Origin of the sequence: Actinophytocola algeriensis (genome assembly GCF_014203735.1) — a bacterium.
Classification (GTDB): domain Bacteria; phylum Actinomycetota; class Actinomycetes; order Mycobacteriales; family Pseudonocardiaceae; genus Actinophytocola; species Actinophytocola algeriensis.
The window spans coordinates 1-57,671 of record NZ_JACHJQ010000010.1 but is presented as its reverse complement, the minus strand read 5'-3'; the positions used below and the strand labels follow the sequence as shown (position 1 = coordinate 57,671).

Genomic DNA, 57,671 nt, shown 5'->3' with positions numbered 1-57,671 from the left:
CGCGAAGGCGGCTTCCTCCGCGACGCCCCCGGTTTCGACGCCGGGTTCTTCGGCATCTCCCCGCGCGAGGCACTCGCCATGGACCCGCAGCAGCGGCAGCTGCTGGAGGTGTCGTGGGAGGCGCTCGAACGCGCCGGGCTCGACCCGCACATGTTGCGCGGCACCGAGACCGGGGTGTTCGCCGGTGCCATCCAGCTCACCTACGGCGCCGGGGTCGCCGTGCCGCCGGAGGTCGAGGGACACCTCGCCACCGGCACCACCGCCAGCGTGATCTCCGGCCGCATCGCCTACGTGCTCGGGTTGCGCGGTCCGGCACTCACCGTCGACACGGCGTGCTCGTCGTCGCTGGTGTCACTGCACCTCGCCGCGCACGCGCTGCGGGCGGGGGAGTGCTCGCTCGCGCTCGCGGGCGGTGTCACCGTGCTGCCCGATCCGGGTGTGTTCGTCGAGTTCGCTCGGCAACGCGCGTTGTCGCCCGACGGTCGCTGCAAGGCGTTCGCGGCCGCCGCCGACGGCGTCGGCTGGGGCGAGGGTGTCGGCGTGCTCGTCCTGGAGCGGCTCTCCGACGCGCGCCGCAACGGACACCGGGTACTCGCGGTCGTGCGTGGTTCCGCCGTGAACTCCGACGGCGCCAGCAGCGGGCTCACCGCCCCGAACGGCCCGTCGCAGCAACGCGTCATCCAGGCGGCGCTGGAGAACGCGCGCCTGTCCCCGGACCTCGTCGACGTGGTCGACGGACACGGCACCGGCACCACCCTCGGCGACCCGATCGAGGCCGACGCGCTCCTCGCGGCCTACGGCCAGGACCGCGAACGTCCACTGCTGCTGGGGTCGGTGAAGTCCAACATCGGGCACACCCAGGCCGCGGCGGGCGTGGCAGGCGTGATCAAGATGGTGATGGCGATGCGGCACGGCGTGCTGCCCGCCAGCCTGCACGTCGACGCCCCGACCCCGCACGTGGACTGGGCCGCGGGCGCGGTGTCGCTGCTGACCGAGCAGGTCGCGTGGCCCGCGGGCGAGAGTCCGCGCCGCGCGGGGGTGTCGTCGTTCGGGATCAGCGGCACCAACGCGCACGTGATCCTCGAAGAGGCGCCCGCCGACGGGACCGGGCCGGAGGACGGCGACGCACCCGGCGTGGTGCCGTGGGTCCTGTCCGCACGCACCCCGGAAGCACTGCAGTCCACCATGGACAGTTTGTCGTCCACTGTGGACCTGTTGCGGCCGGTGGACGTCGGGTATTCGCTCGCCACCACGCGGAGCGCGTTCGAGCACCGGGCCGTGTTGCTGGCCGGTGTCGGTGACCCGGTTGAGGTGGCGCGGGGGCAGGTCGGGGGTGGTCGGGTCGCGTTCGTGTTCTCTGGGCAGGGTGGGCAGACCGTGACGATGGGTCGGGAGTTGTATGCGCGGTTTCCGGTGTTCGCGTCGGTGTTCGATGCGGTGGTCGCGGAGTTGGGTGTTCCTGTTTGGGATGAGGTTGATTCGAGGGGTACGGGGTGGGCGCAGCCTGCGTTGTTCGCTGTTGAGGTGGCGTTGTTCCGGTTGTTGGAGTCGTGGGGTGTGCGGCCGGATTATGTGGTGGGTCATTCGGTGGGTGAGCTGGCTGCGGCGCATGTTTCTGGGGTGTTGTCTCTCGAAGATGCGTGCGCGGTGGTGTCGGTTCGTGCGCGTCTGATGGGTGCGTTGCCGGCTGGTGGCGCGATGGTGGCGGTCCGCGCCACCGAGGACGAGGTAACCCCGTTGCTGACCGGGGATGTCGCGGTCGCCGCCGTGAACGCGCCCGACGCCGTCGTGCTGTCCGGGCCGGAGAGCCAGGTCGCCGCGGTCGCGGCCGAACTGGCCGCACAGGGTCACACGACCACGACCCTGCCGGTGAGCCACGCGTTCCACTCCCCGCTGATGGACCCGATGCTCGTCGAGTTCGCCGCCGCCATCGCCGGGATCTCCTTCCACAGCGCCACGATCCCCGCCGTGTCCACCGCCACCGGCCGCCCGGTCGACGGCGAGTGGGCCACCACCGGGTACTGGGTCGCCCAGGTCCGGGACAGCGTCCGGTTCGCCGATGCCGTCACCGCACTCGCCGACGCCGGAGTCACCCGGTTCGTGGAGCTGGGCCCGGCCGGTGCGCTGTGCGCCGCGGTGTCCGGGACCGTCCCCGACGCCGTCGCGGTTCCGTTGCTGCGCAAGGGGTCCGAGGAGGAGTCGGCCGTCCGCGCACTCGCGGCGCTGCACGTCGCCGGAGTGGCCGTGGACTGGCGTGCCTTCTACACGGGCACCGGTGCCCGCATCGTCGACCTGCCCACGTACCCGTTCGAGCACGAGCAGTTCTGGCTCACCGGCCGCCCCGCCGGTGACGCGGCCGGGTTCGGTCTCGACGCCGCGGGCCACCCGCTGCTCGGCGGGGTCGTCACCATGGCCGACGCCACGGGTGTCCTGCTCACCGGACGGCTGTCGGTCGCGACGCACCCGTGGCTCGCCGACCACGTCGTCGCGGGCCGGGTCCTCGTGCCCGGCACGGCGTTCCTCGAACTGGCCGTGCGCGCCGGGGACGAGGCCGGCGCGAACCGCGTCGACGAGCTGACCCTCGCGGCGCCCCTGGAACTCCCCGCCGACGGCGCCACGCAGGTGCAGGTCGCGGTGACCCCCGGGACCGACGACTGGACCGTCACCATCCACGCCCGGCCGACGCCCGACGAGCCGTGGACCCAACACGCGACCGGACTCCTGTCCACCGCGGCGACCCCGCGTGCCGACCGGCAGGCCCCGTGGCCGCCCGAGGGCGCGGAACCCGTGGACCTGACCGGGTTCTACGACACGTTCGCCGACCGCGGCCTGGAGTACGGACCCGCCTTCCGCGGCGTGCGGGCCGTCTGGCGGCGCGGCGCCGAGGTGTTCGCCGAGGTCGCGCTGCCCGACCACGTGTCCGCGGAGCGTTTCGGACTGCACCCGGCGCTGCTCGACGCCGCCGTCCAGTCACCCGCCGCCGTGGACCCGGCCGCGGGACGGCTCCCGTTCTGCTGGCGCGGCGTCACCCTCCACGCGACCGGCGCCACCCAGCTGCGCGTGCACGTAGCCCCGGCCGGCCCCGACTCGGTGTCCGTCGTGGCCACCGACCCGGCAGGCACGCCGATCGCCACGGTCGACGGCCTCGACCTGCGCGCGCTACCGACCCCCGGCCCCGGCCGCGACGCGCTGTTCACCCTCGACTGGGTCCCGGTCCGCCCCGGCGCGGCTGTGGAGTCCGTGCACGTCCTTGGCCCCGACCCGCTCAACCTCGCGGAGTCCCTACGCGCGCAGGGCGTTCGCCTGGACACGGACGGCCAAGCGGTCGCCATGTTCGCGTCCGGCGACGAGGAACCACCGGTAGAGGTCCACCGCCTCACCGCCGCCGCCCTGGACCTGATCCAACGCTGGCTCGAGGCGCCAGGCGACGCGACGCTCACCATCGTGACCCACGGCGCGACCAACGGCCACGACCTCGCCGCGGCGGCCGTCTGGGGACTCGTCCGCACCGCGCAGACCGAACACCCCGGCCGCTTCGCGCTCGTCGACATCGCCGCCGAGCCCGGCGTTCTCGCTGCCGCGGATCCCAGCGTGCTCGGTGCCGCGGACTCCAGCGTGCTCGGCACCGCGGACCGCAGCGTTCTCGCCGCTGCCGAGTCCGGCGCGCTCGCCGCCGAATCCAGCGCCCTCGTCGCCGAACCCAGCGCTCTGGCCGCCGCGCTGGCGACCGACGAACCGCAGCTCGTCGTGCGCGGCGACGAGGTCCACGCCGCCCGCCTGGCGCGCGCCGCGCCCGCGGCCCCCCCGGCGTGGGACCCGGACGGCACCGTCCTGATCACCGGCGGCACCGGCGGCCTCGGCCGTGTGCTCGCCCGCCACCTGGTGACCGAACACGGCGTCCGGCACCTCCTCCTCACCTCCCGCCGCGGCCCCGACACCCCCGGGATCGCCGAGCTGGTAGCGGACCTGGACGCGGACGTACGGGTCGTCGCCTGCGACGTCGCCGACGCCGCCCAGGTAACCGCACTCCTCGCCGACATCGAGCCCCCGCTGACCGCGGTGATCCACGCCGCCGGCACGCTGGCCGACGGCGTCGTCGAGGCCCTCACCCCGGACCGCCTCGCGATCCCGCTGCGCGCCAAGGCCGACGGCGCCTGGCACCTGCACCAGGCCACCCGCGACCTGCCACTCGCCGCGTTCGTGTTGTTCTCCTCGTTCGCGGGCACGTTCGGCGGGCCAGGCCAGGGCAACTACGCCGCGGCCAACGCATTCCTCGACGGCCTCGCCACCCACCGCGCCGCACAGGGCCTCCCCGCCACCGCACTCGCCTGGGGTGCGTGGGCCACCGAGACCGGCATGGCCGCCGCCCGCACGGGCCACACCGGCGTGCCCGCACTGTCCACCGAGACTGGTATGGCCGCCGCCCGCACCCGAGCGGGCCACACCAGCCTCCCCCCACTGTCCACCCAGGACGGCCTGCGCCTGTTCGACGCCGCCGTCGCTGGCAGCCGGCCCGTCCTCGTCCCGGTCCGCATCGACCTGGCCGAACTTCGGTCCCTCGGCACCCCGCCGCCACTCCTGCGGGGCCTCATCCGGACCCCAGCCCGGCGCACCACCGGCGCGCTCGCCGGGCTGGCGGGCCGGTCCGAGGCCGAACGCGTCCGGATCGTCGGCGACCTCGTGCGGTCCGCGGTCGCCACCACGCTCGGGCACGCCACCGCCGCGTCCGTCGACCTCAGTCGCAACTTCCAGGACATCGGGTTCGACTCGCTCACCGCGGTGGAGCTGCGCAACCGCCTCACCGCCGCCACCGGGGTGCGGCTGCCCGCGACGCTGGTGTTCGACCACCCGACCGCCGCCGCCCTGACCAGCTACCTGCTCACCGAGCTGGGCCCGGAGGAGACGCCGAGGAGCGAGCGGGTCACCGCGACCGACGAACCGATCGCGATCGTCGGCATGAGCTGTCGCTACCCGGGCGGTGTGCGCAGCCCCGAGGACCTGTGGGACCTGGTCAGCGCGGGCACCGACGCCATCACCGGCTTCCCCACCGACCGCGGCTGGGACCTCGACGCGCTGTACCACCCGGACCCCGCGCACCAGGGCACCAGCTACACCCGGCACGGCGGCTTCCTGCACGACGCGGCCGAGTTCGACGCCGAGCTGTTCCGCATGAGCCCCCGCGAGGCCATGGCCACCGACGCGCAGCAGCGGCTGCTGCTCCAGAGCACGTGGGAGGCGCTCGAACGCGCGAAGATCGACCCGACCTCGTTGCGCGGCAGCAGGTCCGGCGTCTTCGTCGGTGTCATGTACAACGACTACGGCACGCTGCTCGACCCCGTCGGCTACGAGGGGTTCCGCGGCAACGGCAGCGCGCCCAGCATCGCGTCCGGCCGGGTCGCGTACGCGTTCGGCCTCGAAGGGCCGACCGTCACCGTCGACACCGCGTGCTCGTCGTCGCTGGTGTCGCTGCACCTGGCGGCGCAGGCGCTGCGGGCGGGGGAGTGCACGCTCGCGCTCGCAGGCGGCGTCACCGTCATGTCGTCGCCCGGGGTGTTCGTCGAGTTCTCCCGGCAGCGCGGCATGTCCCCGGACGGCCGCAGCCGCTCCTACGCCGACACCGCCGACGGTGTCGCGTGGGCGGAGGGCGTCGGTGTGCTGGTGCTGGAACGCCTGTCGGACGCGCGCCGCAACGGCCACGAGGTCCTCGCCGTCGTCCGCGGTTCCGCCATCAACTCCGACGGCGCGTCCAACGGGCTGACCGCACCCAGCGGCCCGTCACAGCAACGCGTGATCCGGCAGGCACTCGCGTCCGCCGGACTGTCCACAGCGGACGTCGACGTCGTGGAGGGTCACGGCACCGGCACCACGCTCGGCGACCCGATCGAGGCGCAGGCCCTGCTCGCGACGTACGGCCAGGAACGGGACACCCCGCTGCTTCTGGGGTCCATCAAATCGAACATCGGGCACACCCAGGCCGCGGCCGGGGTCGCGGGCGTGATCAAGATGGTGCAGGCCATGCGGCACGGCACCGTCCCGAAGACCATCCACGTCGACACCCCGTCCACCCACGTCGACTGGGACGCGGGCGCGGTCGACCTCGTCACCGAGGCCACGGGCTGGCCGGAGAAGAACAGGCCCAGGCGTGCCGCCGTGTCGTCGTTCGGTGTCAGCGGCACCAACGCCCACGTCGTCCTGGAGGCGCCACCCGCCCCGGTCCCGCCGCCCGAGCCACCGCACACCGTCGTGCCGTGGGTGCTGTCCGGGCAGACCGAGGACGCGCTGCGCGACCGGGCCCGCGCCCTCACCACCGTCGACGGTCACCCGGCCAACGTGGGCCTGTCGCTGGCCACCACCCGCGCTCACCTCGAACACCGCGCGGTGGTCATCGGCGACGACCCCCGCGCCGCCGTCCGCGCTCTGGCCGACGGGCAGCCCGCGAGCGCCGTCGTCACCGGCGTCGCGCGCGACCGGAACGTCGTGTTCGCGTTCCCCGGCCAGGGTTCCTACTGGACCGGGATGGGCGCCGACCTCCTTGACACCTCACCGGTCTTCGCCGCCTCGATCGACGCGTGCGCCGCCGCCCTCGCGCCCCACGTCGACTGGTCCCTCACCGACGTGCTGCGCGGTACGGAAAGCGCGCCGGGTCTGGACCGGCTCGACGTCGCGCAACCCGCGCTGTGGGCGGTCATGGTGTCGCTCGCCGAGGTGTGGCGCGCGCACGGCGTCCGGCCCGCCGCCGTCGTGGGTCACTCGCAGGGCGAGGTCGCCGCGGCCGTCGTCGCGGGGGCACTGTCCCTTGAGGACGGTGCCCGTGTCATGGCGGTCCGCAGCAAGGCCATCGCCGACGAGCTGTGCGGCCACGGCGGCATGGTGTCGCTGCCGGTTCCGGCCGCCGACGCGCACGCGCTGGTGCGCCCGTGGGGCGACCGGCTGTCCGTCGCCGCCGAGAACGGCCCGGCCGTCGTCGTGTCCGGCGACTACGGCGCGCTCGCCGAGCTGACCGATGCGTGCGCCCGAGACGGCCTCCACGCCAAGGAGGTCGCGGGCGACTTCCCGGCGCATTCGGCCCGGTTCGAGCGGGTCCGCGACCGCGTACTCGACGCCCTGACCGGCATCACCCCCCGCCCGGCCGACGTGCCGGTCATGTCGACCGTGACCGGCGACTGGCTCGATCGCGCCACCATGGACGGCACCTACTGGTACGCCAACATGCGTGACACCGTCCGTCTCGACACCGCCATCCGCGCGCTCGCCGCCCACGGCCACGACCTGTTCGTCGAGGTCAGCCCGCACCCCGTGCTCACCACCAGCGTCGCCGAGATCACCGGGGCGGTCACCGTCGGCACGGTCCGCCGCGACGACGGCGGCCGCACGCGCCTGCTCCGCTCCCTGGCCGAGGCCCACGTCGCTGGTGCGCCCGTCGACTGGACGCCGTGCTTCCCCGGCACGGCCACGGTCGCCCTGCCGACGTACCCGTTCGCCCGCACCCGCTACTGGCCGCCCGCCCGCCCCGCGACCACCCCCGGCATGACCTCGGCGCGCCATCCGGTGCTCACCGGGGCGATGGAGCTGGCCGACAGTGGCGACACCGTGCTCACCGGTCACCTGTCGCTCGCCACCCACCCGTGGCTCGCCGACCACGTCGTGTTCGACCGGATCCTGTTCCCCGGCGCCGGGTTCGTGGAACTGGCGCTGCGCGCGGGCGACGAGGTCGGCCGCACCGAACTGACCGAGCTGACGCTCGCCGCGCCGCTGGTCGTGCCCGACGAGGGCGTGCTGCGGCTGCAGGTGCTCGTCGAACCAGGCGACCGCGGGCGCGTGTCCATCCACTCCCGCGGCCGCGACGACGAACCGTGGACGCTGCACGCCGCCGGCGTGCTGACCGCACAGGAACCCCTGGCGGACAACGGGTTCGACGTGTCGGTGTGGCCACCAGCCGGTGCCACGCCCGTGCCGGTCGACGGCTGCTACGACGACTTCGCCCGGCACGGCTTCGACTACGGCCCCGCCTTCCGGCGGCTGCGCGCGGTCTGGCGGCGCGGCGACGAGGTCTACGCCGAACTGGACGGCGGCACCGACGAGACCGACCGGTTCGACCTCCACCCCGCCCTGCTCGACGCGACCCTGCACGCCTGCCTGCTCGACGGCACCGGGGCGGAAGGGCGGCTGCCGTTCTCGTGGGAGGGCGTGCGCCTGCACGCGACCGGCGCGACCGGCCTGCGGGTCCGGCTCGTGCTGTCCGGCACGGACGCGGTGTCCATCACGGCCGTCGACCCGGCCGGTGACCCGGTCGCCACGGTCGATGCGCTCCGGCTGCGGGCACTGGCTCCGACCGACCTCGCCACCACCAACCCGCTGTACACCGTCGACTGGGTCCCCGTCCCCGCGTCCACAGTGGACACCGAGGTCGGGCTGCTGGGGACCGACCTGACCGTCGACGGCAGGCCCGTGCCCACCGTCGACACGGTCGGCGGCGCACCCGTCGTGCTCGTCCCCATCACCGGCACCGGCGACCCCGTCGCGGCCACACACGACAACACCGCTCACGCACTCGCACTCGTCCAGGAGTGGCTCGCCACCAAGAGCGACACCCGCCTCGTGTTCGTCACCCGAGGCGCCGTCACCGACCCCGCCGCCGCGGCGGTGCACGGTCTCATCCGCTCGGCACAGGCCGAACACCCTGGCGCGTTCGGGCTGGTCGACCTCGACCCGGCACAGGACACCCTGCCGTCGTCGGCACTGGACCCGGCCGAACCACAGGTGCTGGTCCGCGACGGCCAGGTGTTCGCCGCCCGCCTCACCCGCGTCACCCCGTCCGCCGAACCGGCCGACTGGGACGGCACCGTGCTCGTCACCGGCGGCACCGGCGGGCTCGGCGCCGTCATCGCCCGCCACCTCGCCGACCGAGGGGCGCGCACCCTCGTCCTCGCGAGCCGGCGCGGCCCCGACGCACCCGGCGCCGCCGAACTCGTGGCCGACCTGGCGGCGCGCGGCGCCGACGCGACCGCGGTCGCCTGCGACCTCACCGACCGGGCCGCCGTGACCGCGCTCGTGGCGGGCCTCCCGGACCTGACCGCGGTGGTGCACTCGGCCGGAACCCTCGACGACGGCACGCTGCCCGCCCTCACCCTCGACCGGCTGGCAGCGGTGCTGCGCCCCAAGGTCGACGCGGCCTGGCACCTGCACGAGGCCACCGCCGACCGCGACCTGCGTGCGTTCGTGCTGTTCTCGTCCGCGGCGGGTGTCGTGGGCGCCGCCGGGCAGGCGAACTACGCGGCGGGCAACGCGTTCCTCGACGCGCTCGCCCACCACCGCCGCACCCACGGGCTGCCCGCCACCTCCCTGGCCTGGGGTGGCTGGGACCTCGGCACCGGGATGACCGCCGACGTCGCCGCCGCGCAACGCGACCGCATGGCCCGCCTCGGCATGCCCCTGCTGTCGGTCGCCGACGGCCTCGCCCTGTTCGACGCCGCCGTCGCCCACCACGCACCGTCGGTGCTGACCGCCCACCTCGACCTGCCCGCGATCCAGTCACACGGCGACCTCCCGCCCCTGTTCCGCGGTCTCGTCAGGACGACCGCACGCAGGAAGACCACCGACCTGTCCCGCCGCCTCACCGGGCTGTCCGGGACCGAACGCACCGCCGTGCTCGGTGACCTGGTGCGCACCGGCATCGCCGCGGTACTCGGCCACGACGACCCGGCCGCGGTCGACGAGCACCGCGCGTTCACCGACCTCGGGTTCGACTCGCTCACCGCCGTCGAACTGCGCAACCGGCTCGGCACGGTCACCGGACTCCGCCTGCCCGCCACCGTCGTGTTCGACCACCCGTCGGCCGCCGCGCTGACCGCCTACCTGGACGCCGAACTGTCCGGCGTGACCACCCCCGTGCCCGCAGCCGCCCCTGCGACCACCACCACCGAACCCATCGCGATCGTCGGCATGGCGTGCCGCTACCCGGGCGGTGTGCGCAGCCCCGAGGACCTGTGGCGCCTCGTCGCCGACGGCACCGACGCCATCACCCCGTTCCCCGGCGACCGCGGCTGGGACGTCGGCCGCCTCCACGACCCGGACCGCGCCGCGGCCGGCACCACCTACACCCGGCACGGCGGCTTCCTCCACGACGCCGCCGACTTCGACGCCGAGTTCTTCGGCATGAGCCCGCGCGAGGCCCTCGCCACCGACGCCCAGCAGCGGCTGCTGCTCGAGACGTCGTGGGACGCACTCGAACGGGCCGGTGTCGACCCGGTGTCGTTGCGCGGCAGCCGGACCGGCGTGTTCGCGGGTGTCATGTACTCCGACTACGCGAGCCTGCTGACCGACCCCGGGTTCGAGGGGTTCCGCGGCAACGGCAGCTCCCCGAGCGTCGTGTCCGGCCGGATCGCCTACGTGCTCGGGTTCCAGGGGCCCGCGGTCAGCGTCGACACCGCGTGCTCGTCGTCGCTGGTGTCACTGCACCTGGCGGCGCAGGCGCTGCGGGCGGGGGAGTGCACGCTCGCGCTCGCCGGCGGTGTCACGGTGATGGCGACCCCGCACTCGTTCATCGAGTTCGCCCGCCAGGGCGGTCTCGCGCCCGACGGCCGCTGCAAGGCCTACGGCGACGCCGCGGACGGTGTCGGCTGGTCGGAGGGCGTCGGGGTGCTGGTGCTGGAACGCCTGTCCGACGCGGAACGCGACGGGCACCGCGTGCTGGCGGTCGTCCGCGGGTCGGCGGTGAACTCCGACGGCGCGTCCAACGGGCTGACCGCCCCGAACGGTCCGTCCCAGGAGCGCGTGATCCGGCAGGCACTCGCGTCCGCCGGGTTGTCGGTGTCCGATGTGGACGTCGTCGAGGGACACGGCACGGGTACCACATTGGGCGACCCGATCGAGGCGCAGGCTCTTCTCGCGACCTATGGGCAGGACCGGGACACCCCGTTGTTGCTGGGGTCGATCAAGTCGAACATCGGGCACACCCAGGCCGCGGCCGGGGTCGCGGGTGTGATCAAGATGGTGCAGGCGATGCGGCACGGCACCGTGCCGAAGACCCTGCACGCCGACCACCCGTCGTCCCATGTGGACTGGGAAGCGGGCGCGGTCGAACTGGCCGCGGCGCCCGCCGACTGGCCTGCCGCCGACCGGCCCCGCCGCGCGGCGGTGTCGTCGTTCGGGATCAGCGGCACCAACGCGCACGTCATCCTCGAGCAATCCACGCCCCGGCCCACCCCGGCCGCGGGGTCCGGGGAGCTCCTGCCGTGGGTGTTGTCCGCCCGCACCGCACAGGCACTGCGGGCCCAGGCGGCGAACCTGCTCGCCCACGTCCGGACCGCTGACGCGGCGCCCGCCGCCGTGGCCCGCGCGCTCGCCACCACCCGGTCCGCGTTCCGGCACCGCGCCGCGGTCCTGGCCGCCACCACCGAGGACGCGGTCCGTGCGCTCGGCGCCCTCGCCCACGGCGACCCCGACCCCGCCGTCGTCACCGCCGAACCGGCGGGCGGGACGCTCGCGGTCCTGTTCTCCGGCCAGGGTTCCCAGCGCCTCGGCATGGGCAGGCGGCTGCACGACCGGTTCCCCGCGTTCGGGGCCGCGTTCGACGCGGTGACCGCCGAACTGGACCGGCACCTCGACCGCCCGCTCCGCGACGTCATGTGGGGCGACGACGCCGACCTGCTGAACAGCACCGGCTGGACCCAGCCGGCGCTGTTCGCGTTCGAGGTCGCCCTGTACCGGCTCGTCGAGTCGTGGGGCGTCGTCCCGGACCACGTGGCGGGCCACTCCATCGGCGAGCTGGTCGCCGCGCACGTGTCCGGTGCGCTGTCCCTGCCCGACGCGTGCCTGCTCGTGGCCACCCGCGCCCGGCTCATGGCCGCGTTGCCCGCCGGGGCGATGGTCGCGGTCCGCGCCGACGAGGCCGACGTGCGGCCACTGCTCACCGACCGCGTGTCCGTCGCCGCCGTCAACGCGCCCGGCTCGGTGGTGCTCGCGGGCGACGAGGAGGCCGTCACCGCACTGACCGCCCGCCTCACCGCCGACGGCCACGAGACCAAGCGGCTCGCCGTCAGCCACGCCTTCCACTCACCGGTCGTCGACCCGGTGCTCGCCGACCTCGCCGCCACCGCGGCCACGCTGACCCCCGCCGCACCCCGCATCCCGCTGGTGTCCAACGGCGACGTCCGCACGCCCGGCGAGTTGGCGGGCGCCGGCTACTGGTCCGCGCACGCCCGGGACGCTGTCCGCTTCGCCGACACCGTGCTGGCGCTCCGGGCCGAGGGCACAGGCGTGTTCCTCGAGCTGGGCCCGGACGGCGTGCTCACCCCGATGGTCCGCGACACCCTCGACACCGACCTCGAGCCACTGGTCGTGCCCGCGCAACGCACCGGCCGCGACGAGGTGTCCGCCGTGCTCACCGCGCTCGCCACCCTGCACTGCGCTGGCCGCGCCGTCGACTGGCCCGCCTTCTTCCCCGGCACCGGGGAGACCGACCTGCCGACGTACGCGTTCCAGCGCACCCGCTACTGGCCGTCGTCGTCGTTCACCCGCGCGGGCGATGTGGGCGCCGCGGGCCTCACCGGCGCGGACCACCCGCTGCTCGGCGCGGTCGCCGAACTGCCGGACGGTGCCGCGCTGTGCACCGGCAGGCTGTCACTCGGCACGCACCCGTGGCTTGCCGACCACGCCGTGCTCGGCCGGGTCCTGGTGCCCGGCACGGCGTTCGTCGAGCTGGCGACGTGGGCGGGGGAGCGCACCGGCTGTGCCGGGCTCGCGGAGCTGACGCTGTCCGCACCACTGCTGCTGACCGAGCGCGACGCCGTGCACCTGCACGTCCTCGTCGGCGCACCCGACCACGACGGCCACCGCACCGTGACCGTCCACTCGCGACCGGAAGGCGGCGGCCCGTGGACGCCGCACGCCACGGGCACACTCACCCCCGAGGTCGCCACACCGGGCTTCACCGCGGCGTCGTGGCCCCCGCCCGACGCGGAGGCCGTGCCGTTGGACGGGTGCTACGAGGGCCTCGCCGCGGCCGGGTTCTCCTACGGTCCCGCGTTCCAGGGCCTGCGGGCGGTGTGGCGGCGCGAGGGGGAGGTGTTCGCGGAACTGGCGCTGCCGGAGTCCACTGACGCGGGACGTTACGGCCTCCACCCGGCGCTGCTGGACTCGGCACTGCACGCGGTCATGGTCGCCACCGAGACCCGAGGCGACATCGTGAAGATCCCGTTCTCGTGGACGGGCGTGTCCCGGTACACCGCGGGGGCGACACGGCTGCGGGTGCGGTTGCGGGAAGCGGACGACACCCTGTCCATCGACGTCGCCGACACGGACTGCAACCCGGTCGCGACCGTCGAGGCACTGCACACGAGGTCCGTGGCGGCCGACGACCTGGGCGGCAACGTCGCCCACGACTCGCTGTTCACCGTGGACTGGGTCCCGGTCCGCCCCGACCCCGCCGCCACACCCACGTCCGTCGCGGTCCTAGGCCCCGACGTCCTGGGTCTGGCGGAGCTCCTGGCCGGAGTGACCATTGTCGACGAGGCACCGCTGGTGCTGGTCCCGGTTACGTCCGGCGACCTGCCCGCCGCGGTACACGACCGCCTGGCGGACACCCTGGCCGTGGTACGGCAGTGGCTGACCGACGACCGTGACGGCAGGCTCGTGTTCGTGACCCGCGGCGCCACCACCGGCGACCTCGTCGGTGCGGCCGTGTGGGGCCTGGTCCGCTCCGCACAACGCGAACACCCCGGCCGGTTCGCCCTCGTCGATCTTGACGACGACCACCCGGCCCTGCTCCCGGCACTCGCTTCCGACGAACCCCAACTGGTACTCCGCGACGGTGCGGTGTTGGCCGCCCGCCTGGCCCGCCACGACCCCGAGGGCGAACCGATGTGGGACGCCGACGGCACGGTCGTGATCACCGGCGGCACCGGCGGCTTGGGCAGCGTGCTGGCCCGGCACCTGGTGGCACGCCACGACGTCCGGCACCTGCTGTTGCTGAGCCGCGGCGGCCCCACCGCACCCGGCGTGGACACCCTGCTGGCAGACCTGGGCGAGACAACGAGCGTGGTCGCCTGCGACGTGGCCGACCGCGAGGAGCTGGCGAAGGCACTCGCCACGGTGCACCCGGACCACCCGATCCGCGCGGTGATCCACACCGCGGGCGTCCTGGACGACGGGACGGTGGAAACACTGACCCCCGACCGCATGAGCACCACGCTGAGGCCCAAGGCCGACGCGGCATGGCACCTGCACGAACTGACGAAGGACATGGACCTGACCGCGTTCGTCCTGTTCTCGTCGGTCGCGGGTGTCCTTGGCGCGGCAGGCCAGGCGAACTACGCGGCCGCGAACACCTTCGTGGACGCACTCGCGGTACACCGCAGAGCACAGGGCCTCCCCGCGGTGTCCCTGGCATGGGGCCCCTGGGCACTACCGGGCATGACCGAAACCCTGACCGACAAGGACCGGGAACGCATGCGCCGGGCGGGCACCCGGCCCCTGTCCGAACAGGACGGCACCACCCTCTTCGACGCGGCCATCCACAGCGAGGCCCCGGTCGTGGTCCCGGTCCACCTGGACCTGCCGACCCTCCGCACCCACGCGGAAGTTCCGCCCCTGTTCCGGACCCTGGTCCCACCCGCACCGAACCGCCCGGCCACCGACACCTTCCTGGACGAGTGGGCCACGCTCCCCGCCACCCGCCGCCGGGCAGCCGTGGAGAAACTGATCCGCACCGAAGCGGCACGTGTCCTGTACACAGACCCAGCACACATCTCGCCGGAAACCCGTTTCCAGGACCTGGGCTTCGACTCCCTGACCGCGGTAGAACTCCGCAACCGCCTGGCCACGACGACAGCCCTGCGCCTGCCGGCCTCCCTCCTGTTCGACCACCCCACCCCCCAGGAGCTGACGGACCACCTGCTCCCGCGGCTGACCCCAGAAGAACCGGGGGGCGCGGCGTTGTTGGCGGAACTCGACCGCCTGCGCACAACGCTGACCGATCACACCGTCGACGCGCACCTGCGCCACCAGATCACCGGCCGCCTGGAAGTCCTCCTGGCAACCTTGACCGCCACGAACACCCCCACCGAGGACGTGGACCTGACCACGGCCTCGGACGAGGAGATGTTCACACTCCTGGACCAGGAACTCTCCTGACGTACGAGGAGCGCCGCACGAACGGATCAGTTCAGACAAAGACAGAACGGATGCCCTGCCGGGTTCAGGAACCCGGTAGGACGTACCGGGCTGGTCCGGATGTTTGGTCGCCCCGAGTTCGATCACCGCCGCCTCAGCGGCCATCGAGGTCGTCGACAACCATGTCGAGGTGCATCTGCTGGGGCCGCTCCTGGGTCGGCCACCGGCTCGCTGACGGTTGGCAGGGAGGCGATGATCGACTCGCTGGGCGACGTTGGGTTCGGGTCGCTGATGTGGGTGACAGGGCACCTTCTTCGTTCAGGGGCAGATCCAGTTCGGGCTCCGCACCGCGCTGGCGACGTATCACGCTCGAGCGTGAACAGCTGCGGAGGACCGGCATGCCGCGGTTGTGGCCGTTACCGGGACAGTTTTCTGTCTGCGTGGCTGGACCTGCTTTGGCGATTTCGGTGGCACCGGGCGGCCGGGTCGTCGGCACGGTGGTGCTTGGCAAGGTTGTCGAGATGTCTCTGTATCCGTGCGGTGCCGGGTTCGCGCCGCTGTTCTCGGTACAGTGCCAGCGCCTCCAGCCACGCGGTACGCGCCTGTTCGTGGTGGCAGAGGGCGGCGAGGGCGCGACCGAGCCGGTCGAGGGTGTGGGCGACTTGATAGGTGTTGCCGAGCGCGCGGTGCAGGGCGAGGGCGTGCCGGTAGTGGTCGAGCGCTTGATCGTGGTGGCCGTTGTGGTGGTCGATGTAACCGAGGCTGTCCAAGGTGTTCGCCTCGCCGTTGAGGTTGCGATGATGCCGGTGCAGGACCAGAGCGGCCTGGCAGTGGTCGCGAGCGGTGTCATGCTGACCCAGGCGGGCGGCGTACCAGCCCATCGCGTTGAGCGCTTCGGCTTCCGGTACCGGCTGGTCGAGATCGCGGTAGAGGTTCAGCGCACGGCGGGCGTGGTCAAAGGCCTGTCGGTTGTCCCTCTGGCGCCCCCAGACCCACCCCAGCGCGTGGTGGATGTGGGCTTCCTGAATGCGGTCGCGGTGGTATTCGGCGAGGGCGAGGGCCTGATGCATATGGTCTATGGCGTTCTCGTGGCGGCCGAGCTCGGCGTGGGCGTAGCCGAGGTTCCGGTGAGCGCGGGTGACGGTGGCGGGGTCGGGCAGCTGGGCGAGGGCGTCAGCGGCGGCCTGCCACACGGTGATCGCGTCGTGGATGTGGCCCCGCCTGCCCAGGTAGGTGTGCAGACTCCAGGCCAGATTTCCGACGGCGGAATGCCAGTGGTGTATGACGGCGGTGTGCTGGGCGGCGATCAGGTTGACCCGTTCGGTGTCGAACCAAGCCAGTGCCCTCGTCGCATCGGCTGGCGGGGGTAGGCGAACAACGGGAACCGGCGAGTCGAGCCGGTGGGGAGCACGGTGCGGCGCCAGGAGCTGCTCGCCGGTGTGAGCGGTGTGGGTGTAGAAGTCGAGCACCCGCCGCAGAGCTCCTTTTCCCACCTCGTCGTCCAGGTCGAGGGTCATGGCGTAAGCACGGACCAGGTCGTGCATCCGCCAGCGGCCGACTCCGTGGCCGCGGAGCAGGGATGCCTCTTCCAGAGCGCGCAGGATCCGTGTGGTCGATGTCTGGGAGGTGCCGAGGAGGTTGGCGGCGGCGGCCGCTCCGATGTCGGGGCCGGGAGCGATGCTCAGGAGGGCGAACGCGTCGCGCTGCTGAGCGGTGAGCGTGCGCAATGACCAGGACAGGACGGTCGGCAGGCTGGCTGAGGGGTCCTCGCTGTCGAGCAGGTCGATGCGGGTGGCCTCGTCGCGTAGTTCACCGGCCAGCGCGGTCAGCGAGAGGTGGGGCCGGGTGTGGGCTTGGGTGGTCACGATGGTCAGCGCCAGCGGGATCCCGCCGCACCAGGCGATCAGGTGGTCGACCGCGGTCTGTTCGGCGTCGACGCGGGCGGTTCCGAGTCGATCCGCGAGCAGGGCGCGGGCCTCGGTGTCGTCGAGCACGTCCAGCGGCAGGTGGTGGGCGGCTTGGCGAGTGATCAAGCCCGGTAGCCGGTTGCGGCTGGTGACGACCACGGCGCACTGACCAGTACCGGGTAGAAGCGGGACCACCTGGTCGGTGCCGACGGCGTTGTCCAGCACCAGCAGCATCCGTCTGCCCGCGACGAGAGTGCGGAACAGGGCTGAGCGGGCATGCGGGTCGACGGGGACGCGGGCGTCCTCGACGCCGAGAGCGTCGAGGAACCCGCGCACTGCCTCCTCCGCGGGCATCGGCTCCCCGGCGCTGGTGAAGCCGCGTAGGTCGACGAACAGGTGTCCGTCGGGGAAGCGGCCCGCGTGCCGATGAGCCCACTGCAGCGCCAAGCTTGTCTTGCCCACTCCGCCTGTGCCGGCGATGGCGGCGACGGCAACCGTGCCGGTGCCTTCCAGCAGGGAGTCGAGACGTCGCAGTTCGTCACGGCGACCGACGAACGACGAGGGCGCCGCGGGCAGCTGGCGAGGTACCACCGGTTCGGACGCCGGGGTCTTGTGTGTCGCGCTCGCGGGCGCGGCGATGAGGTGCGGGTCGGCGGCGAGGATCTGCTGGTACAGCTCCTGCAGGGCGGCACCGGGGTCTGCGCCCAACTCCTCGACCAGGCGTAAGCGGACCCGTTGGTAGTGCTCCAAGGCGTCGCCGGTGCGCCCTGCCCGGTGCAGAGCCAACAGGTACTGGCATGCGACCCGCTCGTCCAGGGGGTTCCGCGTGGCCCGCGCGGACAGCTCGGCCACCACCTCCCCACCATCTCCGGCGCGCAACCGGGCGTCGACCAGATCGTGCTCGGCTGCCCGCCGCTCCTGCCCCAACCGGTCACGCTCGGTCCGCACCCACTCTCCCGCCACACCGGTCAGCGCCTCGCCTCGCCACAACGCCAGGGCGTCGGTCAACGACCGCGACGCCGCCGCGTCATCACGGCGGGCGCGGGCACACAGTTCGCGGAACCGGTGCAGATCGACCACCGCCTCGGTCGCGTCGACCACCAGGACGTAACCGCCGGATCGGCGCACGATCGCCACTCCGCCCACGCCCGCCAGCGCCCGCCGCAGCCGGGAAACGTAGCTGTGGAGCGTCGCACGGGCCCGCGGTGCCGTCTCTGTCCCCCAGACCCGCTCGACCAACCGCTCCACGGACATCGTCTGCCCGGCGTCGACCGCCAGCGCCGCCAGAACACACCGCTGTCTTGGCGCGCCCAGGTCCACCGGCTTTCCGTCGACCTCCGCATCCACTTCCCCCAGCAGACGGAGCATCGCCCCCACAACGACCACCCCCAGGTGTTCCTCCCCTGACCCAGGTATAGCAGCTCGAGCAGGGCGCATGCAGAAACTCTGCAAGCGGTTCACACGATCGGCCCCGCATCATGGCCCCACAATGATCCGAACAACGAGGTGACTGTGTATGAAGAAAGTCCTCCGGCTCCTTCCCGTCATCCTTTCGGCGGTGTTCCTGATCGGAGTTCACCAAGTTCCCGCATCGGCGGTCGAGACAGTTCGAACCGGGCACTCCGCGGCAGTTCAGACTCCCTGCCACGCCTGTAACGGATACAGGTATCAGCCGGCCGGATCGAAGGCGATTTATGTGGTGATCGACGGTTTGCGGCACCATGTCCCCAGCCCCGACGTCTACTTCAGGCTGTGGGCTGGTTATGGCGGACTTCGGGTCGGCGGTACCAACATCCCCGTAGGAGAACCGTTGGTCGAGAACGCATACCTCGCCCAGGAATACGATACGTACAGAACATACCTGGTCGGCCGCACCAAGCGGTGGATCCCGAACCCGACCGTGTTCAACCAGTACGCGTTCGACTGGGCCAAGGTTCAACCCAGGCACTGGTATGACCTTCCCGAAGTGGGACACAATCTCCCTGGGCGGTGATCTGATCGCCCTCTCGCCGGGTGGTCACCGCGGCAGCGATGACCACCCGGCGAGAAAGGTGAAGACGAGCTGGACGCGCCGGTCGGAGTCGAAATGCACAGGACATCTCGAGGCGGTTCGGTCGCCGTGACGGTATGTACGACGACGAGCACGGTACGGGTGGCGCCGGCATGGGTGCCTGTGGTGTCGTCCACGTTCCGATGAGGTCGGCGGTCCGGTCGGGCGCCGGGTCACCCGCGACGATGATCCTGTGCACAACCGCTGGCATGTCGCCAAGGATTCGGAGTTTACTGGTACGCCATTGTTCCGGAGAACGCCCTGACCGAGTTGCGGCGGGTGACCGAGCGCGCAGGCGCCGAGCTGGAGGTGTACCGGACGGGGAGATCGTCGAGCGGCAGGTCACCACTTCGGTGGGAATGCGTACGGTTCCACGCTGCGGTGGTGTGCGCGATTCGCGAGCGAGTCTTCTGCCATGAGTCGATTGTGCTGGATTGGCGATTGGTCGCGCGAAGGTGAGGACATCTACCCGCCGCTGAGGACTACGACCATCACCCCTGGATCGACGCCGGGGAACCACGGCGCCGCCGACCGGGCACTGCGGCCGATGATCTCGCGGAGGTCGTCGCCGTCCACACCGTCCGGGAGCAGACAGTGACGGCACGTGCTCGTCCCACTCCAGCAAATCCAACCGGACGGCCACCGGCTCTCCTGGCGGAGTCGCCGGAGTAGGGGCTCAGAGGCCGGCGACGTCGATGCCGGCCCGCCGACGTCGCTGTACTTCCTCTGATCCGGTCAAGGCAAGTGCCCACCGTGCGGGGCGTGAGCCGCACTGGAACCACAGCGTGAGGACCTCTTGTTCCCGGTCGGACAGGTGCGGCTGCGTTGGCTGCCGGTTCGCGGCCATGGCACCGGCCAGCCCGGCGGTGGTCGTTGATCTTGTGGATAGATGATCCTGGTGTGGGTCGTGCTGGGTGTTGTCGATCGTCGGGTGACCGGGTTGGTGGCCGAGGTCGGGCCGGTGTGGCAGGCGCAGCAGGACGCTCGCCGGGCCGGACGGCGGCGGCGACGTGCTGTGGGGGCGGGCGCGAGTACAAGCTGGTGTTCGTCAACCGAGGTGGCCACGTTGGTGCATCTGCGGCACGGCGCGACACATGAGGTGCTGGCGGCGTGGTTTCGCTGGTCAACGAGGTTCCGCAGTTGTACGTATTTGCGGAACTTGTCGAAGGTCGTCTTCAGCTCAAGCGCCACGACATCGGCATGGTCGAGGATTGTCAGAAACGAAACTACTGGGGCAAGGGGTGCACGCATGGACAGTACGGGACCGAGGTACGCCGACTGCCCGACGGTCGAGGTGGAGGTGATCGTCGACGCGGCCACACCGGTGGTGTGGCCGCTGATCGCGGACATCGAGCTGCCCGCGCGGTTCAGCTCGGAGTTCCGAGGCGCCGCGTGGCTCGACGGCGTGACCGGCCCGTCCCTGGGGGCACGGTTTCTCGGCACGAACGTCAATTCCGTCGCGGGCTCGTGGCAGACCGTCTGCACAGTCGTGGACTACGTGCCGGAGCGCCGGTTCGGCTACGTGGTCAACGCCGTCGACCGGATCGACCTGGAAAGGCCGGCGGCGGCCTGGCGGTACGAACTGGAGCCGGTGCTCGGGGAACGGGCCAGGCTGCGGTACCTGGCCCGGGTCGGTCCGGGACCGTCGCTGTTGACCCGCGTGATCGCTGCCGACCCGGCCGGGGAACGCCACATCGTCGCCGACAGGCTGGCGAACCTGCGCCGGAACATGCTCGCGACCGTGCACGGTGTCAAGGACATCGCCGAGCACTGAGCCGAACGCCGGACCGGCAGAACGACACCGGCAACGACGACGGCCACGGCCGCTGCGTAGAACCACCGGTTCACCAGCATTCACGTGGCGCGCCGGTCGTTGGTGACAGCATCTGCAGTGCGAGTAGCCCCGACCGTCAGCACCAGCACGACGATCGTTCCGACAACCGTGGCCATGGTGACGTCCGCAGCTTCCTACCAGTTGGCCGTCCAGCAAGCCGTGCCGCACGGTCGCAGCGGGTCTCCCAGGCCTCATCGGCTCGGCAGGGTGTTCCGCAGCGGAACCGGCTACCTGGTGATCGGCTATGTTCGACGGCAGGAGGAGCGGAGGGTGAGGGGGAGACGCAGTGGGGTGTCGGGACTGCCGGACATGCACCATGTCGAAGGTCTTCAGGGGTCTACGCGGCCTGTTGCTGGTCTGGTGGGTGTGGCTTCCCAAGCTGTTCATGCGCAACTGCCCGCAGTGCGGTCACACTCTACGTCGCCATCGCTACCGCGAGGATGGGTCGTTCCGGGACTGACCAACCGACCTGCCCCGCGATAGGCGAGTGCCGGATGGTGCCGATGTCGGTGAACGGCAAGCCGGGCTTCGGCGTCTACCGCAGGTGCCGATGGGGTGTACCGGGGGATACTCCATCGACGTCCTCACCGTCACGAAGTCGGGGTTCGAGCGCATCGACGTCCTCGAGGACCGCAGCCTGTTCAGCGCCCTCGGCCTGCCGCTGGTGCTCGAGCCGGATCTCGCGTGACCGGCATCCCCTCGTCCAGGGGCCACCGTTCGTGGCGCCTGGCTTCGGCGAGCTGTGCGGTGACCTCCCCTGACAGCGCCTCGGCGCCGGTGGTTGACCTTATGTGATGACGTGTGAGAGCACCTGACGTTGCTTTCTCGTGACCGATCCCATCTCGGACCCACATCAGCAGGCCGGAGACGTCTTCCCCTGTGAGACATCACCTGTGGATGTGCGACAGGATGACCGAGGAGGGGAACCACATGAACACCCGGACAACTGCGATCCTCAGCACCGGCCTCATGACGGCCGCCGCGCTCGCGTTGGTCTCAGTACCGGCCGCGTCCGCCACCCCGGCCGGGGACGTCACCACCCACGCCGACCTCGACGGCGACGGCACCGACGAACTGGTGACCGTGCGCGCCGCCGGGACCGACGCCCAGAAGCTCCTGGTGGAGGTGGCCGGTGAGGAACTGCGGGCCGAGGTGCCTGCCGACGCGGAGGGCATCGTCCGCCCGCCGCGGATCGTGGACCTGAACAACGACGGCCGGGAGGAACTGGCCGTGCGGGAGAGGTTCAGCTCGGACACCCACGTGTTCGGAGTCTGGGAATACGCCGACGGCAGGCTGCGCTCGCTCAGCACCCCGAACGGCCACCAGTTCCGGCTCTACGACGGTGCCGACGACACGAGTACGTACGGCTACGGATGTGTCGAGGAGGACGACGTGCGCAGCGTCGTTGTCATGAACGCGTCGGAGGACGACGCCGGGACCTGGTCTGGCTCGCAGGTCTACTACTCCGTGGCCGACGGCGTGGTGACGCCCACCGGTGGTGACATCACGTTCACGGCGCTCCCGTTCGTCGGCCCGGCACTGCACCCGGACCGCGACACCTGCGCCGCCTGACCACCGATGTCGGAGGCGCGCGACCACACGGATTCCGCTGGACACCTACGGCCAGTCCAAGACCGCCAACGTGCTCTTCGCCGTCGAAGCGACGCGCCGCTGGGCTCGTGACGGCATCACGGCGAACGCGCTGATGCCCGGCGCGATCTACACGAACCTGCAGCGCCACACCAGCGGCCGCGGCAGCGGCAAGGTTCCGCCCGAGCTGATCAGGACCCCGGAACACCGCTCGACGTGGCCGCCCGTCAGCCGGAGGGGACACCGATCAGCTCGCGGGTTCACCTGACGGGGCGGCCAGTGTCGTGCCCAGTCGGACCGGGGTGCCGAAGTTCGGTGTCCCGTCGGCGTTCCAGGTGAACTTCTGCGCCCGCGTCGAGCGGTTCATGTCGCAGCCGCCGGAGGCGGAGTCGTTGGCGTGGTAGACGATCCAGTCCTCGGTGCCGTCCGGCGACTTGAAGAACCCGTTGTGGCCGGGCGCGAAGACGCTGTTGGCATCGTTGCGCTGGAAGACCGGGTTCGGCGACTTGGTCCAGTGCGACCGGTTGAGCGGGTCGGAGCCGGTCAGTGTCAGCAGGCCCAGCTTGTAGTCCGGACCCCAGCAGGCGCTCGCGGAGTACACGAGCATCACCCTGCCGTTGCGGTACAACGGCTCGGCGCCCTCGTTGACCGGGTGGGTCTGCCGTTCCCAGGCCAGCGTCGGCTGTGAGATGGTCCGCCGTGCCCCGCTGAGCGTGTACGGGTTCGACATCGGGGTGATGGTCAGGCTCTGCGTCCCGTCCGACGCGCTGCCCAGCAGGTAGAGCTTCCCGTTGTGCTGGAGGATGCTGGGATCCAGCTCCCAGGTGTTGCCCAGGTCGGCCTTGAACGTGTACGGGCCCATCGGGTCGGTGCCTGAGCTCTCCAGCACGTGCAGGCGCTGGGTGGGGTTGAAGTCGGGCACGTTCTGCCCGGCGACGTAGTACAGGTACCAGCGGCCGTTGAGCAGGTGGAACTCCGGGGCCCACATGTTGCAGCAGCCGTTGGGACGCCCGGACAGGTTGAACACCACCTGGTCGGCCGCGGAGGACAACCCTGCCAAAGTGCGAGACCGGCGCATGGTGATCGTGGAATTCCACGTCGTCGTCGCCAGGTAGTAGTACCCGTTGTGGTATTGCATCCACGGATCCGGGCCGTTGCGCTTGATCGGGTTGCTGAACTGGCTCGGCGCACTCGCGCCGACCTTGACCAGCTGCCACTGCTGGTTCGCGCCGTCGAGGTCGGCCCACTGCACCACCCGGGCGCCGTCGGCGGTCGACCACTCCCACACGTCGGCGGCCTTGTTGCTCGCCCGGTTGACCAGCCGCACGTAGCCGCCCGCCGAGTCGAGGAGGCGGAACTGCTGGCTCGCGCGGTCGGCGTCGGTGTTCTGGACGAGGTCGGCGGCGTCGGCGGTGGAGGTGAACTCCAGGACCTTGCCGCTGTGCCGGGATTTCAGGCGGTAGTAGCCACCGCCGGAGTCCACGAACTGCCACTGCTGCCACGCCCCGTCGTTGCGGGTGTACTGCACGATCGGCGCGCCGTCGTTCGTGGCCAGGTTGTGCAGGTCCAGAGCCTTGCCGCTGTTGCGGTTGACCAGGACGTAGGAAGCGGCGGGGTCCACCACCGCCGCGGAAGCCGCCGGCGCCAGCGCGGACGTCACCCCAGCCACGAGGGAGACGGTCGCGAGAGCGGTCAGCACGCCACGCCTGCGACGACGGAAGAACTGGGATGTGCGCATCACGGTTGTCCTCCTGGTGGTGCGGGATGTGGTCAGTGCAGGTACGGCCAGCCCGCCGAGTCCATCGCGAGGAGGTTGATGCCGAGCAGTGACGCGTTGTTGTCCGCGTAGTAGTGGTAGACCAGCACGTCGCTGTCGTTGTCGGCCAGGACGTCCTGGTGACCGGGACCGTGCACGCTGCCCTGTCCCGCGAGGATCTCCGTGCCGCCGCCCGCGGTCATTTGCCTGCCGTTGCGGTCGACGTAGGGCCCGGTGACGCTGGTGGAGCGGCCGACCATGACGCGGTAGGTGCTCTGCGCGCCCTGGCAGCACCGGTCGAAGGAGACGTACAGGTAGTAGTAGGCGCCGCGCTTGACGATGTTCGGGGCCTCGATGGCGCCGCCGCCCCGGCCGGCGATGGACAGCAGCGTGCCGTCGGCGCGCTTGCCGGTGGCGGGGTTGAGGGAGATCATCTTGATGCCGGACCAGAAGGAGCCGAAACTCAGCCACCAGCGGCCCTGGTCGTCCACCACGAGGTCGGGGTCGATGGCGTTGAAGTTGTCCTGCGTGCGCGACTCCACGACCAGGCCCTGGTTGGTCCAGGTGCCGGAGTTGCCGCTTGGGCTGGTGGCCAGGAAGATCGCCGACCGGTTCGACCCGAACGTCGATGCCGAGTAGTACAGGTGGTACTGGCCGTTGTGGTAGGAGATGTCCGGGGCCCACAGGTTCCGGCTGCCGCCGGTGTAGGTGGTCGTCCACGGCGCGCCGCCGGGGAAGACCGCGCCCGCCTCGCGGAAGGCGACGCGGTCACTCGAGGTCTTCAGGGTGATGTTGTTGCCGGTGTGCGCGATGAGGTAGCTGCCGTCGGGACGTTTGACGGCGCTCGGGTCGTGGACGCCGATGGCGCCTGTCACCCGGCCTGGGGCGGGGTACGCGGTGGCGGGCGCCGCGGTCGCGACCACGGCCACCGCCACGGTCAACAGGGTCAACAAGCTTCTGGTGAATCCAGCCATGGGGTCCTCAATTTCCTCGACGGTGAGGGAGAGGTGCGGGACAGGACAGCGGACAACGCACGACACGCGCCGGGACGCGTGGCGACGACTGCCGCAACGAACGAACGACGATCATCAATGCGCCCGGTCACGTCTGTGCGCGCTCTTCGAACGATAACGCCCGTATCCGGCTGGCTCAAGGCTCTACTGTTATCGCTAACAGGCTTTGGACATTGTCCACATCCTCATCGTCACGCTAGTTTATGGGGACTAGCAGGCAAAATGCGTGCTGCCGGCAAAAGGTGGAACGATATACAATGTACGAAGATGTTATCGCTCACATAACACTCGGGACGTGAGGTGAGCAGTCGATCCTGATGGGACCCGACGTCGCGGTGATGGATCCGTCGCTTGCCCGCCGCCGCCTGGTCGGGACGGCGGCAAGCCCGGTGACATCGGTTACGACTGGTACTCGATGTACGCCCTGAGCGGCAGCGGCACGAACCTCAACCTGACCGTGCACCGGATCGCCTAGTTACCTCGTGGCCTGGATGCGGGTCTGGTAGGTGGTGTAGCTCGGGTACCGGCCCGCCATCCACAGCACGCCGAGCGGGTCCCGGGAACTCAAGCCGTAGGGGATGAACGGGCGCACCTGTGTGTCGACCGAGTTGGTGGTGATGGCCTCCGCGCTCCAACTCGCGCCACCGTTCGCCGTTGTCCACCGCTCGATCTCGTTGACGCTGCCGATCTGCCGCGACAGGACGACCACCGACGGGTTCGTGTGGTCGAGAGCGATGCCCCCGGAGTAGTTGGGTTCCCCGGGAAGTTCCGCGATCGAGTCACCCGCGGGCGTCAGCTCGCTCGTCTGCCAGGCGCTGCCGGTCCACCGGCTGTAGTGGTAGCGGTGGTCGGTGTCGGTCGGGAACCTGGCGAAGGTGATGACCGGTCGCCCGCTGCTGTCGAGGGCGATGTCGTGTACCCATGCCTTGCCGGTGCCCGTGTTGCCGTTGTAGATCCGGTGGCCTGCGCGGGGGTAACGGCCGTGGTGACCGGGCCGATCCGCGTGCCGTCCGACCGGTAGAGAGATCCGGCCCGGTAGTACATGTGGTAGATGCTCGTCTGGACGTTGCGTGGGTGGCCGTCGGTGAACGCGAAGTGGATGGTGTCGACGTCGTTGGACGCCACCTTCAGGTACGGCCGCTGCCCGGGAACGGTGACGAGCGTGCGCGCGGTCGTCCAGACGTCGCTGCCGTTGGTGGTCGACCAGCTGGGATTGAAGTTGCCGCCGCGCCAGAACAGGTACAGCCGGTTCTGCTCCGAGGAAAGCTCTACCGGGTTCGAGTAGGTGTAGCCGCTGTTGCCCGGGGTGTTGGTGGGCAACGACTTGACCGACTCCCATCCCGCGCTGATGTCCTCGACCGCCACCGACCTGCGGTAGTACATCGTCGGTCCTAGATGGCCGGACCAGAACACCACCACGCGTCCGTCGTGCCGGATGAGGATCGACGGGTTGTTGTGGTCGTCGACCTGGAAGCGGGTCATCAGGGTCGAGGTGACCGTCTGGCCCGTGTCGTGGTCGTACTGGGTGACACGAATATCCCCGACCGAGGTGATGTAGCCGACGAACGTACGACGGTGGAGTCCACGGTTGTGCACGGCACGCGGGTCGCCGAACCAGCACCAGGCACCGCTTGGCGCCAGGGTGAACGACGGTGGGACCGCGAGCGATGTTCCGGTCACAGACTCGGCCACGGCCTGATCGGCGGTCCTTGTTGATCCAAAGTAGACAGTCCCGGCCATCGAGGCGAGTCCGCCGAGTACGGCGCGGCGGGACGGGAGACGCGATTGTGAGTCCATGTTTCTGCCCTTCGTCTCGTCATTGAGCGGGCGGTCACCGTGGCGGCGTCACGGTGTGCTGGGCATGCGCCTGGTTCATCATGGCGGTGGCGCCGTGCTCGACCGGTGGACGAGGGTTGTCGGCAGCTTGACCGAGACGACGTGGCGTTCGCCCGACTCGATCTCCGCGAGGAGGGCGTCCACGGCGCGGCGTCCGACCTCCGCGAACGACTGGCGGACCGTGGTCAGTGGTGGCCAGAAGTGCGCTGCTTCAGCCATGTCGTCGAATCCCACGACGCTGACTTCGGCGGGAACGAGCCGGGCGAGTTCGTGCAGCGCGCGCAGCAGGCCGAGTGCCATCTGGTCGTTGGCCGCGAAGACGGCCGTCACGGCGGCATCGGCGCACAGCTTCATGCCTTGGACGTAGCCGGACTCGGCCGACCAGTCGCCGACGACGACCGGCGGCGCCTGCCTGTCGTGCCGGCGCAACGTCGCCCGCCAGGACTGCTCGCGCCGTTCGGCCGCGTAGGAATGAGGTGGCCCGGACAGGTGCCACACCGTGCGGTGCCCCAGCTCGAGCAGGTGCGTCGTTGCCAGTTCCGCGCCCTGCGCCTGGTCGGTGTCCACCATCGGGTAACCGGAGCGGGGGTTGGAGATGACGACCACGGGCAGGCCGTCGGGCACCTCGACCTCGCTCTGGTCGAGCTCGTGCTCCTCGATCAGGATCACGACGCCGTCGACCGCCTGCTCGTCGAGCCTGCTGAACGCCCCCATGACCTCGCCCGGCGTCGGGCGGGTCACCGGCATCAGCGTGATCGAGTAGCCCTTCGCCACCGCGGCCGACGTGATGGCGTCGAGCGTGCGGCTGTTGCCGAAGGTCGACACCACGCCCATGATCACGCCGATGCTGCGGAACTGTCCGTACCGCAGCGCACGGGCCGCGCTGTTCGGCCGGTAGCCGACGGTACGCATCGCGTCCAGCACCCGCTGACGTGTCGCCTGATCGACGTTCAGCCGACCGTTGACCACCCGGGACACCGTCTGGCCGGACACGCCGGCTTCGCGTGCCACGTCTGCCATCGACGGACCCCGCTGCCGGACGGCCGATGGCCGTGCGTCCTGCTCCATCGGTACCCCTCGACCTGGACATGTTGACGTCAACACGGTACCTTCCGGCGAAATGTTAGCGTAAACATTGACCTGCGGGGAACGACGATGGCGTCGACGACCGGCCGCCCACGCGATTCGCGGCGGCGACTCGACCAGCGTGGCTGGATCTTCGTCGCGCCCTTCGCGATCGTGTTCGCGTTGACGTTCCTCGCGCCCATCGGTTACGCCGTCCAGCTGAGCCTGTTCCAGGATCAGGCTTTCTTCGGCGGCACGGCCTTCGTCGGGCTCGACAACTACGTGCTGCTCTTCTCCGACACCCGGTTCTGGAGCGGTTTCCTGCGAGTGATGATCTTCCTCGCGGTCCAGGTGCCGATCATGCTGGTGCTCGCGTTGGTCGCGGCGTTGGCCATCGACAGCGCCCGGCTGCACGCGGCGGGCTTCTTCCGGATCGTGATCTTCCTGCCGTACGCGGTGCCCGCGGTGGTCGCCACCCTCATGTGGGGCTACATGTACGGCACCAACTTCGGTCTCGCCGCCGACCTCAACGACCTGTTCGGCTCCGAGATCCGGCCCCTGTCGCTGGACTGGGCGCTCGCCTCGATCGGCAACATCGTCACCTGGGAGTTCGTCGGCTACAACATGATCATTTTCTACTCGGGGCTGCGGGTCATCTCCGGTGAGCTGTACGAGGCCGCCGCCCTCGACGGCGCCGGACCGTTCCGGACGATCTTCAGCATCAAGCTGCCCGCCCTGCGCGGCGCCATCGTGATCGCGACCATCTTCTCGATCATCGGCAGCTTCCAGCTGTTCAACGAGCCGAACATCCTGCGCGGACTGATACCCAACGTGCTCACGACCGACTACACGCCGAACATGTACGCCTTCTACCTGTCCTTCGGCGGTCAGCAGTACAACTACGCGGCCACCGTCGCGATCGTGATGGGTGTGATCACCGCGGTCATCGCCTACGTGGTGCAGCTGCGCGGCGCGCGGAAGGGCACGTGATGGCACGGAAAGCCGCGCACGGGGGCCTGATGGCGGGCAAGTCGAAGGTGCTGACCGCCGTCGCCTCCCTGTACCTCGTCTACACGTTGGTGCCGCTGGTCTGGCTGGTGATCAACGCGACCAAGTCCCAGGCGGCCCTGTTCGACTCGCCTGGCCTGTGGTTCGGCGGGTCGTTCGCGCTGTTCGCCAACATCGCCGAGACGTTCACCTACGACGACGGCATCTTCCTGCGGTGGCTGGGCAACACGCTGCTGTACGTGGTGGCCGGCGCCGGCGGGGCGACTCTGCTGGCCACCGCGGCGGGCTACGGGCTCGCCAAGTACCGGTTCGCGGGGCGGCGTGCGGTGTTCGCGGTCATCCTCGGCGCGATCGCGATTCCCGGCACCGCGCTCGCCGTGCCGACGTTCCTGATGTTCAGCGCGATGGGCCTGACCAACACCCCGTGGGCGGTGATCACCCCGTCGCTGGTGAGCCCGTTCGGCCTCTACCTGATCTGGGTCTATGCGGCGGACGCGGTACCCGACGAGCTGATCGAGTCGGCGCGGATCGACGGCGCCGGCGAGATCCGGATCTTCTTCTCCGTGGCGCTGCGTCTTCTCGTGCCCGGCATCGTGACCGTCGCGTTGTTCGCCGTGGTGTCCACCTGGAACAACTACTTCCTGCCGTTGATCATGATCAACGAGCCGCGCTGGTATCCGCTGACCGTGGGGCTGAACCAGTGGAGTGGCCAGGGCCGGGGCGCCGGCGCGGAGCCGATCTACCACCTCGTGATCACCGGATCACTGCTCACGATCATCCCGCTCGTGGCCGCCTTCCTGCTCCTGCAACGGTTCTGGCAGTCCGGCCTGAGCGCGGGCAGCGTCAAGCAGTAGGTACCCGCCCACCGAAGGGACATCTCATGACCCGAACCCCACGTCGCAAGGTGATCTGGGCGCTGGCGACCTCGCTCGCCGTACTGCTCGCCGGATGTTCGTCCGGTGACGACTCCTCCTCCGGCGGCAACGCGTCCCCCGAGGCGCTGGACGCGGCACTGGACAAGGGCGGCACGATCACCTACTGGAGCTGGACGCCCTCCGGCAAGGAACAGTCGGCCGCGTTCGAGAAGGAGTACCCGAACGTCAACGTCGAGTTCGTGAACGTCGGGACCGGCGAGGACCACTACACGGCGCTGCAGAACGCGATCAAGGCCGGACGTGGCGGCCCGGACGTGACGCAGATCGAGTACCGGGCGCTGCCCCAGTTCGCGCTGCAGGAGTCGCTGGTCGATCTGACCGGCTACGGTTTCGAGAACCTCGAGGACGACTACACCGCGTCCACGTGGGAGTCGGTGCACGTCGGCGACGGCATCTACGGCCTGCCCCAGGACTCCGGTCCCATGGCGCTGTTCTACAACAAGGAGGTCTTCACCCAGTACGGCATCGCGGTGCCGAAGACCTGGGACGACTACGTGGCCGCGGCGCAGAAGCTGCATGCCGCCGACCCGACGAAGTACATCGCCTCCGACGCCGGGGACCCCGGTTTCACCACCAGCCTGATCTGGCAGGCAGGCGGCCGCCCGTTCAAGACGGAGGGCGACCGCGACGTCACCGTCAACCTGCAGGACGAGGGCACGAAGAAGTGGACCGCGGTCTGGAACAAGCTCGTCGAGGGCAAGCTGGTCACCAACATCACCGGGTGGACCGACGAGTGGTACCGGGCGCTCGGTGACGGGACCATCGCCACCGTGACGGCAGGCGCGTGGATGCCGGGCATCCTGATGGAGTCGGTACAGGCCGCCTCCGGCAAGTGGGCCGTGGCCCCACTCCCGACCTACGACGGCGGCGAGCCGGTCACCGCCGAGCACGGTGGCAGCACCCAGTCCGTGCTCAAGCAGAGCGACAACCCGGACCTGGCGGCGGCGTTCGTCCGCTGGCTCAACAACGACCAGGCCAGTCTCGACGTCTTCCTGGAGAGCGGCGGCTTCCCGGCCACCACGGCGGACCTCGAGTCGAGCGAGTTCCGGGACTTCTCCTCGCCGTACTTCGGCGGGCAGAAGATCAACGAGGTGCTGACCACCGCCGCGACCCAGGTGTCGAGCGGCTGGGAGTACCTGCCCTACCAGCTCTACGCCGAAACCATCTTCTACGACACCGCGGGCCAGGCGTACGTGAACAACACCGACCTCGACGCCGGACTCCGCGCCTGGCAGGACACCCTCGTGGAATACGGAAACCAGCAGGGCTTCTCCGTGAACCAGGGTTGACCTGCAGCGCGGCGGAGACTGCTGTCACCGCGTCGGTGTGACGACGACACGGACTTCGCCGGCGGGCACATGGAGATGGCCGGTGACGTCGGCTCCGGTCACGAGTTCCGCACCCGGCTCGGCGACGGGGATCGTGACCTCCTCACCGGTGTGGTTGATGGCGAACAGGTATCGCCCCTCCGAGCCGGTGCGTTCGACCACCTCGACGTCACGGGGCAGGTCGCGCGGTGCGAGCGAGGCGTCCGCGCTCGCAGCGTGCAGCACGGCGTCGAGGCCGTCCGCCGCCAGGCGGGTGGAGACGTACCAGGCAGTGCCACGCCCTTCCACATGGCGGGTGACCGCGGGCAGTCCGGCAGCCGGACCGTCCAGATAGGACCAAACCGGTTCGGCGCCGCCGAGTGTGACGACCTCGGACCACACGTCGCCGGTCATCTCGTTGTCCAGCCGGACCCGCTCGCCTGCGCGCAGTGGGGTGAACTCCTCCACCGTCAGGCCCAGCACGTCGCGCAGCGCGCCGGGGTGGGCGCCCGGATGGATGACGTCGCGCTCGTCGACGATGCCGGAGAAACACGACACGACCAGAACGCCACCGTCCTCGACGTAGCGGCGGAGGTTGGCCCCGGCGACGTCCGTCATCGCGTACAGGGCCGGGACGACGACCAGCGGGTAGTCGCACAGGTCGGCCTCCGGGTGGGCGAAGTCGACCGTGAGGTGCCGGTCGTACGCGGCGGCGTACCACGTGTCGGCTCGTTCGCGGGCGTCGAGATCGGCACTCGGCCGCCACTCCAGCCGCTGCGCCCACCAGGACTGCCAGTCCCACAGCATCGCGACGTCCGCTACCACACGGCTGCCGCGGATCGGCGCGAGCGCGCCGAGATCCTGACCGAGCCGCACGACCTCCCGCCAGATCCGGCTCTCCGCGCCGGCGTGCGGGAGCATCGCCGAGTGGAACTTCTCGGCACCGAAGCGGGACGCGCGCCACTGGAAGAACATGGCGCCGTCCGAACCGCGTGCCACGTGCGCCAGGCTGTTGCGGGCCATCTCCCCAGGCCGCTTGGCGATGTTGCGGGGCTGCCAGTTCACCGCGCTGGTGGAGTGTTCCAGCAGCAGCCATGGCCGCCCACCTGCCAGCGAGCGGGTGATGTCGGCGGCCATCGCGAGGTTGACATGGTTGCGGTCGGCTTCGGCGACCAGGTAGTGGTCGTTGGTGACGAGGTCGACCTCCCGTGCCCAGGCCCAGTAGTCCAGCGACTCGCACTGGGACAGCGCGGCGTGGAAGTTCGTGGTCACCGGGATGCCGGGGGAGTGGGCATGCAGCACGTCCCGTTCCCGCTTGAAGTTCTCCAGCAGTTCGTCGCTGGTGAACCGGGCCCAGTCCAGCTGCTGGGTCGGATTGCCCACCGGGGGGACGAGACGCGGGGGATGCACCTGCTCCCAGGAGTTGTAGGTCTGGCCCCAGAACGTGGTGCCCCACGCCTCGTTGAGCTCCTTGACCGTCGTGTAGCGGCCGGCCAGCCAGCCGCGGAACGCGACGGCGGAGGTCTCGCAGTAACACGCGCTCACCGGCGCGCCGTACTCGTTGTGGACGTGCCACAGCGCCACGGCGGGATGCCTGCCGTAGCGGCGGGCCAGCTGCTCGATGATCGACACGGCCGCGCGCTGGTAGGCGGGGGAGCTGTGGCAGATGGCACCCCGGCCACCGAATGCATGGCGCATGCCCTCGCGGGTCACCGGTAACGCCTCGGGGTGCCGTTCGTAGAACCACGCGGGTGGCACGACCGTCGGGGTGCCGAGGTCGACGCGGATCCCGTTGTCGTGCAGCAGGTCCAGCAGTTGGTCCAGCCAGCCGAAGTCGTACTGGCCTGGCTCGGGCTCCAGCAGTGCCCAGGTGAAGATCCCGACGCTGACCATCGTCACCCCGGCCTCGCGCATGAGGCGCACGTCCTCCTGCCACACCGGTTTCGGCCACTGCTCGGGGGTGTAGTCACCGCCATAGGCCAGGGCGTCCAACCCGACCGGCCAGTGCCGCTCCATCCGCGCTCCCTCACATCTGTGACCGTGCACAGACGAACATCCGCCAGTAGCCCCTGAATCACCGTACATAGCGGCTGTTGAAGCGTCGACCGTGCGTATCTACTGTGAACGTGCACAGCCCGGGCAGTCGCAGTAGATGAGGACCGATGACGGACACCGCGCCACAGCGGCGTGCGCGAGCACGGAGCAAGCGCCCGCCGACCATCCACGACGTCGCCGCGCACGCGGGGGTCTCCCGTGGCACCGTCTCACGCGTCCTGCAGGGCGGGGACAACGTCAGCCCGGCCGCCCGGGAGGCGGTCAACGCCGCGATCCGCAAGCTGGGCTACGTGGTGAACCGGGCTGCGCGCAGCCTGGTGACCCAGCGAGCGGGCTCGGTGGCGTTCCTGCTCTCGGAAACGCAGGACCGGTTCTTCTCCGACCCCAACTTCACCACTCTGCTACGCGGCTGCACCGCGGCCCTGGCCGAGCTGGACATCCCGCTCATCCTGGTCACCGCGGGCTCCGAGGCCGAACGCCGGCGCATCACCCCCTACCTCTCGGCGCACCACGTCGACGGCGTGCTGCTGTTCTCCTCGCACCGCGGCAACCCGATGATCGACCACTTCCTGGCGGCCGATCTGCCGTTCGTGTGCTGCGGCAAGCCGCTCGGCCAGCGCGGTGCGTTGTCCTACGTGGCGGCCGACGACCGGGAGGGTGCCAAGAACATGGTGCGCCACCTCCTCGAGTCCGGTCGCACGCGTATCGCGACCATCGCAGGCCCCCAGGACACCCCCGGTGGCCTGGAGCGGCTGGCCGGCTACCGCGAGACGCTCGCCGAGCACGGCATCGCCCACGACAAGCGACTCGTGGCGACAGGCGACTACAGCAGGGCGAGCGGCGAGTCATGCATGTACCACCTGCTCGCCCGTGCCCCGGACCTCGACGCGGTCTTCGTCGCGTCGGACCTCATGGCCGACGGCGCCCTGACGGCGATCCAGCGGGCGGGCCTGCGCGTCCCTGAGGACATCGCCGTCGGCGGTTTCGACGACTCACCGGTCGCGCCGTCGACGCGTCCCCCGCTGACCACGATCCAGCAACCATGGGACCGCATCAGCAAAATGATGGTGCGCCAACTGCTGGCCCAGATCAACGGCGAAGGGCCCGCCACGGTGATCCTGCCGACCAAGCTCGTCGTGCGCGAGTCGGCCTGACCACGCGGGAACCGGAAGCCACTCCGTGGGGATCCGTGCCCACGACCCAGAGAGCGAGTGCGCTATTGGGAGCGCTCCCAGCTCGATTGACTATGGCAGCTCGGAGCAGGGTGGTCAAGTCCCGAAAGTTTCTGTGCACGTTCACAGGTTTCATTGCCGCGCCCTCTTGAAACGATCAAAGACATGCGGTTCCATCAAGAATGGATCGTGCGTTGTGGCTGTGCACGTTCACAGCATCCATCACCGCACATGCCCTGCTCAGTCGATCAAGGGAGATCGAATGACCGCGTACGAACCTGCCCGCGCTGATCGCGCTGGCCGCCAAAGCACAGCACTGGGTTGAATCACCCGGCCCACCGCCTCCCCCGGCTGTACCCGTCACTCGTCGGCTACCCGCGCCGAACCGTCCCTTCTGGACAGAAGTGACGAAAACCCCTGCAGATAGGAGTACTCCCATGCGTTCGTTCGCCATCAGCCGACGGCTGGCCGTTGCCGCGGCGGGCGTCGTGGCGGTCGGGTTGACGCCGGGCATGGCGGTCGGCGCGGCGGAATCCGCGACCGCGGGCACTGTGCCGCAGGCGATCCAGCCGCAGACCGACAACCTGAACCGCGGCGTGATCAGCGTGCACACCGCGAACGGCAATCGGGTCAGCTGGCGGCTGCTGGCCGGCGACCCGGCCGGTGTCACGTTCAACGTGTACCGCGACGGCACCAGGGCGACGCGGACGCCGGTCGGTGGCCCGACCTCCTATGTGGACCTCGGTGCTCCCGCGAATGCCAAGTACACCGTGCGAGCCGTGGTCGACGGGGTCGAGCAGCCGTCGACGTTCGCCGCCGGGGACTCACTGACGCTGGACGGCGTTCCCGGTGACGTCGGCATCACGGCCAGCACCCGGGACGTGCCGATCCAGATCCCGCCCGGCGGCACCACTCCGTCCGGGGAGAACTACACCTACGTCGCGAACGACGCGAGTGTGGGCGACCTGGATGGTGACGGCCAGTACGAGGTCGTGCTGAAGTGGGACCCGACCAACGCCAAGGACAACGCGCAGTCCGGCTACACCGGCAACGTCTACCTCGACGCGTACCGTCTGGACGGCACCCGGCTGTGGCGGGTCGACCTCGGCCGCAACATCCGGGCAGGCGCGCACTACACGCAGTTCCAGGTGTTCGACTACGACGGCGACGGCCGCGCCGAGGTCGCGGTGAAGACCGCCGACGGCACCCGCTCCGGCACCGGTCAGATGATCGGCAGCGCGAGCGCCGACCACCGCAACTCCTCTGGCTACATCCTGGCCGGACCGGAGTTCCTGTCGGTGTTCCGCGGCACCGACGGCGCGGTCCTGGACACCGAGAGCTACGTCCCGCCACGCGGCAACGTCGCGAGCTGGGGCGACAACTACGGCAACCGGGTGGACCGCTTCCTCGCCGGAACGGCCTATGTGGACGGCTCACGGCCGAGCATCATCATGGCCCGCGGCTACTACACGCGCTCGGTGGTCTCCGCGTGGGACTTCCGCGACGGGCAGCTGACCCGCCGCTGGACGTTCGACTCGAACAACGCGGGCAGCCAGTGGACGGGCAAAGGCAACCACCAGCTGTCGGTGGCGGATGTGGACGGGGACGGCCGCGACGAGATCATGTACGGCTCGATGGCCATCGACGACAACGGCAACGGGCTGTGGCAGAACAACACCCACCACGGCGACGCCTACCACGTCAGCGACTTCATCCCGTCCCGCCCCGGCCTCGAGGTGTTCAAACCGTCGGAGTGGACCAACGAGCCGGCGCACTGGATGGGTGACGCGCGTACCGGGCAGATCCTCTGGAGCGCACCGTCCTGCGGCGACGACAACGGCCGCGCTGTCGCCGCGGACATCTGGTCCGGCAGCGCGGGTGCGGAGGCCTGGTCGTCGTGCGTCGGCGGGCTGCGCAGCGGCACCAACGGAAACCAGGTGGCCAGCCGCAAGCCGGGCTCGACGAACTTCGTGATCTGGTGGGACGGCGACGCCCAGCGCGAACTGCTCGACGGCACCCAGATCTCCAAGTACGGCACCGGCGGCGACACCCGCCTGCTCACCGGCTCCGGCGTGGTGTCCAACAACGGCACCAAGTCCACCCCGGCGCTGCAGGCCGACATCCTCGGCGACTGGCGCGAGGAAGTCATCTGGCGCACCACCGACAACCGGGCGCTGCGGATCTACTCCACCACCGACTCGACCGGCATCAGCCGTCCGTCGCTGATGCAGGACCGGCAGTACCGGGTGGCCGTGGCCTGGCAGAACACCGCCTACAACCAGCCACCGCACGCGAGCTTCCTCAACCCCTGACATCGGGAGATGACGCTGTGAGAACCGCGAAGTTCGTCCCCCGTGCTCTCCTGCTCTCGGTGGTCACGGCGTGCACCATCGCGATGGTCGGCAGTCCGGCATCCGCGAGCGCCGCGGCCGGTAACGTCTATTACGTCGCCCCGAACGGGAATGACGGCGCGGCGGGTACGCAGGCCGCTCCGTGGGCGTCGATCGCCCGCGCGCAAGCCGCCGCCACGGCGGGTGACACCGTGTATTTCCGGGGCGGCACGTACGCCTACACCCGCGCGAACAGCGCCTGCGCCAGCCGGACCGCCAGAGTCGACGCGATCACCCTGAACAAGAGCGGCAGCTCAGGCAACCCGATCCGGTACTGGGCCCATCCGGGCGATAAGCCGGTCTTCGACTTCTCGCGAATGACGGACAACTGCCGTATCAAGGGCTTCAACGTCACGGGCAGCTGGATCCACCTCAAAGGACTGGACGTCACCGGCGTACCACAGAACAACAACCTGAACGCCGAGTCCTGGGGAATCTGGGTCTCCGGCAGCAACAACATTTTCGAGCAGATCAACACCCACCACCACATGGGAACCGGCCTGTTCATCAACGGCGGGAGCGGCAACCTCGTCCTCAACTCGGACTCGCATGACAACTACGACCTGCGCAGCAGTGACGGACCCGGCGAGAACGCCGACGGGTTCGGATCGCACTACACACCAGCAGGCCGCGCGGCGAACGTGTTCCGGGGTTGCCGCGCGTGGTGGAACGCCGATGACGGGTTCGACCTCATCTCCACCTATTCGCCCGTGACCATCGAGCACTCGTGGGCCTGGCGCAACGGGTACGTGCCGGGGACGACGACGCCGTCGGGCAACGGAGCAGGCTTCAAGGCGGGCGGCTACGGCGGCGACTACGACGCGGGCGCGGTGAAGCACACCGTCCGCTTCTCGGTGGCGTTCCTCAACAAGGCGGCCGGCTTCTACGCCAACCACCACCCGGTGGCCAATGACTTCTTCAACAACACCGGCTACGGAAACCACCCCAACTTCAACATGCGGGGCGTCGACTCGAGTGGCGCCGCCGTGGGCCGGGGCAACCTGCGCAACAACCTCGCCTACACCGGAACGCCGACGTCGTACCTGTCCGGCACGAACGCCGCGTACAACTCCTGGAACCTCGGCGTCCCCCTGTCGGACGCCCAGTTCCAGAGTGTGTCGACGTCCGGTTGGGACGCGCCCCGTCAGACCGACGGGAGCCTGCCCGTGCTGCCCCATCTCCGTCTCGCGGCGAACAGTGCCCTGATCGACAGGGGCACCGGTGTGGGACTGCCCTTCAGCGGGAGTGCGCCGGATCTCGGTGCCTTCGAGAACGATGGAAGGTGACATCATGAGGCGAACATCGCGTGTCGCTTCGAAGTACTGGACGTTGGCCGCCGCCGCGGTGTTGTCCGTGGCGTTGGCGGTCCCGCTCTCGGCGAGTACCACCGCGGCGGAGCCGACGCAGCTCCGAGACCAGGGGGCCGCAGCTGAACCGGTGGTCGATCGCGGCCTCGGGTTCCTGGTGTCCGACTACCAGACCCGTCATCCGGCGAAGTACACGGCTGACTCCTGGAGACCATTTGCCAAGGCGTTGACCACCGCGGCCGGTGTCGCCGATGACACGTCGGCCACCACGTCGCAGGTCGCCGCGGCGAAGACGGTGCTGATGACCGCCGCCGCCGAGCTGGAGGCCGCTGACGAGGGCACGTTCCAGACCATCACGAACAACACCTTCTGGAACGACACCAGCGGCAACCCCATCTATTCGCAGGGCGGCGGGGTCTTCAAGTTCGGCGACACGTACTACTGGTACGGCGTGCACTACGTCGGCGCCGAGAGCTATCGGGCCAACCCGACACAGAAGTACGACAACCAGGTCTCCTTCGTCTCGATCCCCGTGTACTCGTCCAAGGACCTCGTGAACTGGAAGTTCGAGAACCGCGTCGCGACGCGGTCGACCGTGATCCAGAACGGCGCCACCCTCGGTCAGGCAGGTTGGGTTGGGCGGCTTGGGGTCTCGTACAACGAGAACACCGGCAAGTACGTGCTCGCGGTGCAGGCCTATGTAGGAGGCGGGCACGGCGTTCTGCTGCTGCAGGGCGACTCGCCGACCGACACCTTCGACTACGGCTACTTCCAGACCCAGATCACCAACTCGCCGACGACCGGCACCGGGGACCAGACGGTCTTCACCGACGACGGCAAGGACTACCTGATCTTCTCCAACCGCGAAGGACGTTCTCGCGGCTTCGTGGCCAAGTTCCGGGAGTCCGACTCGCTGCGGATCGAGCCAGGCGTGGAGATCCGCCGCGGCGACGGCCGCGAGGGCAACGCCATGTTCAAGCTCGACGGCAAGTACTATCACGCGGCGTCGGACCTGCACGGCTGGAACACCTCGGTCAACTACGTCAACGAGTCGACCAGCGGCAATGTCCAGGGTTCCTACTCGGCTGAGTTCGTCCTTCCCGGTACCGAGATGGACTACAGCCACGTGACCCAGACCGGGTTCTTCGTGACGGTCAACGGCACCAAGCAGAACACGGTGATCTACGCCGGCGACCGCTGGGCCGACTTCGCCTGGAACGGTATCGGCTACAACCAGTGGGTGCCGATCACGAGGACCGGCGCGCGGCCGCAGTTCCACTCGGTGAGCCAGTGGCAGTTCAACGTCACGACCGGTGAGTGGCGCGTCGGGCCTGCGAACAACTACATCCTCAACCCCGACATCCAGGCCGACCGCGTCATCGTCTCCAGTGTTCGGGGATGGCGGAACCTCGGCGGTTCGGTGACCAACGTCAACGGTGGTGTGAACGGGTCTCGCTTCGCCCTCCAGGTGAGCAACAGCGGCGGCGTCGAGCAGCGGATCCCGTCGGTGCCCGCGGGTACCTACACCATGGCCCTGCATGCTCGGGGCAGTGCCGGGCAGGTCGTGATCACCGGCGCGAACGGCACCCAACGCACTCTCAGCATCCCGTCGTCGAGTGGCTGGGCCAAGCGCGAGCTCACCGGCATCGAGCTACCCAGCGGGGCCGCCACCGTCGCCGTGCGGGCGTCGGGTTCGGGCGGCGTCGTCGTCGACCAGCTCTCACTCGTCAAGACCTCCGACGGCGGCGAACCGCCGGCGGGGGAGCGTTACGAGGCGGAGACCGCGCCGGCGGTGTGCCAGGGCACGATCGACTCGAACCAGGCCGGTTTCTCCGGCAGTGGGTTCTGCAACGGCACCAACGCCGTGGGCGCCTACGCCCAGTTCACCGTCACCCCGACGGCAACGGGCACGGCGACGCTGGGGGTCCGGTTCGCCAACGGCACCACGAGCGCACGGCCCGCGAACCTGATCGTCAACGGGGCCACGGTAGCGACGGTGTCGTTCGAGTCCACCGGTGCGTGGACCACGTGGTCGACCAAAACCGTGACCGTCCCGCTGAACACCGGCGGCAACACCATCCGGTTGGAGCCGACCACGGCAGCCGGCCTGCCCAACGTCGACTACCTCGACCACATCGCCGGGAGGAGCGCATGAGCGGCAAGCGTCTGACCCGCGTCGTCGCGGGCGTGACGACGGTGGCAGCCATGGTGTCCACGACCTTGCTCATCGTGCCCGCGCCGGCCGGTGCGATCTTCGGCACCGCGGACATCAAGCCGATCGAAAGCAACATCGCCGCCAAGGACTGGGCCTCGGCGACGGCCGGCAGCAGCTCGTCGAGCGCCGGACTCGCCATCGACGGCGACCCGGCGACGTCCTGGCACCCCGATCGTGCCGGCGCCCGGCAGTGGCTCACCGTCGACCTCGGTGGCACCTACGACAACCTGGGCAAGGTCACGGTGATGTTCCCGGACCGCGGCGTGGCCTACCGGTACGTCGTCGAGGCGTCATCCGACGGTCGCCGGTGGACGACCATCGCCGACAGGTCCCGCAACCGAGCCGCGTCGCGAGGGGAGGTGCACCTGTTCACGCGGCCGGGGACGCGCTTCGTCCGGCTGATGTTCACCGGTGTGCCGGGCAGTGCCCGGGCTGGTGTCAGCGAACTCCAGGTCTTCAACTACCTCCGCGACGACCTCGTCCTCGGCGCCGATCTGTCCTGGGTGGACGATGTCCAGGACCAGCAGTACTGGGTCCACCCGCTGGCCGAGGACCGGGGCGCCGGGCCACACCTGCTCGACGTGGCCAAGGATCGTGGGATCGAGTACGCCCGGCTGCGGGTGTTCAACGAGCCGCGTGACGAGAGCACCGGTCAACCGACGCCGATACCGCGCCAGGGTCCGGAGCGCTCACTGACCTCCGCGCAGTGGATCAAACAGCGGGGGATGGGCCTGGGCATCGACTTCCACTACGCGGACTCGTGGGCTGATCCGAGCAAGCAACCGAAACCACGCGCCTGGGCCGAACTGGAGTTCGCGGACCTGACCAAGGCCGTGTACGACTACACCGCCGACTACCTGGACCGGTTGATCCGGCAGGGCACCACGCCGGAGAAGGTGGCCGTCGGCAACGAGATCATCAACGGTTTCCTGTACGGCAGCGAGGCGGCCCTCATCGGCACGACGAATCCGTCGTACTTCGTCGACCAGGCCGAGGTCTACCAGTCGAAGCCCGGCGGTGGCCTGCTGTGGCGGTACTGGGGGTCGACCGACCCGGCCGAACAGCAGCTCTACGACAAGTCGTGGGACCGGTTCACCACCCTGGCCGCTGCCGGGATCAAGGCCGTCCGCGACGCGTCACCGACCTCCAAGGTCGAGATCCACGTGATCGTCGACAAGGACCGGCTCGCCACGACCATGGAGTTCTGGCACCAGTTTCTCACCCGGGTGAAGGCAAAGGGGCAGAACCCTGACGTGCTGGCCATCTCGTACTACCCGGAGTGGCACGGTACGCCCGAGGCACTGGATCACAACCTGAACACCATCACCACCAACTATCCCGAGTACGAGATCGACATCGCCGAAACCTCCTACCCCGCCTCGGGCGGCGATGGCTCGCCGATGCCCAACTCGCCCTTCCCGCGAACGGTTCAGGGGCAGGCGGACGCCATTCAGCGGGTGTTCCAGGCCGCCAACGACGTGGTCAACAACCAAGCGTCAGCTGTGCTGGTGTGGGAGCCGGCCGGCTGGCAGCCGATGTTCCGTGCCGTGCCCGGACTGGTGAACACGTGGGAGCCGCACGCATCCATCGACGTCTTCAACGCCAGCCACGCCAAGCACATCCTCCAGGACACCGTCTACACCGCCACCGCGGTGGGCGCGGCCCCGAAGCTGCCCTCCTCCGTCCACCTGCTCACCACCGCCACCAACAGGATCACCAGTGTCCCCGTCCGCTGGCAGCCGTTGCCACCTGGCGCGACCGACAAGCCGGGCGTGGTGACAGTGACCGGCATGACCGGCAGAGGACCGGTCACGGCGGTCATCGACGTCGTTCCCTGACAACGCGTATCCCTTGCACCCAAGGAGTCATCCATGACCATGCAACGGCGGACATTCCTCAGTGTGAGCGCGGCCGGAGCGGCGGGCGTGGGCCTGTCCCTGCTCGGCGCAGGACCGGCGCCGGCCGCCGTCGGACCGCTGGACACGGCGCCGACCACGCCGTTCGCGGTCGGCGTGCGCCGGTATGACTGGACCCGCGGCAACCGCCCGTGCACCACCTACGTCTACTACCCGGCCACCGGCACCCCCGGCGGCAACCCGGTGACGAGCGCCCCGGTCGCAGGCGGCGTCTTCCCCGTCCACAACTTCACCCACGGCTTCGGAAGCAGCCCGCAGAACTCGCTGTTCATCATCCGGGCCCTGGCCGCGGCGGGGTTCATCGTCCCCGCCCCGCACTTCAACCACAACTTCACCGATGTCAACAACGGCAACACGTCCAAGGACGTCTCGCAGATCCTCACCAACACCCTCGCGCTCAACGCGAGCGGTCCGCTGGCCGGGCACATCGACACCGGCGTCGGTGTCGGCGTCGCGGGCCATTCCCTGGGCGGCATGGTCACGCACGGCCTGCTGACGTCCTGGCCCGACAGCCGGATCGTCTCCGCCAACCCGCAGTCCTGTGTGGACATGGGCAACCCCGCCGCCTCGGTCTCCGCCAAGGTCCTGTTCGTCCACGGCGACCGGGACTCGACCACGCAGTACTCCTCGGCCCGGCAGGCGTACACGGAGATGGCCTGGCCGAAGGCGTTCCTCACCTTCGTCGGCGGCAGCCACACCAGCTTCTGGAGCGACAACCGTTTCCCGAACACCGTCGTCGAGTGGGCCCGCTGGACCATGTACGGCGACACCGCGGCACGGGACCGCCTTCCGGCCGCCGCGGCCGGGTCCAACACCAGGTGGGAAGCCCAGCTGGGCAGCTCGCCCGGCGGCCCGGGTCCCTACACCCTGGTGGCTCAGCACAGCGGCAAGGCCGCCGAGATCAACGCGGCCTCCACGACCGCCGGCGCACTGCTCGTCCAGCGGACCACCAACAGCGGCCCCAACCAGCAGTTCGAGTTCGTCGACACCGGCGACGGCCACGTCCGCGTGAAGGCCCGGCACAGTGGCCTGTTCCTCGAGTCGACGGGCACCGCGAACGGAGCGGACATCGTCCAACAGGCCGACACCGGCGCCACCGTTCAGCACTGGCGCGTGGTCGACCACGGTGGTGACGTGGTCAGCCTCGTCAACCGGGCGACCGGCCTGGCCCTGGACGTCTGGGAGTACTCGACCGCCGACGGCGCCCGCATCTCCCAGTACACCTACAGCGGCAACCCCAACCAGCGCTTCACCCACCGCCGCGTCTGACGGGACTGCCCAGACTTTGGCGGCATTGCGAGGACCTCAGTTCGTGGCAAAGCCGCAAAACCCGTGCTCGCCGGGGATCCACCGCATCCCACAAAGTGCGCCAGAGCCGTCAATTCTCTCGGAGGTAGATGAGGCACTGGTCCTTGTTCAGGTCGCGGGGGCGCAGGGCCAGGGTGCCGCCGGTGCGGCAGGCCGACTCGGTGTGCCGCCGCACCAGGAGCGTGTCGAGTTCCGGGTCGTCGCCGGTGGTGCCGGCGTAGAAGTTGATTTCACTCATCTGGGTGTCGGACAGGGCGTGCCGGACCGAGCCCTGCCGTCGGAGCTTGGCGGTCCGGCGGGCCGGGTTCTCGTCGGGCTTGATCAGCTCGTCGTCCTCGGCGTGCCGGTAGATGCAGCGCAGGGCTGCGATGAAGTTCTCGGCGGTGCCGCGCCCGCCGCGTGAGTTGCGGCGCTGGACGGCGTTGGCTTTGATCTCCTCGGCGAACTGCTTGATCTCGTTGCAGCATCATCCGCGCGGCCGTGACCAGTTCGCGTTCCGTCGCGACGCTGGCCGCGTTGTTCGTGTCGGACAGGTTCGTGGTCATCGCTCGTCACCTGCTCGGCTGCCGTTGCTGTTGCCGACCGTGGTGAGGGAGGCGTGGTAGGTGGTGATCATTGTGTCCAGCGCGGTGAGCGGATGCACGACCAGGACGTCGTGGTTGGGGTCGGCGACCACGAGCACGGTAGGTCATCGTCACCGGCGAGGTGCTCGGCCTGACCGGCGGCCAACCACTGACCTGACAACGAGTGGGAGGGCCGCAGGCCACTGATCGGAACAGATCATTGTCGGCGTTGGGGTTCACCCGTTCGGGGGTATTGCGGCTGTGCGTCAAGCAGTCGGCGCTGTCATGCACCCGGCGTAAGGACGGCGATGACGTGATGGACCTGTACTTCGACGACGACACTGTGCTGCGTGCACTGCGGCGGTACGTCCGGCTGGTGAACGAGGCCCTCGGGTTGACTGGGGAGTGCTGGTACGTGCAGGCCGACGACGTGGTCTCCCGCCTACATCGCCCTGGATAGACGGTTGCGCCGCTTTCCCGACCGGGATGTGGCGCTCCTGTGGGAGGAGAGACACGGTTGGTCGGCCGCCATCGAGACCCACAGCGGTGAGGACCTGCTGGTGGTGGCCTATCTCGGCCGGGACGTGCTGCCCGCTCCCGCGGTGGTCGCCGCGTGGGTCCGCGACCTTTTGACCGGCACCGGAGTTTCGGCCAGCCTGCGCCCGTCGTGCCGCCGGTCTGCGGCGTGGATGGCGGTGGGGACGGCGGTCTGGCGACGCGGCTCGCGAGCTACGCGCGGCCCGGGCGGGCGGATTCGTCGCGCTCCCCACTGACCGAGGCCGGTGCCCGATGGACGTCCTGGCTTCGGCGTAGCGTTGACGGCGATCAGGGCAGTCTTGCTGGACGTGCCATGCCGTAACCATGGTCGTGGCCGACGGCAGGTCGAGCGTGCCCGCCCCGAGCCCGATCTCGAGGGGGCGGTGGAGACGACCTCGGCCACGTGCCCGTCATGGTCGACGTCGACGGCGAGGTTGGGCTGCCACGCGATCTCCAGACCGACATTGCCCGGCGGCAGAGGGAGCAGGCTCGCGCCGCCGATGACCCGGCGGTCGTGACGGCCCTCGACGGCCCAGTGGCCGACCGGGGCGCCGCATCGACGTCGTCGGGCCACCGCTCGAGCAGCGCCCGCATGGCTGTCAGCCGGACGTCCGCGCGGTGGACACGGCGGGTTCCGAAGGAGTAGGCCTGTACGGCGCCCGGTGCGTCGCTGACGCCATGGCCGGACCACCAACCCTTTGCTGCCTGGCGGTGCGGAGCCAAACTCGTGTTCCTGTCGCTACATCGCCCGGTGGTGGACGCCGACTGTGACGTCACGGCGGTACCTCGCATACCTCCGGGGCAAACGCGGAATGGGCGGTGCCCGACGCGGGCAGCCACGCGACGGGCACCGCCCAGCGGCCCCGCCCGGGCAGGACAGCGCCCGCGGGCCGCGCCGGGGGCCGGACGTGCTACGGGCGTCCGCGGGCCGGGGTCTGCTCGGCGAGACCGTTGCGCAGCGGGGTGTTCGGTTCCGCGGCCGTGCCGGGCTGCACGGGGGAGTCCCCGGCGGTGTGGTCCACTCCCGGGGACCGGTTCGGGTCGCCGGGCGACGGCTCGGCGCCGTTCTCGAGTTCGGCCATGCGGGACCGCAGCACCTCGAGCACCGGAGTGCGGTCGCCGTGCTCGCGCTCGTGGTCGATGAGCCCGGACAACGCTTCCTCGTCGAGTGCACGGATGCGATGCCGCAGGTCGCCGAGCGGCAACTGGTCGTAGTCCGCCAGTGCCGGACGGTCGCCGCCCGCGGTGTCCCTCGTCGTGGGTTCGTGGTCGGTGTTCACAGATCCCTCCTCGGCCCCGTCGAAGTCAGCGGCTACCCGCTGCCGGTCACCGCAAACGGTGTCGCCCTGTCTTGCTGGTGCGCCCGCCGCGGAAACGCTCCCCGGGCGGCGCGTGTACCGCCGGGAAGCAAGAGGTACTCGAATCACGGGTATGGCCGAACAGATTCAAGATCGTCGGGAGGTCGGTCGTGGCGTCAATTTCCATGCCTGACCTGCCGGAAGGTCCACGCCGGAGGTTGGTCAGCGCCTTGTTCTCCTGTTATGAGCAGGCCGGTCGCCCGCCGTTGACGGCGATCGAGGAATGGATAGATGCTCATCCCGGTCTGCCGGGAACGGTGAGCAAGGAGACCGTCCGCCGGATGCTGGTGGGCCTCGCTGTTCCCCTCACCTGGGACATGGCCGTCACGGTCTTCCTCGCCTTGTGCGGCATGGCCGGCCGCGATCCCGACGAACCGACCGGTGACAGGCGCGACGGTCCTGCAGGCACGTCGAGGCGGGAAGCGTTCCACCGGTACTGGCAGGCCGCGGTCGCGGTGTCATGACCCGGAGTTCTCGCGGCTGAAAGAGACCTGTTCACCCGGCAGGTCCACGGCATGAACGCGCCACCCGACGTCGCCCCATGGGCACCGCGCGGGCGGGGTGGAGCAGTTCGAACAGGTCGGCACCCTGCTTGTGGTCCATCGACAGCAGCACGCCGAGCACGCGAGTGCCGCCCAGGTGCAGCAGGGCGAGGTCGAGGTCTGGGAAGCGCTCGCCGATCCTGGCGAGGTCCTGGTGGTAGACGGTGCGCCGGAGATGTAGATCTGCAGGGGTGTAGCGTCCCGGCTCGCCCGGTACTCCCAGCTCGGACCCCATCAGGTCCGGCAGCAGCAGGTTCAGCGGACCCGCCGTGCGCCTGCGGGAGAACAGTCCCTACCCGAAGTACGACCACTGCCCCCGGTGCAGGAAGTTCGGGTCCGTCAGCAGCGTGAACCCGCCCAACCGGATCAACGTCGTCGCCGTGCCGATGAACGACGCCGAGTCGCCCGCAGTCTCCTCGAGTGGCATGCGCCCGGGGTGTACCCGTCGGCCTCCCAGCTACACGACCTCAGCACACGCGATGCGAAAGTCCGGGGCATGCGAACCGCCGACGGCATGGGACAACCACGGTCAGAGTGCTCTGAGAGGGGAAGCACCCGGGCGTCGGCCAGCTGCATCCGCAGGTACTCCGACTGCCTCCCGTAGCGTCGACGTACTCGGCGAGCGCTGCAGCCATGTGCGCGAAGTGCGACGAGTAGCCGGCAGGAGATGGTGGCGTCTGATGTGTCCTGACCGGATGCAGGAAGCTCCGATGTGGACCGCTACACCGCTGCGGGCCTGCTGGCAGTATCTGGGCGCGTGGAGCTAGCCCGGCCGCGTTGGCGCTCATAGCGACACGCTGTGTGCTCAGCCGGTCCGTTGGAGTGGTCGAGACGATGGCGGTCGTGCGGGGTACGTCGTCCGGTCGCACACTGTCTGATTGAGACAGTGAGCAGGTGGTCGACGATGACCTGGCAGCCGAACGTGATCAATATCGTCTTCGACGGTCCTCCGTTGCATGAGGCGCCTCGTTTCGTCGAGGTCGAGGACGACGAGGGGCATCCCATCCGGGTCGGCGAGTGGGTGCCGCGCGACGATGGTTTCTGGGCGTTGCGGATCGAGTGCACCGCCCCGGACGCGGCGCGGTAGGGCCGGTGCGTGGTGGGTGTGCTGGTTCCGCCGGTCGGGCTGGTGTTGGCCCGGGATGCCCGAGAGGTTCCCGGGCCGGGGCCTGGCTGGGTGTACGAGCCGAAGTTCGACGGGTGGCGGGCAGTGGTGTTCGCCGCGCTGGGGGTGGTGCAGTCGCGCCGGAACAACGACCTGGCGGCGCGGTTCCCGGAGATCGTGGCGGCCGCGCGTGCGCTGGGTGATGTGGTGGTGGACGGGGAGCTGGTCGCCCTGCGGGAGGGGCGGCTGGACTTCGGGTCACTGGCTGTGATGCCGCGTGCCCGGGCCGCGGCGGGTGTGGAGGTGTACTTCATCGCGTTCGACCTGCTCGCCGTCGGAGACGACGACGTGCGCGGCACGCCTCTCCCCGTGCGGCGGGCCCGGCTCGAGAAGGTGTTCGCCGAGGCCAGGCCACCACTGCAGCTCACACCGTCCATCCAGGACCGTGCCGCGACGGAGCTGTGGATGAGATCTGAGTCGGCGGAGGTCGGCATCGAGGGCGTGGTCGCGAAGAAGTTCGACAGCCGGTACCGGGCAGGCCGGACCGGTGACTGGGTGAAGGTCCGGCAGAGAGTCGTGGTCGACGCCGTGGTCGTCGGCGTTGCCGGGCCTCTCACCCGCCCGGAGGCGCTGCTGCTCGCCCGCCCCGACGCCGAGGGCGTGCTGTTGCCGATCGGGTTGTCCCTGCCGTTGCCGCCCATGTTCCGTGACGAGGCGGCGCGTTACGTCACGCCGACGGGTGAGCCTCGTCGGCGGTTGCCGACCACGGTGCTGGGGCAGGAGGGCAGCGAGTACGTGCCCGTGCACCCGACGCTCGTCGTCGAGGCGGAGGCTGAGGCGACGGTGATGACGTTCACCGCGAGACTGCGTCCGCGCATCCACCGCTTCCGCACCGACCTCACACCCACTGACCTGAGACCGTTGGTCGAGTGACGGCCCTCGTTCTCGGGTTTCTGGCCGACCGCGGGTTTCCAGTGGCCCCACGGGTAGCCACTCGCCATGACCGCACTGGACGCGCTGGGCAACGGCATCGCCTCGGTGGCGAGCTGGGGTGCCGCCATCCGCCGGAGCCGGCTGCTGCACCCAGCCGGTGCGGCGTTCGAGGCGACGTTCACGGTCACGCCGACGACGTCGTACGGCGTTCCGCTGTTGGACGAGCCGAGGACCTACCGGGCCGTGGCGCGGCTGTCCAAGGCCACCTCGACCCCGCGAGACTGGCCGGACGTGCTTGGGCTCGCGTGGCGGGTGGAGGACGCGGGTGGGCCGGGGGCTCCCTTGGACATCGCGCTGTCCACCACTGGGCGCGCCGTGCTCCTGCGGCACGTGCTCATGCCGAGGCGGGATTTCGCGAGGGCGACGTTCACCTCGCTGCCGCCATACCGGGATAGGAGGAAGGAACCGGTACCTGGCCGCGGTGCCCGACACCCACCCGGGCATCCCCGCGGACACAGCTTCCCTGGCCGGCAGGGTTCACGCTCGACGGTTCGTGCTGACGGTGATGGTCGCCGACCTCACCGGTCCGTGGCGCCCGGTGGCCGGCCTCCGCATCGACCGGGCGAGTGACGAGGACCCGGCGTTCGACGTCGTCGTCAACGCCCTGCCCGGGTTCGCCCCCACCGGGTGGATCAACCGGTTGCGAGGTCCCGCCTACCGAGGCTCCCAACGCGGTTCCCGGCGACGACATTGAAGACAACGGCGGATCAGTCGTTGTCGAGCAGTCGGTCCGCGCGGATGACGACCAGTTCCTCGTGGTGCTGGCCGGGTGCGATCAGGCCGAGGTCGCGGAGCCGGTCGGCGCGGCGACGCATGACCGGGCCGAAGGGTTCCTCGGCGCGGGCCACCACCGATGCCTTCAGGCCGGTCTCGCGCAACAGATTGAGCGTGGTGTCCGTACCGCACAGTGCGGAGTGGACGGTGAGCAGGCTGCCGCCAGGCGCGAGGAGGTCGAACGCGTGTGCGCACAGCCGATCGAGCACCGCGCGGCCGTCGGCACCCGCGTTCCACGCCCGGCTCCGCCCTCGGGTGGGCAGGTCTGACACGCCGGGCACGTAGGGCGGGTTCGCCAGCACGAGGTCGAACTGCCTGCCCCATACCCGGTCGAACGCGTCGGCGTGCTCGACCGTCACACGAAGGCCGCGGATGGCGGTGTTGAACCTCGTGGCCAGGGTCGCGCGGCGGCAGACGTCCACCGCGGTCATCGACTTCGGTCGTGTGCGTGCCGCGACGATCGTCAGCGCTCCTGTGCCGCAGCAGATCTCGAGGACGTCGCCGCCCGGCGGGATGCCCGCGTTCCGCAGTGCGTCGGCGAGCAGCCAGGTGTCGCCTTGCGGGCGGTATACCCCGAGCGGTCGCAGCAGCTTCATGGCCGTGTGGCTACCTCCACGAACCCCGTTCAAACCAGACAAAGTGTGTCGGGACAACCGGGGTTTTCTCCCGGGAACTGGGGTATCTGCGCTCGCATGAGCCCTCAGCTGCCTTTCGAGCCCCCGGACCGTGAGCTGTCTCCCGACGAGCTCGAGAAGATCGCCAGAGCGGTGGGTGAGGACCCGTCATTGTGGGAGGACGAGCTGCGGAAGACCACCGCGGAGCGCACCTATGTGGACGTGTTCACCAACGAGCACCTGGGAGTGTGGGCGATCTCGTGGATGGCCGACGAGCACGACACCGGCTACCACGACCACGCCCGGTCCAGTGGCGGCGTGTACGTGGTTCGCGGCACGATCCGCCACGAGCATCTCCGGCTCGGGCACCGCCCGGTCGGCACCGCGGTACCGGCGGGGAAGACGTTCCGGTTCGATCCCACGTTCATCCACCGCATGCGTCCGGAACCCGGCGCGGGTCCTACCCGCACCGTGCACGCCTATTCACCGCCGCTGACCGACACCGGGCAGTACGCCGAGTGCGACGACGGCTTGCTGCACCGGCACCCGTCACCGGCCGACGAGCAGCTCAAGCCACACGGACGGCAGGGCACGCCGACCACTGCTGGGGACCGGCCATGATCGACCACGGCGATCTCGTGACAGCCGTGAGCCGGCGCGCCGATGTGGACGCCGGTACCGCTCGGGAGGCGATCTCGGTGGTGATCGGTGAAGTCGCTCGGCACCTGCTCAACGAGGCCCGCGAGCGGCTCGCGACGGTGTTCCCTGACGCCGCGCGGTACGCGGCCACCACGCTCGGCGAGGTGGAGTCCCCGGACGGCGACGATGTCATCCGCGACGTGGCAGGACAGCTGGACACGGCCCCGGACCGCGCACGGCACCTGATCCGCTCGGTCCTGGCGGCGATCGACGAGGCGGAGCCGGGACTCCTCGACCTGCCGTCCGACCTCCGCGAGACGCTCCTGACGTGAGCGGGACGACGCGGGGTGTGTCAGGGCCGCGTGGGTAGAGCACAGGGTGAGGGGTACACGGCCGAGCATGATGAAGCGAGCGTTGTGGGAGGGCCTGGTCGCCGGCGGAGCCGGGGTGCTGGTGATGACGGCGGGGGAGAAGCTGGAGCAGCGCCTGACCGGGCGCCCGGACTCGCACGTTCCCGCGCGAGTGCTGGAGCGACTGGCCGGGATGCGGGAGCGGCCGAGGCGGCAGCCGGTGCCGGTGAACTGGGTGATGCACTTCGGTCAGGGCATCGCGCTGGGCGTGCTGCGGTCGGTGATGGCGCACGCCGGCCTGCGCGGGCCGTGGTCCTCGGCGAAGTTCGCCGTCGTGCGGCTGACGAACGACCAGATCCTCGAGAACGCCACCGGGGTGGGTGCTCCGCCGCCGACGTGGCCCCGGCAGGAGCTGGTGGTGGATCTGGTGCACAAGGCGGTGTACGCCGTCGTCACCGGGGTGGTCGCTGACGCGCTGGCGGCGCGGAGCGGTCCTGGGCCGGGACAGCGGCACGCGGCGGTGCGTCCCGGTCGTCACGCGGACGTGGGACCGCTGCCGCGGGCCATGGCGCCGACGCCCGCCGGCAACGGGGAATAGCCGGACACCGGGCGGGTAGCCGACAGCTTCGTTCCCGCAAAAGGAGATCGTCATGACCACTTCACGTGCTTCGACGAACACCCATCCGGCGCGGACGGCGGCCATGGTGGTCGCCGCGGTGTTTCTGCTGGTCGGCATCGCGGGTTTTGTGCCCGGTGTGACGACGGATTACGACGGGATGACGTTCGCGGGACACGAGTCGACGGCGATGCTGCTCGGTGTGTTCCATGTGTCGATCCTGCACAACATCGTGCACCTGTTGTTCGGCATCGTCGGCTTCGCGATGGCGAGGACGGTGTCCGGCGCGATCCCGTTCCTGATCGGCGGCGGCGCGGTGTACCTGGTGCTGTGGCTGTACGGCCTGGTGATCGACCACGACAGCGCGGCGAACTTCGTGCCGCTCAACACCGCCGACAACTGGTTGCACCTGCTCCTCGGCATCGGCATGGTCGGTCTTGGCCTCGCACTACGCCGTGGTACCACCGCACGCGGAGCCCGTACGTGAGCTGACTGGTTCGCGCAACCGCGTCGTCCACGGCGCGTGAGCCCGGCGCCGGTACCAGATGGCGAAGAGAGCGGCAGCGAGTGCGAGTTCCGCGAGGTCCCCGCCGTAGTACATCAGCTGGGCGGCCTCGCGGACCGCCTCGCCGTCAGGTCCCTCGGGCGCACGTGCGTAGAGGACCTTGGCCAGCACGGAATGAGCGGCGACGGCCAATACGAGCGCCACGACGCGGGTAGGCATGCCGGGGCGGCGCGGCGCGGAGTCGGGACCGGCGATCGACCAGGTGAACATGTGGCCGGCGACGCCGACTACCTGGCCACCGACCAGTTCACCACCCTGCACGCCGTCTCGACCGTGGGTTCGTTCATCCTCGGCGCGTCGGTGCTGCCGTTCCTGTGGAACGTGTTCCGCAGCTACCGCTTCGGCGAACGAGCGGACGTCGACGACCCGTGGGGCTTCGGGAACTCACTCGAATGGGCGACCTCCTGCCCGCCCCCGCGTCACAACTTCACCGAACTGCCGAAGATCCGCTCCGAGCGGCCCGCGTTCGAGCTCCACTACCCGGACATGGTCGAACGCTTCCGTGAGGAATCCCAAGGGCATCCCAAGGGAGAAGGCGGCCGCCTGCCCGCGCCGTCCGAAGTCGGTGCCGCCGCGACACAACCGGACGACCAGGACGACAACACCGACCCGCGAGGCAAGTGACGTTCCCACCCGGAGAGACGGCTCGGCACATGACCCGAAACCGGTTCGACCGTGTTCACCAGCACGAAGCGGCCACGCTCGAGGCCGGGGAACGGCGCGAGTTTCGCAGGGTCCTGCGCGGGCTCGCGGCCACCGACCCGCGGTGGTTCGGTTCGCGCTGTCCCGACCGAGTGCGCCACGGGCGCCTGATCCGGTCGGTTCTCGCCGCGCTGGCGGTCGTGCTGCTGTCCGCCGGGGCCCTGACCGGCAACATGCTGTTCGTTCTCGGTGCTGTCCTCATCGCGGTCGGAGTCCTCACCAGCCACGTCAGCACCAGAGGAAAGCATCGGTAACGGGTCGGGGCCTCGCCTGCTGGGGGCCGTGTTTGACGATGTCAAGGCCGGGCACACCGTGCGGATGAGAGGCCCGCGCGGTGTTGTCGACAGTTCGTTGTCCGTGTTGCTCGAGGGCTACGCCTGGCTGCCCGCCCGCAGGGCGCGGTCCGCGTCCGGGGTGGCGCACACCCGGGTGCTGGGCCAGCGTGCGGTGGGGCTGTGCGGTCCGGACGCGGCCCGGTTCTTCTACGACCAGGACCACGTGCGGCGGCACACCGCGATCCCCTGGCCGGTGCAGAACACCCTGTTCGGCAGGCATGCGGTGCACACGCTCGACGGCGAGGCGCACCGCTGCCGCAAGGACGTCTTCCTCAAGACCGTGACCCCGGCGGCCGAGGAGGTGGCCGGGCACGCCGCTGCCGCGTGGGACGACGCGGTGTCCTCGTGGCGGCCCGGCGAGCCGGTCGTGCTGTTCGACGAGGCGGCGCGGATCATCACCCGGGGCATGTGCCGGTGGGCGGGCGTGCCCCTGCCCGACGCGGACGTCCCACGGGTGGCGGCGGATCTCGTGGCGATGGTCGACGGCTTCGCCACGCCCGGACCCCGGCACTGGCGGGCCCGCGCCGCACGGGGCAGGCGGGAGGCGTGGCTCGGACAGCTGGTGACCAGCGTGCGTGCGGGCGCGATCGTCCCCACGAGCGGCACGGCGCTCGACGCGGTCAGCAGGCACCGGGAGATCGACGGGCCGGAGCTGACGCCCCGGCTGGCGGCGGTCGAACTGCTCAACATCATCCGCCCCGCAGTGGCGACCTGCTGGTTCGTCGCCTACGCCGGGCACGCCCTGCACACGTGGCCCCAGCACCGGCAGCGGCTGCGTTCCGGCGATCCCGCCTATGCCGAGGCGTTCGCGCACGAGCTCCGGCGGTTCTACCCGTTCGCGCCGTTCATCGGCGGGCGTGCGGTGCGCGACCTCGACTGGCGCGGCGAGCGGATCCCCAAGCACGCGATGGTGCTGCTCGACCTGTGGGGCCACAACCACGACGAGGACCTGTGGGGCGACCCGTACACGTTCCGCCCCGAACGCTTCCTCGGCCGCGACATCGGGCCGTTCGAGCTGGTGCCGCAGGGCGCAGGCGACCCGTACACGAACCACCGCTGCCCGGGTGAGCCCGCGGTGGTGGCGATGCTGCGGACGCTCGCGGTGCGGCTGGCCCGCCTGGACTACGAGGTGCCCGACCAGGATCTGGCCATCGCGCTGCGCCGGATCCCCGCCCGCCCCGCGAGCGGGTTCGTCCTCACGACCTGACCGGATCGGCGGCGGCCGGTCGTGGTGTCGTCAGGTTCTGCTGCACGGGGTCGGGTTTCTGCCACCGGAACACCCCGGCGCCCTGCGCGTAGGACAGGTGCCCGCCCAGTGCGCCGCCGGCACTCAGCACGGTGAGGCCGAGCGCGCTCAGCACCGTGCCGCGGGTGTGGGCACCCCGCGCGCGGCTGAGGTAGGAGCCGGTGAACAGGGCCGCAGCCATGGTGTTCAACGTCGCGTGGGCGATGCCGACGCGGCGCTGCCGCTCGTCGAGGTCGACGTAGTCGGCCAGTCCGAGGAGCGCGGTCGGCGCGACCGCGGCAAGCCCGAGACCGGTCAGTTTCCTCGCCGCGTCCCGGTTCCCGGGAGACATGTCGAGTACCGCGGTGCCCACGAAGGCCCCGATGGGCACGGTCACCATCAGCGGGTGCAACGGGTGCCCGAGCCACTTGCCACGGAGGGCGGCGTTCGCACCGGTCTTCCGGAGCGCCTTGCGCACGGCGCCGGCGATCGTGGCGGCGACGCCGTCCACCTGGCGCAGGTCCTCGAACCGTCGTAGCAGGTTGTGCACGTCCATGCGGCCGGTTACCCGATCTGGGCCGGTTCACCGCCGTTAACGAGGCCCCGGCTCGGACATCACCCGATGGCGGTTATCGGGTGACGGAACGGCTATCCGGGCCGAAAGCCGCTCAAGGAGGACGACGATGACCGAACAGGGATTGACCCCGGGGATGCGCGCCGGCGGCGTCGCCCAGCAACTGATCGCGGCATTCCCCGACTACGCGAGCGCACAACGGCTCGTGGACAGGATGTCCGACGACGGATTCCCCGTGGAGCACGTGCGCATCATCGGCGACGGGGTGCGGATGGTCGAGCAGGTCACCGGACGGATGACCCGTCTGAAGGCGGCACTCGCCGGAGCGGCCAGCGGCGCTTGGTTCGGGCTGCTGGTCGGGCTGCTCCTCGGGTTCTTCGCCCTCGGACCGGCCTGGCTGTGGCTGCTCGTCATCGGACTGCTGACCGGCGCGGTGTGGGGTGCCGTGTTCGGCTTCCTCGCGCACTGGGCCACCCGCGGCCAACGGGACTTCGCCAGCGTCACCTCACTGGAGGCCGAACGCTACGACGTGTACGTCGACGCCACCCACGCCACGCAGGCCGCCCGCTACCAGGCAATGACCGATCACAAGCGTCTCCTGCCTGGTCACGTCGGCGAGTAAGGAAGCCGCGAGGCCGAACAGTCGGCACGCTGTCAAGAACCCATAGCGGAGGCGTGCCGCTCCACCGCCGCGAGGTCGGAGAGCGACACGGTGTCAATGACCTCCCGCAGGCGAGTCAGCAGATCTCGCAGCTCTTGGCATGCGAGGACGAATTCCCTCCGGTCCCGCGCGTCGAGGCTGCGGTCGATGTGGCGGTAGGTGTCGCGGATTCGGAGGAGGAAGTTCACGTCGGCCATGACTGCAGGTACCCGTCGGAACCCGGCTGAATCACCCCTCGTGCTGCGGAGATGCCAGCTGCATCAACGCGGGGCGGCGGCGGTCATCCGGGCTGTTGGTGGGTAGACCGCTCGAGCCGGGGTACACACGAGCGCTCAGAGGACAAGGCCATGACTTTCAATCCGCTTGAGCAGCAGGGCATTCCTCTCGACCAGCAGATTCGGAGTGGGCCGGAGCTGGACGCTTCCCGTCGACCCGGACCTCAGCGACCCGTACACCTTGTGCCGGATCATCACGATGAACGGCATCGAGGTTGAGTCGATCATGTTCAGCCACAACTTTGCCAGGGTGTGCCGGGATCAGGACGTGACCCGGAAGCTGGCGGAGGTCCGTTACGTCGAGGCGCAGCAGCAGAAGGCCGCGAACTGGCTGTTGCCGGGTCAGTCGTCTCCGCTGGAGACCAACATCTTCTACGAGCAGGTGGCGGTGGACGACAACGTCCGTGATCCCTACGACCGCACCAGCGCGGTGCCGTTGTCGAAGATGCACGCGTTGACGGTGATGTCGGCCGAGCAGCAGACCATGAACTTCTACATGAACGTCGGCCCGCAGTACATGGAACCGATCGCGCGGCAGCTCTACCAGGAGATCGCGATGATCGATGAGGAGCACGTCACCCACTACGAGTCACTCGTCGACCCGGGAGAGACCTGGTGGGAACGGCTGGTGCTGCACGAGTACAACGAGGTCTACCTGTACCACTCGTTCATGGAGAACGAGTCCGACCCGAAGGTGAAGGCGATCTGGGAGCTGCACTGAACATGGAGATCGAGCAGCCTGGGTGCACGGCCGAGCCGGGTACCGCTGTCGACACGGGTACAACAGCGCAGCAGCACCTCGCTCGGCGGACGCGCCACGCAACGTGTACGTGCGCGAAGACCGCCTCCTCGAGGTCCTGCCCGGCTTGCTCGGCGGCAGCGAGGACATCGGGGCTGGCCCGGTCCCGAGTGAACCCGCGCCGGATCCGGTAGAGGTCCTCCGTCATCGACGGCTACAGATCGTATGCACACATCAGGGGCAGGACCTCTGGCAAGAAGCTCCGAGGGGGATCACTTCTGGGTCAGGTCCTCAAGGCCAGACAGCGTTGGCTTTGGACTGGACGACGAGTGATGACACCGCGTATCGGGGTGCTTCACCTAGTGAAGCTCCGCCATGCCCGACTTCAGATAGGCTGGTGAAAGAACCGGACCTGATTTACGTGGGCGCGCCGACGGAGTGAAGAATTCCGTGGGGTGAAGGAGTGTCCGAGACTGAAACACTGATTCCTAGGAGATTCCCGGTTTTCCCGGTGATTTCCATGAATCCCAGGTTAGCAGGTGTCTGTGTTGTGTGGTCAAGTGTGCCAGAGAAATGGGGTTCAGGTTCGCTGATGTGGGTGATGGCTCGCTGAATCCGTTGAACGGTGGGAGCGCTAGGGCCTGTATCGAAGTCGGTCATAGCCATTCGTTGATGGCGGCGATGTGGACGGTGGCTTCGTAGCGGACGGCGAGTTTGTCGAACCGGGTA

The 57,671-nt window shown here is 69.9% G+C and carries 45 protein-coding genes and 1 pseudogene (1 of these 46 running past the window's edge); 31 read left to right on the top strand and 15 right to left on the bottom strand.

The window, feature by feature from the left end; translation table 11 throughout:
• Window positions 1-15,132, top strand: the 3' portion of a protein-coding gene (locus FHR82_RS38290; RefSeq protein WP_221464824.1) for a type I polyketide synthase. Its footprint begins 282 nt before the window's first position; the window shows 15,132 of its 15,414 coding nt (coding positions 283-15,414); its start codon lies off the left edge, out of view; it ends in the stop codon at window positions 15,130-15,132.
• Window positions 15,133-15,527: 395 nt separating this feature from the next.
• On the opposite strand, the gene FHR82_RS38285 is transcribed toward FHR82_RS38290, so the two are convergent.
• Entirely contained in the window at window positions 15,528-18,386 is a 2,859-nt protein-coding gene (locus FHR82_RS38285) for an AfsR/SARP family transcriptional regulator (RefSeq protein ID WP_184815546.1), read from the bottom strand.
• A gap of 148 nt (window positions 18,387-18,534) precedes the next feature.
• Here FHR82_RS38285 and FHR82_RS38280 point away from each other — a divergent pair, with 148 nt between their 5' ends.
• The 5 genes from FHR82_RS38280 (at window position 18,535) to FHR82_RS48145 (ending at window position 22,760) form a co-directional block, all read left to right on the top strand.
• Entirely contained in the window at window positions 18,535-19,011 is a 477-nt protein-coding gene (locus FHR82_RS38280; protein WP_184815545.1) for a hypothetical protein, read from the top strand.
• A 1,306-nt stretch (window positions 19,012-20,317) separates the two neighbouring features.
• Window positions 20,318-20,842 (top strand): SRPBCC family protein, encoded by a 525-nt coding sequence (locus FHR82_RS38275; protein WP_184815544.1) that lies wholly within the window; start codon window positions 20,318-20,320, stop codon window positions 20,840-20,842.
• Between the two features lie 610 nt (window positions 20,843-21,452).
• Window positions 21,453-21,590, top strand: coding sequence for a hypothetical protein (locus tag FHR82_RS38270; protein ID WP_184815543.1), 138 nt, complete (start codon window positions 21,453-21,455; stop codon window positions 21,588-21,590).
• 242 nt (window positions 21,591-21,832) lie between these two features.
• A complete protein-coding gene (locus tag FHR82_RS38265) occupies window positions 21,833-22,474 on the top strand; it encodes a hypothetical protein (RefSeq protein ID WP_184815542.1) in 642 nt (213 codons plus the stop codon).
• Window positions 22,475-22,544: 70 nt separating this feature from the next.
• Complete coding sequence (locus tag FHR82_RS48145; RefSeq protein WP_376706475.1) at window positions 22,545-22,760, top strand: hypothetical protein; 216 nt, start codon at window positions 22,545-22,547, stop codon at window positions 22,758-22,760.
• Here the strand turns inward: FHR82_RS48145 and FHR82_RS38255 are convergent.
• The 5 genes from FHR82_RS38255 to FHR82_RS38235 all read right to left on the bottom strand — a co-directional run bounded on the left by FHR82_RS38255 (window position 22,740) and on the right by FHR82_RS38235 (window position 28,117).
• Complete coding sequence (locus tag FHR82_RS38255; RefSeq protein WP_184815743.1) at window positions 22,740-24,230, bottom strand: family 43 glycosylhydrolase; 1,491 nt, start codon at window positions 24,228-24,230, stop codon at window positions 22,740-22,742. The genes FHR82_RS48145 and FHR82_RS38255 overlap by 21 nt on opposite strands.
• 32 nt (window positions 24,231-24,262) lie before the next feature.
• Window positions 24,263-25,222: an arabinan endo-1,5-alpha-L-arabinosidase gene (locus FHR82_RS38250; protein ID WP_184815541.1), complete on the bottom strand. Its 960-nt coding sequence runs from the start codon at window positions 25,220-25,222 to the stop codon at window positions 24,263-24,265.
• 514 nt (window positions 25,223-25,736) lie between these two features.
• Entirely contained in the window at window positions 25,737-25,970 is a 234-nt protein-coding gene (locus FHR82_RS38245; protein WP_184815540.1) for a hypothetical protein, read from the bottom strand.
• 83 nt (window positions 25,971-26,053) lie between these two features.
• Entirely contained in the window at window positions 26,054-27,001 is a 948-nt protein-coding gene (locus tag FHR82_RS38240) for a BNR-4 repeat-containing protein (protein WP_184815539.1), read from the bottom strand.
• A gap of 135 nt (window positions 27,002-27,136) precedes the next feature.
• Window positions 27,137-28,117 carry a LacI family DNA-binding transcriptional regulator gene (locus FHR82_RS38235; RefSeq protein ID WP_184815538.1) on the bottom strand — a complete coding sequence of 327 codons (981 nt, stop codon included), beginning with the start codon at window positions 28,115-28,117 and terminating at the stop codon, window positions 27,137-27,139.
• 135 nt (window positions 28,118-28,252) lie between these two features.
• Between FHR82_RS38235 and FHR82_RS38230 the strand changes: the two genes are divergently transcribed.
• Genes FHR82_RS38230 through FHR82_RS38220 form a run of 3 tightly spaced genes read left to right on the top strand, consistent with a single transcriptional unit; the run spans window position 28,253 to window position 31,394 of the window.
• On the top strand, window positions 28,253-29,152 hold the full coding sequence (locus tag FHR82_RS38230) for a carbohydrate ABC transporter permease (RefSeq protein WP_184815537.1): 900 nt from the start codon (window positions 28,253-28,255) through the stop codon (window positions 29,150-29,152).
• Window positions 29,152-30,024 (top strand): carbohydrate ABC transporter permease, encoded by an 873-nt coding sequence (locus tag FHR82_RS38225; protein ID WP_184815536.1) that lies wholly within the window; start codon window positions 29,152-29,154, stop codon window positions 30,022-30,024. The genes FHR82_RS38230 and FHR82_RS38225 overlap by 1 nt, the downstream gene beginning before the upstream one ends.
• A gap of 26 nt (window positions 30,025-30,050) precedes the next feature.
• Complete coding sequence (locus FHR82_RS38220) at window positions 30,051-31,394, top strand: ABC transporter substrate-binding protein (RefSeq protein ID WP_184815535.1); 1,344 nt, start codon at window positions 30,051-30,053, stop codon at window positions 31,392-31,394.
• A 24-nt stretch (window positions 31,395-31,418) separates the two neighbouring features.
• Here the strand turns inward: FHR82_RS38220 and FHR82_RS38215 are convergent, their stop codons facing one another.
• Window positions 31,419-33,428 (bottom strand): beta-galactosidase, encoded by a 2,010-nt coding sequence (locus FHR82_RS38215; RefSeq protein WP_184815534.1) that lies wholly within the window; start codon window positions 33,426-33,428, stop codon window positions 31,419-31,421.
• A gap of 146 nt (window positions 33,429-33,574) precedes the next feature.
• On the opposite strand from FHR82_RS38215, the gene FHR82_RS38210 reads away from it, so the two are divergent.
• From FHR82_RS38210 to FHR82_RS38185, 6 genes are all read left to right on the top strand, one after another.
• On the top strand, window positions 33,575-34,621 hold the full coding sequence (locus tag FHR82_RS38210) for a LacI family DNA-binding transcriptional regulator (protein ID WP_184815533.1): 1,047 nt from the start codon (window positions 33,575-33,577) through the stop codon (window positions 34,619-34,621).
• A 455-nt stretch (window positions 34,622-35,076) separates the two neighbouring features.
• Window positions 35,077-36,951, top strand: coding sequence for a rhamnogalacturonan lyase (locus FHR82_RS38205; RefSeq protein ID WP_184815532.1), 1,875 nt, complete (start codon window positions 35,077-35,079; stop codon window positions 36,949-36,951).
• Window positions 36,952-36,968: 17 nt separating this feature from the next.
• Window positions 36,969-38,315 carry a right-handed parallel beta-helix repeat-containing protein gene (locus FHR82_RS38200; protein WP_311771476.1) on the top strand — a complete coding sequence of 449 codons (1,347 nt, stop codon included), beginning with the start codon at window positions 36,969-36,971 and terminating at the stop codon, window positions 38,313-38,315.
• 4 nt (window positions 38,316-38,319) lie between these two features.
• Window positions 38,320-40,491 (top strand): family 43 glycosylhydrolase, encoded by a 2,172-nt coding sequence (locus tag FHR82_RS38195; RefSeq protein WP_221464823.1) that lies wholly within the window; start codon window positions 38,320-38,322, stop codon window positions 40,489-40,491.
• Window positions 40,488-42,389 carry a glycosyl hydrolase 53 family protein gene (locus FHR82_RS38190; protein WP_184815531.1) on the top strand — a complete coding sequence of 634 codons (1,902 nt, stop codon included), beginning with the start codon at window positions 40,488-40,490 and terminating at the stop codon, window positions 42,387-42,389. The genes FHR82_RS38195 and FHR82_RS38190 overlap by 4 nt, the downstream gene beginning before the upstream one ends.
• Before the next feature lie 33 nt (window positions 42,390-42,422).
• Complete coding sequence (locus FHR82_RS38185; protein WP_184815530.1) at window positions 42,423-43,736, top strand: RICIN domain-containing protein; 1,314 nt, start codon at window positions 42,423-42,425, stop codon at window positions 43,734-43,736.
• Between the two features lie 109 nt (window positions 43,737-43,845).
• On the opposite strand, the gene FHR82_RS38180 is transcribed toward FHR82_RS38185, so the two are convergent.
• On the bottom strand, window positions 43,846-44,013 hold the full coding sequence (locus tag FHR82_RS38180) for a hypothetical protein (protein WP_184815529.1): 168 nt from the start codon (window positions 44,011-44,013) through the stop codon (window positions 43,846-43,848).
• A gap of 303 nt (window positions 44,014-44,316) precedes the next feature.
• Window positions 44,317-44,457: a hypothetical protein gene (locus FHR82_RS38175; protein ID WP_184815528.1), complete on the bottom strand. Its 141-nt coding sequence runs from the start codon at window positions 44,455-44,457 to the stop codon at window positions 44,317-44,319.
• Window positions 44,458-44,567: 110 nt separating this feature from the next.
• Here FHR82_RS38175 and FHR82_RS47795 point away from each other — a divergent pair, with 110 nt between their 5' ends.
• Together FHR82_RS47795 and FHR82_RS47790 are read left to right on the top strand one after the other, a co-directional pair.
• Window positions 44,568-44,798 carry a hypothetical protein gene (locus tag FHR82_RS47795; RefSeq protein WP_184815527.1) on the top strand — a complete coding sequence of 77 codons (231 nt, stop codon included), beginning with the start codon at window positions 44,568-44,570 and terminating at the stop codon, window positions 44,796-44,798.
• Window positions 44,799-44,826: 28 nt separating this feature from the next.
• Window positions 44,827-45,111, top strand: coding sequence for a DUF6292 family protein (locus FHR82_RS47790; protein WP_311771488.1), 285 nt, complete (start codon window positions 44,827-44,829; stop codon window positions 45,109-45,111).
• 675 nt (window positions 45,112-45,786) lie between these two features.
• Here the strand turns inward: FHR82_RS47790 and FHR82_RS38165 are convergent.
• The gene (locus tag FHR82_RS38165; RefSeq protein WP_311771475.1) at window positions 45,787-46,155 is read right to left on the bottom strand and encodes a DUF8129 domain-containing protein; all 369 of its coding nucleotides are present in this window, start codon (window positions 46,153-46,155) and stop codon (window positions 45,787-45,789) included.
• A gap of 236 nt (window positions 46,156-46,391) precedes the next feature.
• On the opposite strand from FHR82_RS38165, the gene FHR82_RS38160 reads away from it, so the two are divergent.
• Complete coding sequence (locus tag FHR82_RS38160) at window positions 46,392-46,697, top strand: hypothetical protein (RefSeq protein WP_192772847.1); 306 nt, start codon at window positions 46,392-46,394, stop codon at window positions 46,695-46,697.
• 97 nt (window positions 46,698-46,794) lie between these two features.
• Entirely contained in the window at window positions 46,795-46,956 is a 162-nt protein-coding gene (locus tag FHR82_RS38155; RefSeq protein ID WP_184815525.1) for a hypothetical protein, read from the top strand.
• A 111-nt stretch (window positions 46,957-47,067) separates the two neighbouring features.
• Here the strand turns inward: FHR82_RS38155 and FHR82_RS46860 are convergent, their stop codons facing one another.
• Complete coding sequence (locus FHR82_RS46860; protein ID WP_260418172.1) at window positions 47,068-47,202, bottom strand: hypothetical protein; 135 nt, start codon at window positions 47,200-47,202, stop codon at window positions 47,068-47,070.
• Between the two features lie 477 nt (window positions 47,203-47,679).
• On the opposite strand from FHR82_RS46860, the gene FHR82_RS38150 reads away from it, so the two are divergent.
• The 3 genes from FHR82_RS38150 (at window position 47,680) to FHR82_RS38140 (ending at window position 49,567) form a co-directional block, all read left to right on the top strand.
• Window positions 47,680-47,862 (top strand): hypothetical protein, encoded by a 183-nt coding sequence (locus FHR82_RS38150; RefSeq protein ID WP_184815524.1) that lies wholly within the window; start codon window positions 47,680-47,682, stop codon window positions 47,860-47,862.
• A 90-nt stretch (window positions 47,863-47,952) separates the two neighbouring features.
• Entirely contained in the window at window positions 47,953-48,813 is an 861-nt protein-coding gene (locus FHR82_RS38145; RefSeq protein WP_184815523.1) for an ATP-dependent DNA ligase, read from the top strand.
• A gap of 553 nt (window positions 48,814-49,366) precedes the next feature.
• Window positions 49,367-49,567, top strand: a complete 201-nt coding sequence (locus FHR82_RS38140; RefSeq protein WP_184815522.1) for a hypothetical protein — start codon at window positions 49,367-49,369, stop codon at window positions 49,565-49,567.
• A 13-nt stretch (window positions 49,568-49,580) separates the two neighbouring features.
• Here FHR82_RS38140 and FHR82_RS38135 read toward each other — a convergent pair whose 3' ends face one another.
• A complete protein-coding gene (locus tag FHR82_RS38135; RefSeq protein WP_184815521.1) occupies window positions 49,581-50,243 on the bottom strand; it encodes a HemK2/MTQ2 family protein methyltransferase in 663 nt (220 codons plus the stop codon).
• 96 nt (window positions 50,244-50,339) lie between these two features.
• Between FHR82_RS38135 and FHR82_RS38130 the strand changes: the two genes are divergently transcribed.
• The 4 genes from FHR82_RS38130 to FHR82_RS38115 all read left to right on the top strand — a co-directional run bounded on the left by FHR82_RS38130 (window position 50,340) and on the right by FHR82_RS38115 (window position 52,353).
• Window positions 50,340-50,882 (top strand): cupin domain-containing protein, encoded by a 543-nt coding sequence (locus FHR82_RS38130; protein ID WP_184815520.1) that lies wholly within the window; start codon window positions 50,340-50,342, stop codon window positions 50,880-50,882.
• Window positions 50,879-51,232: a DUF2267 domain-containing protein gene (locus tag FHR82_RS38125; protein ID WP_184815519.1), complete on the top strand. Its 354-nt coding sequence runs from the start codon at window positions 50,879-50,881 to the stop codon at window positions 51,230-51,232. The genes FHR82_RS38130 and FHR82_RS38125 overlap by 4 nt, the downstream gene beginning before the upstream one ends.
• 67 nt (window positions 51,233-51,299) lie before the next feature.
• Complete coding sequence (locus FHR82_RS38120; RefSeq protein ID WP_184815518.1) at window positions 51,300-51,848, top strand: hypothetical protein; 549 nt, start codon at window positions 51,300-51,302, stop codon at window positions 51,846-51,848.
• Between the two features lie 52 nt (window positions 51,849-51,900).
• On the top strand, window positions 51,901-52,353 hold the full coding sequence (locus FHR82_RS38115; RefSeq protein ID WP_184815517.1) for a DUF4383 domain-containing protein: 453 nt from the start codon (window positions 51,901-51,903) through the stop codon (window positions 52,351-52,353).
• Here the strand turns inward: FHR82_RS38115 and FHR82_RS38110 are convergent.
• Window positions 52,315-52,641, bottom strand: a complete 327-nt coding sequence (locus FHR82_RS38110) for a cytochrome c oxidase assembly protein (protein ID WP_184815516.1) — start codon at window positions 52,639-52,641, stop codon at window positions 52,315-52,317. The genes FHR82_RS38115 and FHR82_RS38110 overlap by 39 nt on opposite strands.
• A 12-nt stretch (window positions 52,642-52,653) precedes the next feature.
• Between FHR82_RS38110 and FHR82_RS38105 the strand changes: the two are divergent.
• The 3 genes and pseudogenes from FHR82_RS38105 to FHR82_RS38095 all read left to right on the top strand — a co-directional run.
• A pseudogene (locus tag FHR82_RS38105) lies at window positions 52,654-53,055 on the top strand (cytochrome ubiquinol oxidase subunit I); the annotation flags it as partial.
• Between the two features lie 29 nt (window positions 53,056-53,084).
• Window positions 53,085-53,387 (top strand): DUF3040 domain-containing protein, encoded by a 303-nt coding sequence (locus FHR82_RS38100; RefSeq protein WP_184815515.1) that lies wholly within the window; start codon window positions 53,085-53,087, stop codon window positions 53,385-53,387.
• A 28-nt stretch (window positions 53,388-53,415) separates the two neighbouring features.
• On the top strand, window positions 53,416-54,675 hold the full coding sequence (locus FHR82_RS38095; protein WP_311771474.1) for a cytochrome P450: 1,260 nt from the start codon (window positions 53,416-53,418) through the stop codon (window positions 54,673-54,675).
• Here FHR82_RS38095 and FHR82_RS38090 read toward each other — a convergent pair.
• On the bottom strand, window positions 54,665-55,249 hold the full coding sequence (locus tag FHR82_RS38090) for a DUF2231 domain-containing protein (protein WP_184815514.1): 585 nt from the start codon (window positions 55,247-55,249) through the stop codon (window positions 54,665-54,667). The two genes, FHR82_RS38095 and FHR82_RS38090, sit on opposite strands and share 11 nt — an antisense overlap.
• Before the next feature lie 127 nt (window positions 55,250-55,376).
• On the opposite strand from FHR82_RS38090, the gene FHR82_RS38085 reads away from it, so the two are divergent.
• The gene (locus tag FHR82_RS38085; protein WP_184815513.1) at window positions 55,377-55,889 is read left to right on the top strand and encodes a general stress protein; all 513 of its coding nucleotides are present in this window, start codon (window positions 55,377-55,379) and stop codon (window positions 55,887-55,889) included.
• 32 nt (window positions 55,890-55,921) lie between these two features.
• Here the strand turns inward: FHR82_RS38085 and FHR82_RS38080 are convergent, their stop codons facing one another.
• Window positions 55,922-56,125 carry a hypothetical protein gene (locus FHR82_RS38080; RefSeq protein ID WP_184815512.1) on the bottom strand — a complete coding sequence of 68 codons (204 nt, stop codon included), beginning with the start codon at window positions 56,123-56,125 and terminating at the stop codon, window positions 55,922-55,924.
• A gap of 205 nt (window positions 56,126-56,330) precedes the next feature.
• On the opposite strand from FHR82_RS38080, the gene FHR82_RS38075 reads away from it, so the two are divergent.
• Window positions 56,331-56,924, top strand: coding sequence for a hypothetical protein (locus tag FHR82_RS38075; protein ID WP_221464822.1), 594 nt, complete (start codon window positions 56,331-56,333; stop codon window positions 56,922-56,924).
• The last annotated feature ends 747 nt before the right edge of the window (window positions 56,925-57,671 follow it).

Excerpts from the sequence above, each read along its gene's own strand:
- FHR82_RS38180 (WP_184815529.1), bottom strand. The coding sequence starts at position 44,013 with ATGAGTGAAATCAACTTCTACGCCGGCACCACCGGCGACGACCCGGAA.
- FHR82_RS38190 (WP_184815531.1), top strand. The coding sequence starts at position 40,488 with ATGAGCGGCAAGCGTCTGACCCGCGTCGTCGCGGGCGTGACGACGGTG.
- FHR82_RS38210 (WP_184815533.1), top strand. The coding sequence starts at position 33,575 with ATGACGGACACCGCGCCACAGCGGCGTGCGCGAGCACGGAGCAAGCGC.
- FHR82_RS38110 (WP_184815516.1), bottom strand. The coding sequence starts at position 52,641 with ATGTTCACCTGGTCGATCGCCGGTCCCGACTCCGCGCCGCGCCGCCCC.
- FHR82_RS38255 (WP_184815743.1), bottom strand. The coding sequence starts at position 24,230 with ATGCGCACATCCCAGTTCTTCCGTCGTCGCAGGCGTGGCGTGCTGACC.
- FHR82_RS38240 (WP_184815539.1), bottom strand. The coding sequence starts at position 27,001 with ATGGCCGGGACTGTCTACTTTGGATCAACAAGGACCGCCGATCAGGCC.
- FHR82_RS38220 (WP_184815535.1), top strand. The coding sequence starts at position 30,051 with ATGACCCGAACCCCACGTCGCAAGGTGATCTGGGCGCTGGCGACCTCG.
- FHR82_RS38120 (WP_184815518.1), top strand. The coding sequence starts at position 51,300 with ATGATGAAGCGAGCGTTGTGGGAGGGCCTGGTCGCCGGCGGAGCCGGG.
- FHR82_RS38285 (WP_184815546.1), bottom strand. The coding sequence starts at position 18,386 with ATGCTCCGTCTGCTGGGGGAAGTGGATGCGGAGGTCGACGGAAAGCCG.
- FHR82_RS38195 (WP_221464823.1), top strand. The coding sequence starts at position 38,320 with ATGAGGCGAACATCGCGTGTCGCTTCGAAGTACTGGACGTTGGCCGCC.
- FHR82_RS38215 (WP_184815534.1), bottom strand. The coding sequence starts at position 33,428 with ATGGAGCGGCACTGGCCGGTCGGGTTGGACGCCCTGGCCTATGGCGGT.
- FHR82_RS38185 (WP_184815530.1), top strand. The coding sequence starts at position 42,423 with ATGACCATGCAACGGCGGACATTCCTCAGTGTGAGCGCGGCCGGAGCG.
- FHR82_RS38090 (WP_184815514.1), bottom strand. The coding sequence starts at position 55,249 with ATGGACGTGCACAACCTGCTACGACGGTTCGAGGACCTGCGCCAGGTG.
- FHR82_RS38115 (WP_184815517.1), top strand. The coding sequence starts at position 51,901 with ATGACCACTTCACGTGCTTCGACGAACACCCATCCGGCGCGGACGGCG.
- FHR82_RS38100 (WP_184815515.1), top strand. The coding sequence starts at position 53,085 with ATGACCCGAAACCGGTTCGACCGTGTTCACCAGCACGAAGCGGCCACG.
- FHR82_RS38275 (WP_184815544.1), top strand. The coding sequence starts at position 20,318 with ATGGACAGTACGGGACCGAGGTACGCCGACTGCCCGACGGTCGAGGTG.
- FHR82_RS38265 (WP_184815542.1), top strand. The coding sequence starts at position 21,833 with ATGAACACCCGGACAACTGCGATCCTCAGCACCGGCCTCATGACGGCC.
- FHR82_RS38230 (WP_184815537.1), top strand. The coding sequence starts at position 28,253 with ATGGCGTCGACGACCGGCCGCCCACGCGATTCGCGGCGGCGACTCGAC.
- FHR82_RS38125 (WP_184815519.1), top strand. The coding sequence starts at position 50,879 with ATGATCGACCACGGCGATCTCGTGACAGCCGTGAGCCGGCGCGCCGAT.
- FHR82_RS38250 (WP_184815541.1), bottom strand. The coding sequence starts at position 25,222 with ATGGCTGGATTCACCAGAAGCTTGTTGACCCTGTTGACCGTGGCGGTG.
- FHR82_RS38150 (WP_184815524.1), top strand. The coding sequence starts at position 47,680 with ATGACCTGGCAGCCGAACGTGATCAATATCGTCTTCGACGGTCCTCCG.
- FHR82_RS38130 (WP_184815520.1), top strand. The coding sequence starts at position 50,340 with ATGAGCCCTCAGCTGCCTTTCGAGCCCCCGGACCGTGAGCTGTCTCCC.
- FHR82_RS38085 (WP_184815513.1), top strand. The coding sequence starts at position 55,377 with ATGACCGAACAGGGATTGACCCCGGGGATGCGCGCCGGCGGCGTCGCC.
- FHR82_RS38080 (WP_184815512.1), bottom strand. The coding sequence starts at position 56,125 with ATGGCCGACGTGAACTTCCTCCTCCGAATCCGCGACACCTACCGCCAC.
- FHR82_RS38270 (WP_184815543.1), top strand. The coding sequence starts at position 21,453 with ATGGGGTGTACCGGGGGATACTCCATCGACGTCCTCACCGTCACGAAG.
- FHR82_RS38205 (WP_184815532.1), top strand. The coding sequence starts at position 35,077 with ATGCGTTCGTTCGCCATCAGCCGACGGCTGGCCGTTGCCGCGGCGGGC.
- FHR82_RS38225 (WP_184815536.1), top strand. The coding sequence starts at position 29,152 with ATGGCACGGAAAGCCGCGCACGGGGGCCTGATGGCGGGCAAGTCGAAG.
- FHR82_RS38280 (WP_184815545.1), top strand. The coding sequence starts at position 18,535 with ATGAAGAAAGTCCTCCGGCTCCTTCCCGTCATCCTTTCGGCGGTGTTC.
- FHR82_RS38235 (WP_184815538.1), bottom strand. The coding sequence starts at position 28,117 with ATGGCAGACGTGGCACGCGAAGCCGGCGTGTCCGGCCAGACGGTGTCC.
- FHR82_RS38135 (WP_184815521.1), bottom strand. The coding sequence starts at position 50,243 with ATGAAGCTGCTGCGACCGCTCGGGGTATACCGCCCGCAAGGCGACACC.
- FHR82_RS46860 (WP_260418172.1), bottom strand. The coding sequence starts at position 47,202 with ATGCCACTCGAGGAGACTGCGGGCGACTCGGCGTCGTTCATCGGCACG.